General features: G+C 64.6%; 51 protein-coding genes and 4 pseudogenes. 38 read left to right on the top strand and 17 right to left on the bottom strand.

What is annotated here, in order from left to right:
- Nucleotides 1-224 (top strand): annotated as a pseudogene (locus tag B0I32_RS32965) (hypothetical protein); the annotation flags it as partial.
- A gap of 145 nt (nucleotides 225-369) precedes the next feature.
- Here B0I32_RS32965 and B0I32_RS32960 read toward each other — a convergent pair.
- From B0I32_RS32960 to B0I32_RS32940, 4 genes are all read right to left on the bottom strand, one after another.
- Nucleotides 370-1800: a multicopper oxidase family protein gene (locus B0I32_RS32960; RefSeq protein WP_106246461.1), complete on the bottom strand. Its 1431-nt coding sequence runs from the start codon at nucleotides 1798-1800 to the stop codon at nucleotides 370-372.
- Nucleotides 1801-1870: 70 nt separating this feature from the next.
- Nucleotides 1871-3565 carry a sensor histidine kinase gene (locus tag B0I32_RS32955; protein ID WP_106246402.1) on the bottom strand — a complete coding sequence of 565 codons (1695 nt, stop codon included), beginning with the start codon at nucleotides 3563-3565 and terminating at the stop codon, nucleotides 1871-1873.
- An 89-nt stretch (nucleotides 3566-3654) separates the two neighbouring features.
- Nucleotides 3655-4260 carry a response regulator transcription factor gene (locus tag B0I32_RS32950; protein ID WP_106246400.1) on the bottom strand — a complete coding sequence of 202 codons (606 nt, stop codon included), beginning with the start codon at nucleotides 4258-4260 and terminating at the stop codon, nucleotides 3655-3657.
- Nucleotides 4261-4731: 471 nt separating this feature from the next.
- On the bottom strand, nucleotides 4732-5295 hold the full coding sequence (locus B0I32_RS32940; RefSeq protein ID WP_106246396.1) for a dihydrofolate reductase family protein: 564 nt from the start codon (nucleotides 5293-5295) through the stop codon (nucleotides 4732-4734).
- 195 nt (nucleotides 5296-5490) lie between these two features.
- Between B0I32_RS32940 and B0I32_RS32935 the strand changes: the two genes are divergently transcribed.
- Nucleotides 5491-5916: a hypothetical protein gene (locus tag B0I32_RS32935; protein ID WP_106246395.1), complete on the top strand. Its 426-nt coding sequence runs from the start codon at nucleotides 5491-5493 to the stop codon at nucleotides 5914-5916.
- A 136-nt stretch (nucleotides 5917-6052) separates the two neighbouring features.
- Nucleotides 6053-6574: a hypothetical protein gene (locus B0I32_RS32930; RefSeq protein ID WP_106246393.1), complete on the top strand. Its 522-nt coding sequence runs from the start codon at nucleotides 6053-6055 to the stop codon at nucleotides 6572-6574.
- Nucleotides 6575-6650: 76 nt separating this feature from the next.
- Here B0I32_RS32930 and B0I32_RS58005 read toward each other — a convergent pair whose 3' ends face one another.
- Entirely contained in the window at nucleotides 6651-6824 is a 174-nt protein-coding gene (locus tag B0I32_RS58005) for a hypothetical protein (RefSeq protein ID WP_181308010.1), read from the bottom strand.
- Between the two features lie 477 nt (nucleotides 6825-7301).
- On the opposite strand from B0I32_RS58005, the gene B0I32_RS32925 reads away from it, so the two are divergent.
- The 10 genes and pseudogenes from B0I32_RS32925 (at nucleotide 7302) to B0I32_RS32885 (ending at nucleotide 16066) form a co-directional block, all read left to right on the top strand.
- Nucleotides 7302-7748, top strand: a complete 447-nt coding sequence (locus B0I32_RS32925; RefSeq protein ID WP_146178396.1) for a hypothetical protein — start codon at nucleotides 7302-7304, stop codon at nucleotides 7746-7748.
- Between the two features lie 975 nt (nucleotides 7749-8723).
- Nucleotides 8724-10538 carry a hypothetical protein gene (locus tag B0I32_RS32920; protein WP_106246390.1) on the top strand — a complete coding sequence of 605 codons (1815 nt, stop codon included), beginning with the start codon at nucleotides 8724-8726 and terminating at the stop codon, nucleotides 10536-10538.
- Nucleotides 10539-10558: 20 nt separating this feature from the next.
- On the top strand, nucleotides 10559-11095 hold the full coding sequence (locus tag B0I32_RS56725) for a hypothetical protein (protein ID WP_146178395.1): 537 nt from the start codon (nucleotides 10559-10561) through the stop codon (nucleotides 11093-11095).
- Between the two features lie 68 nt (nucleotides 11096-11163).
- Nucleotides 11164-11400, top strand: a complete 237-nt coding sequence (locus B0I32_RS56720; protein ID WP_146178394.1) for a hypothetical protein — start codon at nucleotides 11164-11166, stop codon at nucleotides 11398-11400.
- A gap of 405 nt (nucleotides 11401-11805) precedes the next feature.
- On the top strand, nucleotides 11806-12225 hold the full coding sequence (locus B0I32_RS32910) for a hypothetical protein (protein WP_106246386.1): 420 nt from the start codon (nucleotides 11806-11808) through the stop codon (nucleotides 12223-12225).
- Between the two features lie 351 nt (nucleotides 12226-12576).
- On the top strand, nucleotides 12577-13440 hold the full coding sequence (locus B0I32_RS59065) for an alginate lyase family protein (protein ID WP_219912117.1): 864 nt from the start codon (nucleotides 12577-12579) through the stop codon (nucleotides 13438-13440).
- 432 nt (nucleotides 13441-13872) lie between these two features.
- The gene (locus tag B0I32_RS58000; RefSeq protein ID WP_219912116.1) at nucleotides 13873-14463 is read left to right on the top strand and encodes a tachylectin-related carbohydrate-binding protein; all 591 of its coding nucleotides are present in this window, start codon (nucleotides 13873-13875) and stop codon (nucleotides 14461-14463) included.
- 268 nt (nucleotides 14464-14731) lie between these two features.
- Entirely contained in the window at nucleotides 14732-14965 is a 234-nt protein-coding gene (locus tag B0I32_RS32895) for a hypothetical protein (RefSeq protein ID WP_106246383.1), read from the top strand.
- Nucleotides 14962-15273, top strand: a pseudogene (locus tag B0I32_RS32890) (PIN domain-containing protein); the annotation flags it as partial. The gene B0I32_RS32895 and the pseudogene B0I32_RS32890, both read left to right, overlap by 4 nt.
- A 355-nt stretch (nucleotides 15274-15628) precedes the next feature.
- Entirely contained in the window at nucleotides 15629-16066 is a 438-nt protein-coding gene (locus B0I32_RS32885; protein ID WP_106246381.1) for an NUDIX domain-containing protein, read from the top strand.
- Nucleotides 16067-16482: 416 nt separating this feature from the next.
- On the opposite strand, the gene B0I32_RS32880 is transcribed toward B0I32_RS32885, so the two are convergent.
- A complete protein-coding gene (locus tag B0I32_RS32880) occupies nucleotides 16483-17052 on the bottom strand; it encodes a TetR/AcrR family transcriptional regulator (RefSeq protein ID WP_245956173.1) in 570 nt (189 codons plus the stop codon).
- Between the two features lie 91 nt (nucleotides 17053-17143).
- Here B0I32_RS32880 and B0I32_RS32875 point away from each other — a divergent pair, with 91 nt between their 5' ends.
- The 3 genes from B0I32_RS32875 to B0I32_RS32860 all read left to right on the top strand — a co-directional run bounded on the left by B0I32_RS32875 (nucleotide 17144) and on the right by B0I32_RS32860 (nucleotide 22363).
- The gene (locus B0I32_RS32875; protein WP_106246380.1) at nucleotides 17144-18037 is read left to right on the top strand and encodes a TIGR03564 family F420-dependent LLM class oxidoreductase; all 894 of its coding nucleotides are present in this window, start codon (nucleotides 17144-17146) and stop codon (nucleotides 18035-18037) included.
- A gap of 2556 nt (nucleotides 18038-20593) precedes the next feature.
- Nucleotides 20594-21352 carry a neutral zinc metallopeptidase gene (locus B0I32_RS32865; RefSeq protein ID WP_181308008.1) on the top strand — a complete coding sequence of 253 codons (759 nt, stop codon included), beginning with the start codon at nucleotides 20594-20596 and terminating at the stop codon, nucleotides 21350-21352.
- A 468-nt stretch (nucleotides 21353-21820) separates the two neighbouring features.
- Nucleotides 21821-22363, top strand: coding sequence for an SMI1/KNR4 family protein (locus B0I32_RS32860; RefSeq protein WP_146178393.1), 543 nt, complete (start codon nucleotides 21821-21823; stop codon nucleotides 22361-22363).
- A 1306-nt stretch (nucleotides 22364-23669) separates the two neighbouring features.
- Here the strand turns inward: B0I32_RS32860 and B0I32_RS32855 are convergent.
- From B0I32_RS32855 to B0I32_RS32835, 5 genes and pseudogenes are all read right to left on the bottom strand, one after another.
- Nucleotides 23670-24482: a peptide deformylase gene (locus B0I32_RS32855; RefSeq protein WP_181308006.1), complete on the bottom strand. Its 813-nt coding sequence runs from the start codon at nucleotides 24480-24482 to the stop codon at nucleotides 23670-23672.
- A gap of 50 nt (nucleotides 24483-24532) precedes the next feature.
- A complete protein-coding gene (locus B0I32_RS32850; protein WP_106246372.1) occupies nucleotides 24533-29188 on the bottom strand; it encodes a serine protease in 4656 nt (1551 codons plus the stop codon).
- Complete coding sequence (locus tag B0I32_RS32845; protein ID WP_106246371.1) at nucleotides 29185-29517, bottom strand: CU044_2847 family protein; 333 nt, start codon at nucleotides 29515-29517, stop codon at nucleotides 29185-29187. The genes B0I32_RS32850 and B0I32_RS32845 overlap by 4 nt, the downstream gene beginning before the upstream one ends.
- A 218-nt stretch (nucleotides 29518-29735) precedes the next feature.
- Nucleotides 29736-30020 (bottom strand): annotated as a pseudogene (locus tag B0I32_RS32840) (transposase); the annotation flags it as partial.
- A gap of 149 nt (nucleotides 30021-30169) precedes the next feature.
- Nucleotides 30170-31240: an ISAs1 family transposase gene (locus tag B0I32_RS32835; RefSeq protein WP_219912115.1), complete on the bottom strand. Its 1071-nt coding sequence runs from the start codon at nucleotides 31238-31240 to the stop codon at nucleotides 30170-30172.
- 230 nt (nucleotides 31241-31470) lie between these two features.
- Between B0I32_RS32835 and B0I32_RS56710 the strand changes: the two genes are divergently transcribed.
- Entirely contained in the window at nucleotides 31471-31737 is a 267-nt protein-coding gene (locus tag B0I32_RS56710) for a hypothetical protein (protein ID WP_146178392.1), read from the top strand.
- Between the two features lie 366 nt (nucleotides 31738-32103).
- On the opposite strand, the gene B0I32_RS32825 is transcribed toward B0I32_RS56710, so the two are convergent.
- The 3 genes and pseudogenes from B0I32_RS32825 to B0I32_RS32810 form a co-directional block, all read right to left on the bottom strand.
- Complete coding sequence (locus B0I32_RS32825; RefSeq protein WP_106246368.1) at nucleotides 32104-32877, bottom strand: transposase family protein; 774 nt, start codon at nucleotides 32875-32877, stop codon at nucleotides 32104-32106.
- A 290-nt stretch (nucleotides 32878-33167) separates the two neighbouring features.
- Nucleotides 33168-34547 carry a group II intron reverse transcriptase/maturase gene (ltrA, locus tag B0I32_RS32820; protein WP_106246366.1) on the bottom strand — a complete coding sequence of 460 codons (1380 nt, stop codon included), beginning with the start codon at nucleotides 34545-34547 and terminating at the stop codon, nucleotides 33168-33170.
- Between the two features lie 711 nt (nucleotides 34548-35258).
- Nucleotides 35259-36290: pseudogene (locus B0I32_RS32810) on the bottom strand (IS630 family transposase); the annotation flags it as partial.
- Between the two features lie 20 nt (nucleotides 36291-36310).
- Here B0I32_RS32810 and B0I32_RS32805 point away from each other — a divergent pair.
- The 7 genes from B0I32_RS32805 to B0I32_RS32780 all read left to right on the top strand — a co-directional run bounded on the left by B0I32_RS32805 (nucleotide 36311) and on the right by B0I32_RS32780 (nucleotide 42398).
- Nucleotides 36311-36814 carry a transposase family protein gene (locus B0I32_RS32805; RefSeq protein ID WP_281262632.1) on the top strand — a complete coding sequence of 168 codons (504 nt, stop codon included), beginning with the start codon at nucleotides 36311-36313 and terminating at the stop codon, nucleotides 36812-36814.
- Nucleotides 36815-36989: 175 nt separating this feature from the next.
- Nucleotides 36990-37988: a TIGR00725 family protein gene (locus tag B0I32_RS32800; protein WP_106246365.1), complete on the top strand. Its 999-nt coding sequence runs from the start codon at nucleotides 36990-36992 to the stop codon at nucleotides 37986-37988.
- A gap of 245 nt (nucleotides 37989-38233) precedes the next feature.
- A complete protein-coding gene (locus tag B0I32_RS32795; RefSeq protein ID WP_425438121.1) occupies nucleotides 38234-39070 on the top strand; it encodes a transposase family protein in 837 nt (278 codons plus the stop codon).
- Nucleotides 39071-39479: 409 nt separating this feature from the next.
- A complete protein-coding gene (locus B0I32_RS59060) occupies nucleotides 39480-39899 on the top strand; it encodes a hypothetical protein (RefSeq protein WP_219912113.1) in 420 nt (139 codons plus the stop codon).
- A gap of 6 nt (nucleotides 39900-39905) precedes the next feature.
- Complete coding sequence (locus B0I32_RS59055; protein WP_219912112.1) at nucleotides 39906-40418, top strand: ABC-three component system protein; 513 nt, start codon at nucleotides 39906-39908, stop codon at nucleotides 40416-40418.
- Nucleotides 40415-40684 (top strand): ABC-three component system middle component 6, encoded by a 270-nt coding sequence (locus B0I32_RS61480; RefSeq protein ID WP_106246361.1) that lies wholly within the window; start codon nucleotides 40415-40417, stop codon nucleotides 40682-40684. Before B0I32_RS59055 ends, B0I32_RS61480 begins: the two co-directional genes overlap by 4 nt.
- On the top strand, nucleotides 40659-42398 hold the full coding sequence (locus B0I32_RS32780) for an ABC-three component system protein (RefSeq protein ID WP_106246360.1): 1740 nt from the start codon (nucleotides 40659-40661) through the stop codon (nucleotides 42396-42398). Before B0I32_RS61480 ends, B0I32_RS32780 begins: the two co-directional genes overlap by 26 nt.
- A gap of 255 nt (nucleotides 42399-42653) precedes the next feature.
- Here the strand turns inward: B0I32_RS32780 and B0I32_RS32775 are convergent, their stop codons facing one another.
- Entirely contained in the window at nucleotides 42654-43109 is a 456-nt protein-coding gene (locus tag B0I32_RS32775) for a GntR family transcriptional regulator (protein ID WP_161714625.1), read from the bottom strand.
- Between the two features lie 138 nt (nucleotides 43110-43247).
- Between B0I32_RS32775 and B0I32_RS32770 the strand changes: the two genes are divergently transcribed.
- The 5 genes from B0I32_RS32770 to B0I32_RS32755 all read left to right on the top strand — a co-directional run bounded on the left by B0I32_RS32770 (nucleotide 43248) and on the right by B0I32_RS32755 (nucleotide 45695).
- On the top strand, nucleotides 43248-43520 hold the full coding sequence (locus B0I32_RS32770; protein ID WP_106246356.1) for a hypothetical protein: 273 nt from the start codon (nucleotides 43248-43250) through the stop codon (nucleotides 43518-43520).
- Nucleotides 43504-43815, top strand: a complete 312-nt coding sequence (locus B0I32_RS56705; RefSeq protein ID WP_146178391.1) for a hypothetical protein — start codon at nucleotides 43504-43506, stop codon at nucleotides 43813-43815. Before B0I32_RS32770 ends, B0I32_RS56705 begins: the two co-directional genes overlap by 17 nt.
- A gap of 286 nt (nucleotides 43816-44101) precedes the next feature.
- Nucleotides 44102-44794 (top strand): GntR family transcriptional regulator, encoded by a 693-nt coding sequence (locus B0I32_RS32765; protein WP_106246355.1) that lies wholly within the window; start codon nucleotides 44102-44104, stop codon nucleotides 44792-44794.
- Nucleotides 44791-45171 carry a hypothetical protein gene (locus tag B0I32_RS60215; protein WP_245956182.1) on the top strand — a complete coding sequence of 127 codons (381 nt, stop codon included), beginning with the start codon at nucleotides 44791-44793 and terminating at the stop codon, nucleotides 45169-45171. The genes B0I32_RS32765 and B0I32_RS60215 overlap by 4 nt, the downstream gene beginning before the upstream one ends.
- Complete coding sequence (locus tag B0I32_RS32755) at nucleotides 45093-45695, top strand: phosphotransferase family protein (protein WP_245956181.1); 603 nt, start codon at nucleotides 45093-45095, stop codon at nucleotides 45693-45695. The genes B0I32_RS60215 and B0I32_RS32755 overlap by 79 nt, the downstream gene beginning before the upstream one ends.
- A gap of 228 nt (nucleotides 45696-45923) precedes the next feature.
- Here the strand turns inward: B0I32_RS32755 and B0I32_RS32750 are convergent, their stop codons facing one another.
- Both B0I32_RS32750 and B0I32_RS32745 read right to left on the bottom strand, forming a co-directional pair.
- The gene (locus tag B0I32_RS32750; RefSeq protein WP_219912111.1) at nucleotides 45924-47210 is read right to left on the bottom strand and encodes a Shedu anti-phage system protein SduA domain-containing protein; all 1287 of its coding nucleotides are present in this window, start codon (nucleotides 47208-47210) and stop codon (nucleotides 45924-45926) included.
- Nucleotides 47211-47633: 423 nt separating this feature from the next.
- On the bottom strand, nucleotides 47634-48971 hold the full coding sequence (locus B0I32_RS32745) for an NsdA family TPR-like regulatory protein (RefSeq protein ID WP_483870147.1): 1338 nt from the start codon (nucleotides 48969-48971) through the stop codon (nucleotides 47634-47636).
- A gap of 357 nt (nucleotides 48972-49328) precedes the next feature.
- Here B0I32_RS32745 and B0I32_RS57995 point away from each other — a divergent pair, with 357 nt between their 5' ends.
- From B0I32_RS57995 to B0I32_RS32705, 9 genes are all read left to right on the top strand, one after another.
- Nucleotides 49329-49496 (top strand): hypothetical protein, encoded by a 168-nt coding sequence (locus B0I32_RS57995; protein ID WP_161714624.1) that lies wholly within the window; start codon nucleotides 49329-49331, stop codon nucleotides 49494-49496.
- 21 nt (nucleotides 49497-49517) lie between these two features.
- Entirely contained in the window at nucleotides 49518-49847 is a 330-nt protein-coding gene (locus B0I32_RS32740; protein WP_106246346.1) for a WhiB family transcriptional regulator, read from the top strand.
- Between the two features lies 1 nt (nucleotide 49848).
- Nucleotides 49849-50211, top strand: coding sequence for a hypothetical protein (locus B0I32_RS32735; RefSeq protein ID WP_106246344.1), 363 nt, complete (start codon nucleotides 49849-49851; stop codon nucleotides 50209-50211).
- Nucleotides 50208-51155: a DUF2637 domain-containing protein gene (locus tag B0I32_RS32730; protein WP_106246342.1), complete on the top strand. Its 948-nt coding sequence runs from the start codon at nucleotides 50208-50210 to the stop codon at nucleotides 51153-51155. Before B0I32_RS32735 ends, B0I32_RS32730 begins: the two co-directional genes overlap by 4 nt.
- Entirely contained in the window at nucleotides 51155-51481 is a 327-nt protein-coding gene (locus tag B0I32_RS32725; RefSeq protein WP_106246340.1) for a hypothetical protein, read from the top strand. The genes B0I32_RS32730 and B0I32_RS32725 overlap by 1 nt, the downstream gene beginning before the upstream one ends.
- Entirely contained in the window at nucleotides 51478-53658 is a 2181-nt protein-coding gene (locus B0I32_RS32720) for an FtsK/SpoIIIE domain-containing protein (RefSeq protein WP_106246338.1), read from the top strand. The genes B0I32_RS32725 and B0I32_RS32720 overlap by 4 nt, the downstream gene beginning before the upstream one ends.
- Nucleotides 53659-53798: 140 nt before the next feature.
- Entirely contained in the window at nucleotides 53799-54011 is a 213-nt protein-coding gene (locus B0I32_RS32715) for a hypothetical protein (protein WP_106246336.1), read from the top strand.
- Nucleotides 54011-54919 carry a bifunctional DNA primase/polymerase gene (locus B0I32_RS32710; RefSeq protein ID WP_245956170.1) on the top strand — a complete coding sequence of 303 codons (909 nt, stop codon included), beginning with the start codon at nucleotides 54011-54013 and terminating at the stop codon, nucleotides 54917-54919. The genes B0I32_RS32715 and B0I32_RS32710 overlap by 1 nt, the downstream gene beginning before the upstream one ends.
- The gene (locus tag B0I32_RS32705) at nucleotides 54916-56466 is read left to right on the top strand and encodes a YfjI family protein (RefSeq protein WP_106246334.1); all 1551 of its coding nucleotides are present in this window, start codon (nucleotides 54916-54918) and stop codon (nucleotides 56464-56466) included. The genes B0I32_RS32710 and B0I32_RS32705 overlap by 4 nt, the downstream gene beginning before the upstream one ends.
- The last annotated feature ends 12 nt before the right edge of the window (nucleotides 56467-56478 follow it).

Raw genomic sequence — 56478 nt, 5'->3', positions numbered from 1 at the left:
ACGGCAAGGTGTTCACGAAGTGGTACGGGGTGGACAAGGTCGGCGGTAAGAAGGGCTGGGTCTGGTTCGAGGTGTACCAGGGCGGTCACTGGAAGCGGTTCAACAAGTCCTGGGACGGCGAGGTCGTCGGCGCGTGGAGCGGCAAGGGTGTCAAGAAGGTATACACCTTCACCTGCTGGGCCGGGAAGTTCGACAACTGCGGCAAGAAGTACCGCATCTACTAAGGACCGGCCAGCCCGATGCCGGCTCAGGACCGACTAGAAGTTCGCAGGCATGGGCGGGATCGTCGATCTTCCGCCCCGCCTCGAGATCGACCCAACGAACTCCCCGACTCGCGCTCTCACCACCCCATGATCGCGTAGTGAGCCATCACATGTGGTGCTGAACCGGGATCGTACGCGGCACCCGATCCTCCGTACCCGGCTTCACGATCACGAACTGCCCCATCATCCCCGAGTCCTCGTGCCGCAGGATGTGGCAGTGGTACATGTACGGCGTCCCCGGATCCGTGAACTCCCCGAACCGCACAGCCAGCCGCACCGTGCTCTTCGGCGGCACGTACACCGTGTCCTTGTGCCCGCCCGCCCACGCCTCCGGCTCGGTCCCGTCCACGTCGAGCACCTGGAACGCCACCTCATGGATGTGGAAGTTGTGGGCGTAGACGGTGTTCTCGATCTCCCAGATCTCGACGGCCCCGGCCGGCACGACCTCGTCGATGCGCGACATGTCCATCTCCTTGCCGTTGATGGCGTCGTGCCCGTTCAGCCGGAACCGCCGTACCCTCGCACCGGACGGCACCACGATCGGCGCCGGCGCGCCCGTCAGGCGGCCGGGCAGCGGCGGCGAGGCGGCCAGGCGCGGCGCCGCGACGATCCGCAGCAGGTCGAAGTCCCCCTCGTCGATGTCGTCCGACCCCGAGACCGTGCGCAGCAGCACCTGCTCCCCGCCGGTGAAGGCCACCACCACCTCGACCCGTTCACCCGGGCTGAGCGAGACCCGGTCCACCTCGACCGGAGCGGCGAGCAGCCCGGCGTCCCCGCCGACCACGTGGAAGGTACGGCCGTCGGCGAACGTCAGGTGGTACCTCCGCGCGTTCGATCCGTTGAGCACCCGGAACCGCACCCGCTCCGTCCGTACGTGCGCAAACCCCCGATACGTCCCGTTGACCAGCATGTGATCGCCGAGGATGCCGAAGGTGCCCTTGAGCGGATCGGGCGCGGCGTCGAGGACCTTGTCCTGGAGGATCAGCGGGATGTCGTCGACCCCGTACCGCGAGGGGAGCTCCGCCGGACCGTCGTCGACGATGAACATCCCGGCGAGCCCTCGGTAGACGTGCCGGGCGGTCGCGCCGTGCGGATGCGGGTGGTACCAGGACGTGGTGGCGGGCTGGTCGACGGTCCAGTGCGGGCTCCAGGTCGCGCCCGGCTCGATCGGCTGGTGCGGGCCGCCGTCCATCCTGGCGGGCAGCCGCATCCCGTGCCAGTGCACGGTGCTGGCCTCGGCCAGCCGGTTGGTGACCGTCATGCGAACGTTGTCGCCGCGGGCCGCGCGGATCGTCGGGCCGAGGTAGGCGCCGTTGAAGCCCCAGGTCTCGACCGGCCCGCCCGGCAGCAGCTCGCTCCGGGCGCGCCGCATCGTCAGCGCGAAGGTCAGCGTCCCGTCCTTGCCGCGCGTTGGTTCGAGCAGCGGTGGTACGCGCACCTCGGTACGGAAGGCGGCCGGGTCGGTCGCCGGCGCGGAGCCGCAGGCCGAGGCGAGGCCGGTCAGGGCGGTGGCGGCGAGGAACTGTCGGCGGTTCATGGTCATCTGTGGTGTCGGCATGGCCTGATCAACTGTGCGGTGCCAGGCGCTTCCGGCACAGTCGCCGGCGTCACCTCGTCGGCGTGAGATCCTCATGATCGTCCGGGGTACGGGCGAGGAGTTCGAAGCGGTCGCCGGTCCGGGTAGTGGTGAGCTCACCGCCGACGGCAGCCAGCCGGGCGCGCAGGTTCCGCAGCCCGGCGCCGGGCTCGCCGAGCTCGTGAGAGGCGCCGTCGTTGGTCACCCGCAGCCGTACGTGACCGTCCTCGACGGCGATCTCGATCACGCACTCGTACGGCGTACTGTGCCGCAGCACATTGGTCACCGCCTCGCGCAGCACCACCGCGAGAACAGACCCGGCAGGTCCGGCGACCGACGTGGCCTCGATCCGCACGATCGCACCCGTGGACTCCAGTACGGCCCTGGCGGAGTCGAGCTCGGCGGCCAACGACAGGCGGTGACCCGGAACGTTGACCCGGGCGGCGTCGGTGAGCGCGGCCCGTGCCGCGTCCGCCACCCGTTCAAGCTGTTCTGACGCCCGAACGGGGTCGGCGCGCAGCAATCGCAGCGCGAGCTCGGCGTGCAGAACGATCGCGGTGAGACCACGGCCGAGCAGGTCGTGGACGTCCCTGCCGACCTTGATGCGTTCGCGCAGAGCGGTCACCTCGACGAGCTCGGCCCGGGTCCGCCCCAGCTCGATGACGAGGGCGGCCAGCCGGGTCAGCCCGTGGACGGCCAGCGCGGTGGCGAGCGCGCCGCAGACCTGGTAGACGGCCACGGCCGGACCACGCGGCCAGCTCTCCAGAGCGGCCACAGCGCAGATCACCACGCACAACGGCCACGCCACCAAGCCCCGCACACAAAGCAGGACGACTCCAGCGAAGAACCCAGAAACCGCCAGCCCGTACGCGTCCCCTTGCAGCAGCGGCGCGTAGATGGCGACCGCCTGGGCCGCGAGCGTCCAGGCCAGCCACCTCGGGCGGGTGCCCGCGCGCAGAGCGGCCAGATGCCAGAACTGCAGCGCCAGGGTCACGGGCAGCAGGGCCATGTACGCGGCATGCCCAGACCCGAGGCCGAGACCGGCGTCCGCGGCGAAGTTGAAGATCGACTGCCCGATGGACAGGGCGTGCGTGACGACGAGAATCGGGGTGGCCAGCCGGAGCACCCGCGGATCGTCGCCACCGGACGGGACCGGAACCGCCGCTTCGGCGGCCGGCAGGGACCGGACCCGCTGCAACGCCTCCCTGGCGATGGCGACGGCCCGGCGGATCGCCTCGGGGTCGCGTTCGCGCCGCGCCAGCCGTTCGACGGCCGACACACTGCTCACGACCAGGCTGTGAACGTGCCCCCACAACCGCAGCCGCTCGACCTCACCGGCCCTGGCGGCTAGTTCCGCCCGCTCCCGCCCGGCCCGGTCCACCAGGTCGACGAGGCGGCTGAGACCGTACAGGATCAAACCCCCATTGATCGGGGCGATGATCGCGTAGTAGATCAGCACCGGCGGCAGGTCCAGCATGATCGCCGCGCCGCCCTCGACAACCACGATCAACGCGACGAGCGACCACGCCCACGGACCGCTCACCGCGAGCAGCATGGAGGCGACGACGAACCCCGAGCCACCGCCCCGCCACTCCCCGGCCCCGGCCCCGGCCACCAGGGGCAGCCAGTTCAGCACGATTTGCGGAATCACCAGGACGGCCCGCCGCCCACCCGAGAGCGAGATCGGCAGTTGCAGCGCAGCGACCGCGACGATGCACGCCAACATCAGCGGCCCTGTGCTGGTCTCCCCCAGATGGAAAGTGACGCGTAACAGACAGATCAGGCTGATGTACGCAGCGAGCAGGCGAGGCGGGCTCAGAGCCAACCGGATTCCTGAGCGATCCGTACGGCATGCAGCCGGTTGCGGGCGTTGAGCGTGGCCACGATCGCGGTGAGGTAATTGCGTACGGTGCCCGGCGACAGGAACAGCGCCCCGGCGATCTGAGCCACGTCCTCCCCCTCGGCGAACCTGCGCAGCACCTCCAGCTCACGCGGCTTGAGCGGGCTCTCCACCACCTCCAGCGCGGCCACGGCCAGCTGCGGATCGACCACCCGCTCACCCGCGGCGACCTTCCTGATCGCGTCGGCGAGCTGCTCAGGCGGGGCGTCCTTGACCACGAACCCGGACGCCTGCGCCGCGAACGCCCTGCGCACACTCGCCGGCCGGCCGAAACTGGTCACGATCAGCACCCGGCACCGGGGCAGCCTCCTGCGCAACTCGGCCGTGGCGGTGAGCCCGTCCATGCCCGGCAGTTCGACGTCGATCACAGCCACGTCCGGGACGTGCTCCAGCGCCAGCGGCACGATCTCGTCCCCGGCACCGGCCTCCGCGACCACCTCGATGTCCGGTTCGAGCTGAAGCAACGCGACCAGGGCGCCGCGGACCATGTGCATGTCCTCGGCCAGCAGAACCCGGATCATCCAGCGCTCCCACTCCCCGACCGACCCCGTTTCCGGCCATTTCTACCATCTCGTGAAATCTTCATGATGGATCATGAAAGCTTCACGCCAGGGCGCGGAGCTATGATCCAGCCCATGTCGGATCGAACGGTTAGTGAGTACGCGTACACGTACACATCGCCTACCTCACGACGCGCAGACGGCCGGGAGTGCATCTGGTACCGCTCCCACGAGGGCACTTATGACCTGATCCGCACCGGCAAGGAGGGCAGGCGTCGCTATCACGTCTTCGACGCCCGGAGCGGAGAGCACCTGGCGGAGTTCGCGAGCTGGGATGCCGGTCACCAGTGGATAGAGGAACGACTGCGATCGGCGTGAACGTGCGCACCAGAGTCCTGGACGACCTCTCCTGCCGCCGCATCGACTTATTGCGAGCCGCTTCCAGAGGCCCTCTCCCGGGGTACGGAGATGGAACGGATCATGGCCGCGTATTCAGCGCCTGGTCTCGTACCTGGTCAGAAGGACGCCGTCGGAGAACGTCCGAGTCTCCATCAGGGTCAGGTTCACCCAGTTGTCCAAGGCCGTGAAGAACGGCGTACCGCTACCCACCAGGACCGGCGCGGTGACGAGCACGTACTCGTCGATCAGCCCCGCCCGCATGGCCGCCGCGGCGAGTGTGGCACCGCCGATGTCCATGGGGCCACCGTCCTCGGCCTTCAGCCGGGCGATCTCGGCGACCGCGTCGCCGGTGACCAGCCGGGTGTTCCAGTCGACCGTACGAGCCGTCGAGGAGAACACCACCTTCGGCATGTCCCGCCAGCGGCGGGCGTACTCGATCGTCGCCGGCCTGGCGCCAGGCTGCTGGTCGGCGGTCGGCCAGTGGGAGCTCATCCCCTCCCACAACTTGCGCCCGTACAGCGCCAGACCGGTCGCCCCCACCCGGTCGGACCACCACTGGAACACCTCGTCGCTCGGTACGCTCCAGCCGAGGTCGCCACCGGGCGCGGCGACGTAACCGTCCACGCTCAGGTTCATGGCGAAGGTCAGTTTCCGCATGGCGTCAGCCTCCCGTGAGCCGATACTCGGCGTACAGACCAGCACCGCGCGAAAAAATCATCGATCAGCCCCACCGACCTGTCCGAGGCAGGTGAGCCGGGCGCACGGACGAGGTTGCCCTGCCTCGGACAGCGTTAACGTGTGATGAGCTCTTCGAGCCTGAATTGGATGTCGGAGCGAAGGAAACAGAGGGCGATGCGCTTTTTCTGGTGGGTGCTGGTGCCGGTGCTCGCCGGGCTCATTCTGCTCGCCGCCTGGCGCGAAGTGGTCCCCGCGTACACCGCCCAATTCGACACCGGAACCCCCGGCACTTTCACCGCCACCGGACGCGACTGCAGTGGGCGTACTTGCAGTTGGCGGGGGAACTTCGTCTCCGATGACGGCCTGGTCGTCAGACGTGGCATCGGTCTGGCGCCAGGGGCGGAGCCGGCCGCTGTCGGAGATCGCGTCGCGGCGACGGAGGTAGGCCATAAACGCAACGTCTATCCGCGCGCCGGCTCCATGGACTGGTTCCTGATCACCCTGCTCGCCACGGTCAGCCTGGCCGTGCTCGTGGTCTGGGGCGTCGGAGTGGTACGCGCGATCCGCCGATCGGTGCGGCAAGGCGCGGCCGGATCTTAAAGGCGAGAGCTTGACCCTTCATCTCGCTGCTGCCGCTGTGAAGCGCGAGGCGGGGGGACCTGTGATCTGGCGTTTCTACCGGTAGCAGATCCAAGGATTCCATCGACGCGATCGCGCTGTCGTAGGCTCCATACCCATGTTCGGATGGTGGACTGTGCTGCCCGAGAGCGAGCGTCAGCAGTGGATACTGACCCCGTTCGTGAGCGTAGGCCCACTGCACTTCGGGATGAATCCCATCGAGGCGACTGCCGCGCTCGGTGGGATCACGACACGCCCGCAGTACCGAGACGGCCGGGTGGAGATGGCCAGGTACCAGAAGGCCGGCTTGACGCTTCACTACAACGTGGATGAGAAGCTCAAGGCCGTTGCGATTGACGCCCTTCGAGGACCGCAGGTCTTCGCGGACGACACTGCCCTGGTCGGCCGCGTTCCCTCGGAGATAGAGCAATGGATGGAAAAGCGTGCCGCCAGCCGTGATCCCTGCGAAGAGCTCGCCTACATGAACGCCGGCGAGCCGGGCTCAAGGTCCCTCGGTGTGGTGGTAGGCGTGCAGCGGGCAGGCGACCGTTTGCTCACCCGACCCGTGTTCCTGCCGGCTGAGGCGATGGACGACCCTTCTCACTGGCTCCCGCAGGAAGCCTGGGCGATCCAAACCTAGCCGTCCTAATCCTGAATCCGGCTGATCGGGTTCGAAGCGGTACCGAGGTGCCCCACCTGCTGACGCAGTCTGACCATCAGCCGAGTTGCCAGCGCATCTGGCCGAAGACGGTCGTCTCCACCTCCTTCAGCATCACCGCAAAGACAGGCACGCCGGCAACGGGGTTCCGCCCGAAGTCATCTCTCGATGCCGGCCGACCAGACGTATTCCCGTCGTATTCCACGCTGCTACCGACGGGTGCAACGATCATCCCCGTGAACCACGGGCTGTCCGGATCGCTCCGGACAGCTGATCTCCGTGCGAGAGAAGGAAGAACGATGAACCCGCTCCAAACGGTCACCGTCGGGCGTCGCTGCCGCGATAGTGATCGTCAAACTCGCGCAACCGGCCTTGGCGGCGAGTTTTCAGCGGGATATCGGAGACGGGATCGTCGGCTACGCCGCCCCCGCCAAGGAGTCGTGCGTCCGGGCGCCTGACACGGCGCGACCTGTGCGGTGGTCACCGCCTTCGAAGACGTCATCTACCGGCCCGTTCAAGCGGGCGAGACACCGTCCCACGAGGGACGCTCACCCTCGGAACCTGACGCTCAGACAGGGCCCCGCACCATCGATCGCCATTCTCGTAGCGATCCGCCTCGAGGCGACACCTCGCACATCCCCCGCCGGCCACGCGGAGTACCGCAGTTCACAACCCAAGGCCAACCGAACCATCTCTTGCTGGAGGACAATTGAAGACCCGCATTCTGGGCGCCGTACTGGGAATCGCAGCATTGAGCGGACTGCTGGTGCCAAGCCCGGCACAGGCGAAAGACGGAGTGTCCACCGCCCGCGTGAACCCGGCAGGCGCCCACGGCGGCGGGTCCGTCCGAGCAACCGTCGACTTCGTCAACCGGAAGAAGGTCGTTTTCCGGAACTTCACGGTGCGCGACATCTGCCCCGGCGACAACCTCCCGGTGCGAGCCCGGATCTGGTGGAAGCACACCGACGGAACCACCGGCTACAGCGCCTGGAAGTGGGACCGCAACGGCTGCAGCGACAAGGGCACCAACTTCGGAAACGTCACCCGCAGCGGCTCCAAGTCCATATCGAAGGTCTACCTGCAGGTGGCCGTCAACTTCCGACCAGGCCAGTGGGTTTACGACATCAGCCCGATCCGAGACAACCAGTACACCTGAGCCGCTGAATTTGGGGCTTTCAGCTGGTGCCGGCGATCGCCATCAATAAGGCTCGGCACCGGATCGCGGTCAGCTGAGCGGCGACAACCCAAGTATCGAGCGCAGGAGGAGACCCGCCTCGCGCCGATGCGCCCGAGCTGTTGCCTCTCCTACGCGACCACCTGAAGGAATTCGGCACGGCGTCGGGCGGGCGCTTTCCTGGCCCGCACAGCGACGGAGAGGCCAATCACCGCGTTTCCCCTGGTGACGGGCCTCTTCTAACTGGTGTGGCAGGTGCGAGGTTTGAACTTGCTAGGCTGAGCCGACGGTTTCACAGTCCCATCGCGATCACGCGCTGACTTGGGCTTTCTCCGTCCGGCTACCTGATCTGGCCGAGACCAACCTCCGTAGGCCCGCGAGGATCTCCGAGGACGCGCTCCGCTTCCTACCATTTCTTAAGATCAGTTCGGCCCTCTGAGAGCCAACATCCCGCCAGCGAAACGCTCAGCTTCAGTGAATCAAGGTCGGATTACTGGCCCTTGCTGCGCAGCTCCACAGTTTCGGCGGAACCGGCAAAGATCTGTGCCTGTCTCGACAATCTGTCGCCATGGTAGCGAACCCCAAAGGCACGTTTCCCGTACGTCCTGGCAACGGTGCATCGACCATGCCTGGAATGATCATGCTATTAAGTTATAGGCCACTGCCGTGGCGTACGGAGATCAGCGATAATTCGGCGGTACTCATGCCGTTCCGTACTGGAGACCCGTTATGAGTCAGCCAGTGCCCGATCCCCTTCCCACCCCGCCCCCAGTGGCCAGGCCCGACCAGCCTTCTGGGGACCCGGCACAGCCGGCCCCCACGCCGTTACCCACACCGGACCGCCCCGAGAACAGGCCCACACCGCCACCAAGCGGAACCGGTGACCCCGATCCGGCCAGACCCTCCCAGACTCCCAAGCCTGCCAACTGGAACTACTCGGGCATCACGCCTTCGGAGATGACCCGCTTCGAGCGTGACCTCGGCAGGCTCGAAACGGCGCTCGGTATACACGAGCCACGGATCCGCCAAGCCCTGAGCCAACTCCACCTCGACACCTCGGCCTTGACGGCACTGCGTGAGATGGGCAACTGGGTCAGCTCCAAACGTCCGGAACTGCGCCGACGGAATGAGACCATCCAGTCAATGACCACGACCTGGGGTGCCGACTCCCCCGACATGATCCCCTTCGACGAGTCCCTCTACAACCGGTCCTCCAGCAACCCGGACGTCTACGCCGCCGCAGCCCAACTGGCCGAGACCGCCAAAACCGGCAAGATCGACGAAAAGACTCTTGCCGAGTTGGAGAAACGCATCCACGATCCCGCCTTCGCCACGACGCTCATGCACGCGCTGGGAGCTACCAAGTTCCGCGAGGTCATGGACAGGACGGTGAACGGCGACAAGTCATTGACACGTCTGCAGGTCGCCCTCAGCAAGGTCCTCGGCACGGCCAGTCCTCGGCTGGATGCCAATTGGCGTAAGGAGTTCACCTCCGGCCTGAAGCCGCAGGACCACCAGGCCCTCAGCAAGGCAATAAAGCACGGCTCATTCGACTCATCCTTCCTGCTACAGGTGGCCAGAGCGATCGACACGCAGGACCGCAAGTCAACCGCTCAAGGCGGAGCAGCCCTCAGAGATTTCCATAACGACCCGATCGTGGACATGATGGAGGCACTGAGCCGGAACCCCGCAGCCGCTCAAGACTTCTTCGCCGGCGATCCCACAGCGCTCCAACATTTCCTCACCGAACGTCCCACGCTGAACGGCAAGGCAACGGTGGGCAAGGCGGTGGAGGCGGCCACCACCGTCTTCCGGGACCATAACGGCTCCGCACAACATCCGTCTCGCGGTTTCACATCGGCCCTGCTGGCCTCGAACTTCGCCAAGGTGCAGGCTGATCACCTTCTCAAGGGGGGCAAATCCGCCGTCCCGGCCAGCACGTCAGCGCTCATCCTTGCTGCGTACATCCCAGATATCAATTACGCTGCGCCACGGTCAGGTCTTCGCCCGACGGGCGTTCGCACCGACGGCGACCCTCATGATCCCTGGGGTGCGGAGTTCGCAACCGACAGCGTACGCGAGGTCATGAAGTACGCATTCAACGAGGACCCCAAGACCGTCGCGACGCTGATGGCCGCCCAGACCACATGGGCGGACAGGTTGCTCAACCGCACTGCGGCAAGCGGCGACTCCGCGAGCTTCACAGGTGCAGCGAAACAAATCGGTGCCGGATTCGGCCTGATCACAGACGCGACCGGATTGGCTGAGATAGCCACCGGCCAGAGAAGGGATGAGGTCCAAGAGCAGAAGATAAAGGAGTTCATGGCGGTGGTGAACACTGCGCTGGCGATTCCGCAAACCGGCGGCTGGCCGATCACAGCCGGAGTCGTGGGCGCTTGGACCGGAATGATAGAGGACGCCGCAAAGACCGAGGTCAACAAGAACCAAGCGGTGTACGACGCCAACGTGGCGAAAGCTCGTGGAGAGTTTCTGGCGACCCAACTCGTCGCCCAGGCCATGTTCAACCACGGACTCTTCGGCAAAGACGCTCACGGCTCCTTGAGCTTCCGCAAACCCGACGGATCCCTGATGACGCTGGAGGAGATGACGCCCGAGGGCGCCGTCCAGCATCCCGAGCTAACCGACTACGAAAACTGGCTGCTAGACGACCACAAGGGAACGATATGGAAGGAAACAAGGGACGAACTATCCAAGGCATACGACCGCAGCTTCAGCAAATATCAAGGGGGCACAAACGAAGAAAAACCATAAAGGCTGCCACTGCTTTCGGCGTGACACTAGCGCTGATTGTCGGCTGTACTAGCACCCAGAAACCTCCTATCGACCGGACGTCACTGCCCACTGTCGCCGCACCGCCCTATGTATGCGACCACATTCCTCTTCGCGCTGTAGAGCTGATGACAGGAGTCCGCAAGCCGATCTCGAGCGGAGATTTCAACTTGGCTTTCGACGATGGCGTGGGCATGGGGGGATGCGCTGTCTACCAACCAACTGGCGAGAAAAAGAAGCTGCTGGAGATCGACTTGAATCCGCGAGGAGGGGAGCGCTGGGTCAGATACCAAATCGAAGCTGGCAACACGCCGCTGCCAGAGATTGTCCCAGGTGGGATCGGGTTCTACACCCAAGGCGGGACAACGGAAAAGACGCAAGCAGGCGCGGTGTTGGTAAGAGGGAAATCCCAGCTGTTCGTCGGATTGTCCAAGGGCGTCGAAGGGCGCGACAATGCGGCCGACGTGATCGCTCTGATGAAACTGATCGCCCCCAAGCTGATAACTGACGTCACCGCTCCTCGTAAGAAAAAGGACTAACTATGGCGGCTATGGTTGCCAACCCTCTCCACGAGGCCCTGAGCAAGGCCCTGCGCACAGTCGGTCCCATGCTCGAGGAAATCAGTAACAGCATGGAAACGCCCTACCGTCAGTTCCAGAGTGGAACCGTGTGGACCGGACCGACGGCGAAACTGTTCGGAGAACAGCTTGCCCAGTTCCGAGCCCGAATTCGCATGTCAGGAGACAGGATCGTCGGTGAGCTGCAGGCGGCACTGGGCCGTACGCCAGCCCAAGTGACCGAGGACGAAGCAGTAGCCATCAAGAGGAAATTCGGGCTTCCTTGAGCATGAGCCCAATGAATGGAAGACCCCGCGATGCGAGACCTGTCGACATGTGACGCCTGCCCGGTGCACGATCGAGCTGGCGATCCCGAAGCTGCAGTCGTGCTCCCACTACCCGGACTGGCTACTGGAGCGCCATCGCCGCGCGGAGCAGGCGCTGATCTCCTGGCGCTCGCATCACCTGACTGGCCATGATGGCGACAGCGCCGCCGTCCATACTCCGGAGACAACGCAGGAGTTCCCGCTCCTCAAGTAGCCGAATGGGCAATCGCATATGTCGGTCCTTGCGCCGAGAGCACGGTCGACCATGTCAAGAACGCGATCGAGCTCTGAGGCTTGATATACCGCAGACATACCGGCGATCCCTAGGGTCGACTTTCCGTGAGAATCGACTCTTGGGAGAGACCAATGATGAGCAGGCGTACCGGCTGGATCACCGCCGTCGTGAGCGGCCTGGCCGCCGCGGCGGTCGGACTCACCGTCTACGCGCCCGGCGCCCAGGCCGGCAGCGGCCTCGACGACCCGAGCAAGGCGAGCAACGTCAAGACCCGGGACACCGACACCGTCTGGTCGGGGCCGGTGGGCTTGAAGTGCCAGGTGCGCACAGGCACATACAAGGGCACGACCTATGTCTGGGGCCGTATGACCAAGGGGCGCACCGGCACCTTCAAATCGCTGAAGAACGGTGTCGGCATGAGCCAGCTGAACGTCAACCTGGGTTCAGGGCAGACGCACTACAGCCGGGGCATGACGTTGCAGAAGGGGTACACCTACGAGGCGTCCTTCTTCGACGGCAAGTACCGCTGCAAGGCCAAGTGGACAAACTAATAGACGGCTCCTGAGCCGGATGGACGGATTCCGGGATCGTCATTCGGCGTACGTTGTGATCTTCGTAGCGAGCCTGGCCGGACAGAGGTTCTGGCGGCAAGCCGTGGTTGCCGATCAGGTGGCGCATCTGCTCCATGCGTGATGCCGGTGCGCCGCACCCCACTTGCCGGAATGCCATGGCCAAGGCGCTCATGAGCTTGGCCCAGGAGTCAGGGCCCGCGAACGTCGGCCACCCGCTGGAAGGCCCCGCCCCGCGCGCCTTCGTCACCTTTAAGGCCCTCTGACTCCGGCCACCCCGAAGCTCCAGCTACGCCGGGCTCCGTCCGTCCAGCCCCTTCGGAAAGGAAACCCGTGCGTCTCGCTCGTCCTGTTGCCGCCGTCATGCTCGTGGCCGCCGCCCTGGCTGTTCCGCAGCCCGCACAGGCTGCCGGGTTCAAGCACCCCGGTGTCCTGGTCAGCCGTGTCCAGCTCGACTTCGTCAGGGCCAACCTCGACAAGGAGCCTTGGAAGTCAGCCTGGGACGCCCTGCAGAAAAGCTCCTTCGCCTCGCTGTCCTACCCGGCCAAGCCCCGCGCCGACGTGAACTGCGGCGGAGGTTCCATTCCCGACAACGGCTGCTCGGACGAGCGTAAGGACGCGATGGCGGCTTACACGCATGCCCTGCGGTGGTACCTCAGCAAGGACGCCCGCTACGCCAAGAAGGCGATCCAGATCATGGACGCCTGGTCGGCCGTGATCACCAAGCACACCGGAAGCAACGCGCCGCTGCAGACCGGCTGGGCGGGCGCCAACTTCTCCCGGGCGGCCGAGCTCATCAAGCACACCTACGGCGGCGGCTGGAGCCAGGCCGACCGGTTAGCGAGCAAGCTCCGCACCGTGTACCTCCCGATCCTGCTCGCCGGACGGCCCAACAACAACGGCAACTGGGAATTGATCATGACCGATGCCGCCATCGGCATCGCCGTACATCTCGATGACCGGACCTCCTTCAAACAAGGCGGTCGCGACCTGGCGCGGCCGGCTGCCCGCCTACATCTACCTCACCACCGACGGGTCGATTCCCAAAGCTCCGCCGGGCAGCAAGTACAACACCAAGGCCGAGATCATCGAATACTGGCACGGCCAGACCAAGTTCGTGGACGGCCTGACCCAGGAGACCTGCCGCGACTTCTGGCACACCGGCTGGGGCCTCGCAGCCATCTCCCATGTGGCTGAGACGGCCCACCACCAGGGCATAGACCTGTATGCGACGGCCAAGCACCGGCTGCGCCGCGCGATGGACCTGCACGCCAAGATACAACTCGGCGGCTCAGTCCCCAGTTGGCTGTGCGGCGGCAAGGTCAAGGCCGACCTCGGCAACCACTACGAGGTCGGCTACAACGCGCTGCACAACCGGCTCGGCTACGACGACTTCCCCTACGCCGCCAAGTGGGTCGAGCGGAAGCGCCCCATGGCGACGTCGCACTTCCTGGGCTGGGAAACCCTCACCCATGCGCAGAACCCCGCCTCCTCCGCCAAGGAGACCGCTTCGATCTACGGGGCGTCGCCAGACGGGAAGTTGACCTACACCGCCATCGATGCCGCCACCGGACAGCGCACGCATGGCGCGGTGGTGTCCACGGCCACTCTGGTTTCACCCCCAAGGCGATGGCGACACTGGACTCCGACACCATCCTGGTCACCGAGGACGGGCGGGAAGGCCGGCTCTACCGGGTCGACATCCAGAGCAACAGCGGCAGCCTCACCTTCGATCGGCCGGTCTATCTCGGCCGCGGTTACACCCACGACCTCCTCGCCTACGACGGCAGCGGCCACCTGTTCGGCATCGCCGGCGGCACTTTGCGCCGCTACACCATCAACGCGGCCAAGCCCACGATCAGCGATATCAGCGGCAACACCAAGATCGGCGACGGTTTTACCCTCAAGACCCTGACCGCCACCGGCCCTGGCTGGATTCTCGGCACAACGACTGACGGCAGGCTGATCTCTTACCGGATCAACGGCGCCGGCTCCTGGCAGAGGTACCAGCTTCGCGACACCACCTGGCAGGTCTTCGACCATCTCCTGTCGCCCGGCGGGGGCGTGTATTACGGCCACCGTGGCGAGGGCTCCCTCTTCCGCTACGACGACGAGAACCCCTACGACGGCCGGGCCGACGACCTCCGCGGCCAGGGTGCCGTCGACACCACAGGCTGGACGCAAACCCTCCTGTCCGCCCAACCCGCCACCGTCAGCTGACCGAACAACCGACAGCCGCCGGAACTGCGGACTCTCGCCGTACTGACCCGGTGTCAGCACCAGCGCCGACATCCGGCAGCGGCCGTCGGCCGACAGTCGGAGTTTGGTGGCGAACCCGCCGCGGGGGTTTTTACAGCGCGTGACCGTTCCCGGTTCCACTGCACTCTTGACCTGCGCCGAATCCTACACCCGCTCTTGGCGGACAAGATCATTGCACGCATATTGGACAGCTCGGAATCGATCAGTTCCAGCGCGTAGATTCAGACGCATGGCCGCTGCCGCCCCTGAAGAGTACGACGACCTGCATCGGCTGGTCGACCAGCTCGCTGGACACCAACTCCAGGAGATCCGCGCGCACACGCTGCGGCTGGTTCACGCCTCCGGACACAGCGAGAGCGAACCATGGCCTCCGGCGTTCTTCGGCTCTGTCCATGCCGGCCGCTCGGACGAATCCGCCCGTACCGAGGAAATCCTTGCTGAGGGCTTCGGGCGCGAGGAGTGATCGTCGTCGACACCGGCCGGCTCGTGGCCGCCGCGCTTGCTGACGATGCCCATCATGAACGCTGCGTCCGCGAGTTCCAGCGCCTGCACGACGCGCGTGATGAGGTCCTCGTCCCCAGCCTCGTCACAGCGGAAGTGTGCTACATGATCTCTCGGTTCGGCGGCGCCTCGCCGGAGGCTGCGTTTCTCCGCGCTCTTGGACCGGACGTCTTCACACTCGTCGAGCTGACCAAGCGTGACCTCTCCAGAGCTGCTTCGCTGGTCGAGCAGTATGCGGACTTCTCGTTCGGCGCAGTTGACGCCTCAGTCGTCGCTATAGCAGAGCGTCTCCAGGTCAACGAGGTGTTCACACTAGATGTACGCCACTTTCCACGGTCCGACCAGCTCACGTCGGCGCCTTCACCCTGCTCCCCGCATAGCCCTCAGGGCTGGGCCGTCTGGCCGAAGCCCTACTGGGTGCCACACGATCACCGCTCGGGCCGGACCGAGCGCGGCGATCTCTTACAGCCATTGGACGGCGTCCGACCGCTCTGCGACGGGCAGCCACCCTTCGGCAAGAGGCGCACCCGCTCACGGACCTGGGTGCCCAGCCCGCCGACGACGATCACACCTCCATCCGCCCGATTCCCCCCTCGGCCGTGGCCTGCTGGAATACGTTGCTCCCATGAAGGTGCGCGTTACCGGCGTGGTCATCGAAGAGGGTCAGATCTTGCTGCTGGACCAGGACACCGACACCGGCCGCTCATGGTCGCTGCCCGGCGGAAAGGTCGAGCAGGGCGAGTCCATCGCAGGCGCGCTGCTGCGCGAGATGCGCGAGGAGACAGGTCTCGACATCCGGGTGGACCACCTCCTGTACGTATGCGACCACCTCCCTGGCAACGGCACCCATGTCATCCACATGACGTTCAAGGCCACCAGAGTCGGCGGGAGCGTGGCGGCCGCCGCCGACGGTGCCGACACCACCCCGATCCGCGGCGTCCGGTTCGTCCCGGTGACCGAGCTGCCGACCCTCGGCTTCTCCCCGCGGTTCGTCGAACTGGCGCAGAACGGCTGGCCCGGGGCCGGCTCCTACATGGGCGCCAAGTCCAACATCGGCCTATGAGCCCACGAGAGCCCTGAGGCCGCTCGGTCACGGAGCAGTCCCACGCCCATGGGGGGGTGAATCCAGCGCTTCAGGACAAGATCTCAGGGGAACGCGCTGTGGACGATCAGCCGCAGTTGGCTGGTTTCGGCCGTAGACATCCGGATGTGAAGCAGCGAGGCCCGTCACCACGTTTCCGTTACGGTGGAAGACTCGTAGACACTGGGGACCCAGCTACGCGCTCGCCGCAGGAAATAAGGATCACCTGCCCCCCGCCACTCACCTCTGTCGCCTGTAGCGGCACCCCGCGGCACCTGGTGGCTCGACGTCGGCACCGAGGAGCGGATCGCCGAGCCCATCCGGCGCGCGGCCGGCTGACCGCCCCGCGAGCGGCCAGGCTCGTGCGGAGCCAGGCGCCGCTCCGCCGGCGGCACCCTTCAAGGCTTCCGACCAGTGGGCGGCTGTGGCTCCTGGTGAGCCGTGGCGCGCAGGCCGTCGAGGACGACCGTGGTCAGCGGGCCGTCGAAGCGCGAGGCGGGACGGCAGACGGTGGCGTACAGCACGCCCACGGCCTGCTCGGGGGTGAGGTCGCGGCGCATCGAGCCCTCCTGCTGCGCCCGCCCGGCGATCTCCGCCAGCAGCTCGCCGACCTCGTCCCAAAGCTTCGCGCAGGACGGCGGCACCGCCGCCGACCCGGCGAGCGACGCGATCAGCGTCAGCGGTTGCCAGGCGCAGTAGTTCATCACGTCGAGCAGCAGCGCCCAGTACGTCTCCGGCCGCTCCTCCAGCCGGCCGCGGATGTGCGTCCGCAGCCCCTCCAGCGTGATCTCCGCCAGCTCCTCCACCATGGCCCTGCGATCGGGGAAGTGGCGGTAAAGGGTGCCGACGCCCAGGCCGGCGGTCTGGGCGATCTCCTCCATCGAGACGCCGGGCCCGCGCTCGGTGAACAGCTCTAGCGCCGTCATCAGGATGCGCTCGCGATTGCGCCGCGCATCGGCCCGCATCATCTGTTCATCCCCTTAACGTGAATCCTGGATTCAGGTTAGTGTACCGCGCAGGAACGGAACCGGAATCTCCCCTTCACCTTAGGACGCCAACATGAAACTGGGCATCGCCCTGGTCACCGGGGGCGCGGACCTGGAAACCCTGCTGGAGCAGGTGGGCACCGCCCGCAAGGCCGGGTTCGAGAGCGCCTTCTTCAACCAATATGCCTCGCTTGACGCGATCAGTGTGGCGGGGCTGGCCGGCCGGCTGAACCCCGGCATGGAGGTGGGCACCAGCGTGGCCATCACCTACGCCAGGCACCCGTACGCGATGGCTGAGCAGGCCCTCGCCGCGAACGCCATCAGCGGCGGCAGCTTCACCCTCGGCCTGGGCCCGAGCCACAAGCAATTCGTGGAGGCCATGTACGGGGTGCCGTACGACCGCCCGGCCGTCCACGTCCGCGAATACCTCACCGCCCTGCGCCCGCTGCTGCGCGGCGAGCCCGTCGACTTCCAAGGCGAGACGCTGTCGGTCACCGGCCAGATCTCCGCGCCCGGCGCCGAGCCCCCGCCCGTGCTGATCGCCGCGCTCGGCCCCGTGATGCTGCGCGTCGCCGGCGAGCTGGCGGACGGCACGATCCTCACCTGGGTGGGCGCCCCATTCATCGGCGACTTCGTCCTGCCCCGCATCACCGCCGCCGCCGAGGCGGCCGGACGACCCGCGCCGCGCGTGTTCGCCCCCGCCATGGTCTGCATCACCTCGGACCCCGACCGAGTACGCGGCGAGCTCGACGCGCAGATGGGCATCGCCGGCGACCTCGCCGCCTACCGCGCCGTGCTCGACCGGCAGGGCCTGTCGGGCGTGCACGAGCTGCTCATCGCCGGTGACGAGAACGAGGTCGAGAAGGGCGTCGAGAGGTTCGCGTCGGCCGGCGTCACCGACCTGGCGATCATCCCGATGGGCACCCCGGAGGAGAAGGCCCGCACCTTCGCGTTCTTCAGCCGCTGAGCCCCGTCCGCGCGGCCGCCGGCTCGCCTCATGGCAGCACCCGGCGTCCGCCGCCACAGCACCTGGGAGGCGGCCGCCCCGGCCCGCGTGATCCCGGGCGTCCTGTCGCCTGGTGCTGCCAGTTCATCGTGACCGCCTCGCTCAGGCTGTCCGCCGCCGAAGCCCAGCTCCACGACCCTTACCAGGGCACACAGACTGGAAGAGAATCGCCACGCGCCCCTCACCCGGCGCTGAACTCGTGTGGGACGAAGAGTGGGTACGCCGCTGCCCCGCGCCGCCACAGACCTCACGCTGAGCGAGGCGACGCCCGCAGGCACATCCAAGGCCGCGGCCCACCAGCCATGATCGCTAGGAACGTACAGGGAACGATCAACCGTAGAGCGCCGGTGTCAGCCGTAGACGGCCGGACACAACGAAAGAGGCCCGTCACCGCGTTTCCGCTGGTGACGGGCCCCTTCCCGCTGGTGTGGCAGGTGCAAGGTTCAAGCTTGCGTAAACTGAGCCGAAGGTTTTACAGCGCGTGACCGTTGCGGTTGAGATATATGGCCTTCCACCTGCGGCATGACCGTGTCTCACCCCGATGCGAACCCGTGATCATTGCACGTATATTGCACAGGAAGTGCACCGTATCGACCTTGTCATGATCACTTGCCTCTGCTTATGTGTTCGAAGTGAGTCGTGATTCCGATACAGGCGGGCGTCTCGAATCTGTTCCGGCGAAGGCCAACCCGGCGGGTGGGAGGGCGAACTACATCCCACTGCTCCTTGTCCTAGGCACGGTCCCCCTTCTGCTTGCCAACTGGTTCATCGCTGCCGCGATCCTTGGACATGACTGCACCTTTTTATACGAGGGCGGCAACATCACGGAATGTGCTGGCGGGCTATCAGAGGAAGAGATGACCGCCACATCGGGACTGATCGCCCTGGTGCTACTTGTCATCCAGATAGGGCTGATCGTCCTAGTGCGCCGGCGCACCCGCGGATCGTAGCTAGGTCGCATGAACGGCGACGCGCTGGACGAGCCACCGTTCCAATTCGTGTTGCACACGGTGATCAGCCTGTTGCCCGGTGGGCCAGGACTGAGGATCGAAGCCCTGCACCTTCGATCGCCCCTGACCATGTCCGGCGACCAGCCATGCCGTGGCGATCGTTGGGCTGCATCTGTGCGTTGGCGCGGCAACCCCCGTCGGAGCGTTCGGCAAGTACGGCGAGGTTGGCGTGCGGCGGCCGGCCCGGTGTCCCGCCACCGTCCGGGACCGGCCTCCAGGCCGCACGCCCGGACGGCGGGCGGGCGGAGGGCCGGGGTATGGCGGCGCGCCGCGCCGCCGCTTGAGTACGTCGTGGAGCTGGAAGAGCTTTCGGCAAATCCGCTGCACCGGATCAAATGGAAGCCGGCCAAGACGACTGATTTCCGTAGACCCGCGAATCTTGGCGAACCCTCGTCAGGCACAAGAGCTGCTGACCGCGGTGACCTACATAGGCAGACGGGGGCGCAGCTGGCGGCTCATGCCCCTGTTCTCCTGCATGTACTACACCGCTCTTCGCCCGCCGAAGCCATGGCCCTCCGCAGGGAGGACTGCGGCCTTCCGGCAATCGGCTGCGGACGCTTCCTCATCGACGTATCCCGCCCCGAGGTCAACAGGCAGTGGACCGACACCGGGGACACCCATGAGGAACGTGGCCTCAAGCACCGTGGGCGTGATGACGTCCGTCCCGTCCGCATCCCGCCAACTCTGGTGAAGATCCTTCGGCAACACATTGAAGATTTCGGCCTCGGTTCAGGCGGACGACTCTTCCAGAGCGAGCACGGCGGAGTCGTCGCCTCAACGGCTTACACAGAGGTCTGGCAGGAAGCCCGCAAGCTCGCCCTGACGCCCTCCCAGGTCGCCTCTCCGCTCGCCAGGCGACCGTACGACCTCGCGAACCGCCGGATAGCCGACGCCGTTGCCTCTCTCACACAACGAGTCCCAGATGATCTCCGGGGCTCGTTTGCGTCTCACGGGTACATCAACCTGCGAAAAGCAAGTCCTGACCAGGGAAAACGCGGCCAAGATCAATGAACGTATATTGCGCGACCAGCGACGAACGGCCGCTCAGCGCAGCGTCTGGCTGCGTACCCCCGAAACGCAGAAGAGGCCCCGACGGGCCTCTGACCTGCAGCTACTGCTGGTGGCAGGTGCAAAGTTCGAACTTGCGTAGGCTGAGCCGACGGTTTTACAGCGGGCTGACATTCCCGACCTCACCAGGCCTCTGACCTCGGGGTACAGCTCTCACCCGTCCCTTACCAGGGAAGATCATCCCGCACATATCCCGCGAGGCAGAACCAGTCACGATCATCCCCGGAACCGCGGATCTCTCGGGGAGAGAGGCCTCCCACTTGCAGAGGACCAGCGGTTTCTACCTCGGATTCGGAGGCCGGACGTTGCGCAGTGCGGTGGGGTAGCGGCGTCGCAGGTCGCCGACGGGCCTCCGAGGAGGATGAGTACAGAAATCGGCGCTTGATAGTAATCGCTGACTGTTGCTCCCGGGATGGTCTAGACCGTATTGTCACGCTCCGTGAGACTCCTCGTCATCGCCAGCCTGAGCTGCGTCTCAGTGCTGGCGTTAAGCACCCCCGCTGCGGCGTATCCAATCGAGAACGAGCCTCAGCTCACAGAAAACGCCCTTTACGGCTACGGCAAGCTGCCCGCGTCGAAGTGCGCCGAGAAGTCGATCAAGGCGAATGACTCCGTCTCCGCGAAGGCCTACATCCTGGCGATCTTCCGTTGCCTCGACGCCACCTGGGGCAAGCACCTCACCGCCAACGAGGTGCCCTTCGAGAAGGCCAAGGTCACCTTCGTCAAGAGGCTTCCCAAGAGGTGGTGTGGGATGAGGATTTCGGCCGACGACTCGCAGTCCTGGTACTGCCCTGCGACCGACGGCATCACCTACCAGCTCGGCAGAAGCTGGCTCGGGGAGCCTGACAATCTGTGGCTGTCCTACACAGCGGCAAGGGCCTATGGCCACCACGTGCAGCGCCTGGTCGGCATCCAGAAGGCGAAAGAAGGACTCCGCTACTACTCCTACGAGGAGTGGACGGAGCAACTGCGGCGTCAGGCCCTGCAGGAAGATTGCCTGTCCGGAGTTTTCCTCGGGAGCGTCTGGCCGCTGAAGGGCCGGTCCGCCAAGAAGGTGTCCGAGCTCTACGGCCAGTTCTCCGACTCCGTCATCTACGGCAAGAAGAAGAGCATCGCCTACTGGGTCAAGCGAGGCTTCGCCACTGGTGATCCCGGTTCCTGCAACACATGGACGGCCTCCTCGAAGCAGGTCGCCTAAAGCAGCAGGGCGATCCCGTACGACCACCGCACACGGCCCGGAACCCTCCCATAGCTCCGGCGAGCCGCCAGGCTGGTGACCGCAGCCTCGCGCAGGCCGCATGGTCGGCGGCTCGAACCCGAACCTAAGGATTGAAAGATCCAGTTTCAGCCGTTCCACATCGTTCAATGCAGGCCAGCGGCTATGTGGGGTCCATTCTGAACGGCTCCGAACGACCTCGTATTGCAACTTAAACTGCAACCCTGGCGGCCCGCTGCCGGCCGCGAGCGGGTACGGTCTGACCTTCTGTTCACAAGGTCCCCAAACGATGTGCGAGGGCGTTCAGGCGCATTCGCCACGCAGGTCGCGCACGTGGCGTCTGTCCGTATCAGTCCGGCCCGGTGCAAGGTCGTCCGGCCCGCTGGCTCCCAGCTTGGCTCCCAGGAGCGTCACGCAAAAGGTCAGTCGTGGCCGATACCGTCGCCCTCCATGAGTGCCGCGTACCCATGGTCTGATCTCTTGCCGGAGGATGAACCGGTGGCCGAAGGCCCTGACCATCCGCCGTTGCCGCCGGGTCACGGTCTCCACCCCCCGGCCAGTGAGTTTGAAGTCAGTCAACTCGAAGAGCGGTTGGGTGTGAGACTGCCGCCGAGCTATCGGCAGTTCCTCCTGTTCTCCAACGGCTGGGGCATCGAGGAGTACTCCGTGGCACCGGTCGCGGAAGTCGGCTGGCTCCGTGACGTCTGGCCCTCAGCGGTCGAAGCCTGGACCTCGCCCATGGGTGAAGAGCGCCCGAGCGTGCCCGATGACCTCTACTTCGTCTACGGAAAGGAGCAGAGCAGCGACAACATCAGAAACGAATATGTGCGTGACACTCTTCTGGTCGGGCTGTGGGACGGACTCCTACTCCTCAACCCCCACGTTATGACCTCCGATGGCGAGTGGGAGGCGTGGCTGCTCGCGGGCTGGAAGGCCGGCGCCAATCGTCACAGGTCCTTCTGGGACCTGATGAAAGACATTTGTACCCCTTGACGCCCTCCGGCGGCAGGGAAGGATGGCGTCCATCTCCACCCTGCTGCACCTCTCCACAGGCGCCGATGTAAACCCGGCGAGCGCGGCACGCAAAGGTGCTTCGGCGGAGTTTGGCATCCGAGATCAACCACGTTGCTCGGTGAGCCAGGGTGAGGAACAAACCCTGGATCGTCGATCGCCCCCGACCACGTATGGCGACCGGCCATGCAGTGGCGATCGTAGGGCTGCATCTGTGTGGCGGCGCGGCAACCCCGGCCGGGGCGTTCGGTTGGTACGGCAGGGCTGGCGTGCGGTGACCGGCCCGGTGTCCCGCCGCCGTCCGGGACCGGCCCCCAGGCCGCACGCCCGGACGGCGGGCGGGCGGAGGGCCGGAGGTACAGCGGCGCGCCGCGCCGCCACTTGATCGACGGCCAGGAGGAGATCGTCAACCAGCGGATCGCGGACGTACTCACTGCAGGAGATCACGGACGGCACCACCCAAAGGGCTCCGGTTTCCCCGGGGCCTTTCGGCGTTGCAGGGGCCACGTCATCCCGCGCATACTCCGGATCATGGGCCTCGACCTGGGGAAACGTCCCCGGATCCATCCCGCGTATATCCCGCAACCACCGACAAACGGCCGCTCACAGCGGCATCCGGCTGCATACCCCTGAAATGCAGAAGAGGCCCCGTAGGGCCTCTGAGCTGCGCTTACTGCGTGTGGCAGGTGCAAGGTTCGAACTTGCGTAGGCTGAGCCGACGGTTTTACAGTCCCGTCACGATCATGCGCTGACCTGGGCGTACGCCTATGACCACCTCAACTTGGCTGCGTATTGGCCGTGGTCAAGCTCTGGACGGAGTTGGACGAGTTGCCTGGTTAACCGACAACCGAGGCATCGTGTGGATGTCTACAGCGGCCGGCCGAAATGATGACCAACCGGCACGGCCACCTCCTGCCCGCATAGCTCCACCAGGCCGAGGCCACCGGCCTCAAGCCGCTCCGCAGCCTGGCTCGCGGCTTGCGCCAGGACTTCGACACTGCCAATGCCGGGCTGACCCTGGAGTGGAATTCCGGAGCGGATCAAAAGGGACGGCTACGGGCGTGCCAGCTTCGACCTTCTCCGCCTCCAGATCCTCCACGCCGACTGATTGTCGTCATACCCCGTCACCAGATCACAAGAAGCAAGAAGTGGATCAGAACCGCTTCTCACGGCCGCCGTCATGATCCCTTACCGCGGGCCTTGATGTCGCGCAAGCGCGGTGCCCGCGATGCGGTCTTCTTCGGCCGATGACGGGATGGTGTTCCTCCCGTCGACATGCCAAGGACCATCAGGTGCGTGCGTAGGGCATCGGCGGTATGCAAGAGAGGTTGATTCCTCTCCCTTCGATCTTGGAATAGACCTCCAGTTGGTCGGTACCGATGAGCCGCTGTACGTATTCGATGCCGTTCAGATGGTCGATCTCGTGTTGCAGGACACGCGCTAGGATTTCGTCGGCCTGGACGATGATCGTCTGGCTAGTAGGCAAAGTTGCCACCGCAGTAATAATCTTCGGGCGTACGACATCGGCGGCAGTACCCTCAATCTTCAATGAGAGGCAGCCCTCTCCATAGCTCCACGTGCCTTTAGAACGAAGGATCTCGGGATTCACCATGATCTGGGGAACCACGCGCCCGAAGTCGTGAGCCAGCACCTGTAATGGAACACCGACCTGGTTGGCCGCCAGTCCAATTCCTTCGGCACGATTCATCACCGAGATCATGTGGCGGCCGAAATTGAACAGCCCCCGGCTGATGACCCTCACTTGCTCTGTCGGCGCATGGAGCACAGGCGTGCCGATGGGGACGATGCCAGACTTTGCCAATGAACTCGTATGACCCGCTGGCCAGGTCGTCTTCTCTATAAGGATGTCAAGTACCCGGGCGGCGGGCGTGTCATGGGCCTCGGTGATTGCGACGTAGTCACCAGCCAGTTCGGCCAACCGGCGCTGAGCTGATCGTGAGAGCGCGAATCTCCGCCCGCAGGAACACGCGGAATAGAATTCGTCGATTCCGCCAGTTGTTCCCCTGATAAGCACCTGATTGAGCGGCACGCAGATCTGCTCGTCGCCGCGTACTGGGCAAATAGTGACGATGGGGCTCATGGTCGGGGCAGGAAGGCGAGGTTTCCGGACAGCCCGACGTTTCCTATCCGTCATTCGATGTCCCCTAGTTCGTTTCTGAGCGCACCGCGTAGCACCCTGACGCACTCCTCGTTCCATTGGAATCGCTCAGCGTTCTCCTGCAGAGTGGCCAGGCCGTCCTTGCGTTGGTCCTCGCTCGCGGACCGACCGCTGAGCGCCATCAGCGCCACACTCAACTCCATATTTTCGAGGAGGGCCGCGCCAAGTGCACCGTAGAACGCCACCACCTCCGATCCTGGTTCCAGGACGAGGCCTGCCAGCGCGGCATAAAGTAGCTGCATTCCATTTCCTTCGTTAAGATACTCACGCAGGAGATCATGCAACTTGTCAGAGTCCTCCATAAGCTTGCGGGACGCCTGAAGGCCATTCCGCAAAGCCACTTCCACCAAGAACTGATGCCCTTCATATGGATTCCATGCTGCCGTCATCTGGCAGGCAATTCTCAGCAACGCATGGCCTTCGGGGGTTACGATCACCGACTCGTTGGCGGCGAGAAACTGGGCGCTGCTCTGCGGACCACTGGACTGAGTGAGTATGACCCACTCTTCGATGGCGGCGGCGATGTACGAGAGCCGTCGCATTGGCTGCATGGTCTGCACGACATTGAACGGAGGGACGATCGATGGGTTGTCACGGATCTCTTGCTGGACGACGGCCGCCTGGCTGCGCACGAGTTCGGGATACCCACCTGATCGCGTGGCCAAGAATTCGACATGCTGCTCTGCGCTTTCGAGCTGCTCGTATTCGTCAAGCTGGCTGGTTGTCAGGAAGGAGAACACCTTGGTGCTCACTTTTTCCCTGATCCTATCGGCGACCCAGTCAGTGATCGCCTCCTTCTCCGCCTCGGAGGACCAGGTGATGCCCGCCTCTTCAAGGAAATGTGAGTCAAGCGTCAGGGGCGCTGGTGGCTCTGGCGCCTCCGCGATGGTCGCCGCATGAGCGGCAGGGAGGAGTGCCTCGACGAGTTCCTGGGACGCCCGCGGGCTGCTCAATAGCTGGAAGAGGGCGCGATAAGCCGCAGGCTCATCCCTCAACTGCGTCGACAACTGGTCGGCAACCTCGACCACTCCCTTGTCAGCGAGTAGGAGCGTGAGACGAGAGTTGGCAAATTTGGTGAACTGTTCTGCGAGAGATAGCGCAAGCTGGGCGGCCTCTCCCGGATTGGTGTCGGCCATGGCGTCGATAGCAAGTGCGCGATCCTCCTCGGCTAGTTCATTGTCCCGGGCTATCCGATCGAGGCTGGCGTATCCCTCCGGGCCAGCGGTCGCCAGACCGCCGATGAATTTCTTGCTGCCGGCATAATTGGCCTTGGACGCACGCTCGCGGCCTAGCAAGCTCACGGCGGCCGCACCCGCGCCGGGAATGTCACGCCCTGCCATGGCGATGATGAGCTCACCTTGGAAGTCGTGTTCGGGCTCGAAGTCGGTGGCCAGCTCTGCCACCACCGTATGTGGTATTGAGAGGTAACCGCGCTCCAAGAGGCTGGTGGCCACTCTCGTCCGTATCCACGCGGGCGCTCCGGGATCGGCGACTAGCTCGGCGGCTAGATCGAGACACTCACCGGCCTCGACGAGGGCGATGATGTGCCGCATCTTCAGGTCGATGTCGAGCGGTGAACGGACCTGAGTGAGCAACTCTTCGATTCCGGCTGGGCCTAGCTCGACCACCGACCGCGCCAACTGCCTGCGTTCCTCCCAGCTGATATCCCTCCTGCTCAACATCTGAACGGCCCGGGGCAGAACGGCGGTCTCGCCTCTCCGCACCAGTGATTCCACAAGGGTTACACGTTGGTCGGCCGACAGGTTGGGGTCATCGAACAACTCGAGGCCCAGTTGGAGGACATCGTCTTCGCCTACGGCGAGAAGTTCCGAGATGAGAGCCGCACGCAGGTGCCAGACGGTGAGCGGCGTCGCGGCGAGCTCCTTGGCCAAGCGGATGCGATGAGCGTCACCTGTCCGGATAAGGGCTGCGCCGACCGTAGCCCGGATCCGTGTGTGGACTTCGTGGTCCCGGAGAATCTGTGCAGCGAGATTGCTACCGACCTGACTCTCCACTGGGATCGCGTTGACGAGGATGCGCAGTTCACTCACAGTGCGAGCGTTTCTTATGGCGGATTGTAGGGCGACGAGACCTTCCGGATCATTCGCGAGAACGATCGCCCGCGCGTTCCACGCTCGATAGACGGTCGGTACGCCGCGGTCACTGACGCATTTCCGGGCGATCTTCAATCCTGCAGGATCACCGATCTCTGCAAGCAGGCCGGCGACCCTCAGAAGGGTAGAAGACTCGATCTCCTCACTGTTCAGCAACCGGCGCGAGGCCTTGACGGCTTCATCCAGTCGTGCATGAACGAGCTCGCCCAGATGGAGTAGAGCACGCTCACGGTCGAATGAGCGCCAACTCTGGGTAGCGGAAATCACAGCCGATAGCACGCGGGTCTTCAACTCGGTGGACATACGGGCGCCAGCGACCGCGACACAACGGCTCGCGAGGAACGTCTGCTCGTACCAGGAGTCCGTCGGCGTGTCGAGGAGCAATTCCACTAGGGTGCCTGGGTGCGCCATTAGACCCGCCGTCAGCGGCCAGATCTCATACCAAGGTGTGTCGAACCAGCGGTGTGCGGTGACGATGCCTCGCAACTCGTCCGCCGTCTGGGACGCCAGATACGAGGCCATGCAGTACTCAGCCAGAACGGGATGAGTGAACCGGATCATGGACTCGCTCGACTCGCTGAGATCGTGAGCAAGTAGTCCGTCAAACATATATTCCCATATCAACGGGTCCGAAAGCGGGCGGGGCTGGCTGCTCATCGCGGGTCGTAGTGTCTGCCATACATACCAGCGTGTGTCAGCCTCCGTAGCAGTTCTAGCGTGGTCCGGATGTTCGCGGAGTGCAACGGCGAGATTGGGACGGGAGAACCGATCGACGCGGGAGCGCCATGGACGACTCAGCCTGCCGATTGCATCAGAGAGAATTCTGAGCCGGAGAGTCGGGTCAGGCGGGCTATCTGGGTCCAGGGCCTGCAAGGTCGGGTCACGCCAACGACCCGACAAGGCGCCAAGCATGACAGACTGAAGCACCTCGACACGCGTTGAAGGCAGTACCTGGACGTTATTTCCTTCGGAGGCCAGTCGGCATAGGAAGGCGGCCAGCAGCGGCACCTTTGCCAATCTTCTTAGTTCTGGGCGGTCGAGCAGTTCAGCTTCAAATTCAGTACTCCTGACTGGGTGCCGGGCGAACCAGGAGCGGGCGAAAGCGAACACTTGGCCAGGGGAGAAACCGACGACATCGGCATTGAAGCAGCCACCCAATGCCGCTGTGTCAATGTGTAGCGTACGCGAAGGTCGTGAGGTGATCAGCAGCTGGTTTCCGCGCTCCGTGAGGATCGGCAGAGCCTGACGAATCTTTTGCCGATCGGCAATGCTCACTTCATCCAATGCGTCAAGGCACGAAATGAGCCTGCCGTCCTCATAAGCAAGCCGGATGATGGCGTCCACAGGAATTTGCGCCCAATCCGCTTCGGCATCGGCCTGGATCGCGTTTGCCAGCGCCCTCAACACACTGTCCCTGGTGATCGCGGTCGGCAGCATGCGCCCCAGATCTGCACAATCGATCAGGACAGGCAATGAGACCGATGTACCGTCAACGCGGTTATCGTTGAGCTTTTCCAAAGAGTCAGCGGCAACGGCGTTGGCATGGCTGTTCAGCAGCCATGACTTACCTAGTCCAGGCATCCCACGCAGGACGATGCTGCGCCATCGCACCCGCAACGGTGCCCACTGAAAGACGCCTTCGAATCGAACATCGTTGACGCCCAGCTCCTCAGACGATAGTTCGTCCTGATGGGCGGGTTCCGCGGGTCTGCCGTGTGATAGGGCGCGCACCGAGGGCATCTGGTGAATATCAGCCCTAACGGCACCGGGCGGCAAGAAGGCGGGACGTTCGGCGATCACCTGGTCAACCATTCGGAGAAAACCACGGGTCGCAGCTGTAAGATCCATCACCTGAGATGAATTTAGGCGGGCGAATTCCCATCGGCGGTCGGTGTGATGGAAGCGCGCGTTTGCCATCCAAAGGTCCGGATACAAGTCGGACAGTACGCTGGACGCGATAGCGATTCCGCCGATCGGCAACAGGCTGGTGCGCTGTCCTTTGGTAACACCGACCACCTCTCCCGATCCCAGATCAAGGATGGGGCCGCCACTCAAGCCGTCGTCGATGATCGAGTCTTTGCACTTGATGACTGAGAAGATACCTTCACTACGAACCGTTTCGAACTCCAGGCGAGCGCTATCCGGCGCATACCCACCACTCGTGCCCCGCGTGTACCCCTCGGCAAGCAGTGTAGAACCGGACAACCTATTGCCTAGCAGGACACAGGGATGGCCGGACGCGGCGTCATCGTGCACGCGGAGCAGCGCGAGATCCGGAAGGGGCCACGAGCCGGGGCCTTTAGGCGGTGGAGGGTCCAGCCATTCTTGGCTGAGTTCATTCAGTACGACACCGTTCCACTGCGCTCGCACGCCCTCGCCGGCCTGGTACACCACATGCGCTGCAGTCAGAACAAGACCTTCGGCGACAAAGAACCCTGATCCGGCTGCCTTGCCTTGCCCGTCTGTGATCAAAACTGTGCAGCTGCGAAGGTGCTTCTCGAGATGGACCGTCATGTCGGGGCAGGCCTTTCCCTGTCCCACTCCAAGGCGATCTTAATCGAGCCGTTCGCACCGCCTTCGACAAAGAAGGCGGTGATCTTCCCTGTCTTGGCGTCGACTCCGATGTTGAGCTCAACGGACGCCTTACTAGGGAGTATCTTCTCAATGCCCTGACGAAGCAGGGCACCGATCTCCGCCGCTACATCAACGAGATCTTGGAATTCGATATGGAAAGAGACGTCCTTGTACACGGGTTCGTCCGTGCTCTGGGCCGTCATCAGAGTGTCCGCGGGGACCGAAAGCAGCAAGATCTCTCTACCGCTCGGCAGCCTGACAGGTACCATGTCGTCTCTTTCGAAATTCGGCGTGCGGGAGGCCAGGCTACACCAGCACCCAAGAGCTCACCGCCCTCTAGATAGGGACGGCATTCGCCCAAATGTCCCTTTATCGGTCAATGGCTTCGAAATTTCACGATCACGTTGCGCTACGCGCGCGGAGAGGAGTCGGCCGCGTCCGAGATCGTGGTATATGAGAATGAGACCACTCTGCGATCTGTACCTATTTAAGCAGCAATAGCATCAATCGTCACATTAACATCATTGCTGTCTTCTGTTTCTTTTTCTCGACGGCCTTGCGGCACTCGGCCAGCACCGCGCCGACCAGGCGGATGATCGCCTCGCGGTGCGGGAAGATCCCAACGACGTCTGTCCGGCGGCGGATCTCCTTGTTCAGCCGCTCCTGCACGGTTGGACCAGATCTACCGGCACACCGCCTTGGGATAGGCGGCGAAGGCCAGGATGTCCTCGCGCGCCTCGTCCAGATGCTCGGCCGCCTTGGGGTACTTGTCCTCCAGCGCTTGCGTGACCGGACGGTGCAGGGCTCCGGCGTAGTGGAGTTATGTCCTGTTTCTCGATCATGGGAGGTCGAGGACGGTGAGGGTCCGGGTGGCGTCGCGGGAGATGTGGCGGATGGCTTGGGCGATGTTGCTGGCGCCGGTCAGGCGTAGGGCACCGATGGCGAGGTTGCGCAGGCTGGCCATGGCGCGTGGAGCGTTGCCGGTGCGGACTCGGCTGTGGTCATCGGCGTAGGTGACGTCGCGGACGTAATGCAGTCGTGGCCGCGGATCCAGGCGGCCAGGTCGGCGGGAGGGGCTTGCCACGCGGGCAGATCGGTGATGGCGTAGACGGTCACGGTCCGCCATCTGCCCGTGCTGCCGTCTTTGACCTGGCGCTTGACCTGGCGCTTGATCCGCATTGCCTGGACGGCGTGGGGGAACAGCAGCCCGGTGGTGAGAGTGACGGCTTTGAGGGTGCGGCACTCTTCACGTCCGTGTCCCCGGTCACGTTCGCGGTGCTGGACGGGAATCTGTTTCCAGGACAACCGTTTGACCTGCGCGTACAGGCTGGGCTGGTTCTTCTTGACGATCAGGACGTAGTGCGCCCGTTTCTGCTCGATGAGGAAGGTGGCGTGCTCGCGCTGGGTGTGCAGGGCATCGGCGGTGACCACGCGATCGTCCAGGTCGAGGCGCTGCAGCAAGTGCTGGAAGCGGGTGATCTCGTTGGTCTTGCCGTGCACGTCGGTCTGCGCGAGCACCAGGCCGTTGCTGTGGTCGAAGGTGGCCAGCAGATGCACTGGCTCACCGCCGCGGTGGCGTGCACCGCGCAGGGCTTTGCCGTCGACGGCCACAGCCTGACGACGCGCACGAGCCGGGCTGTGGATGGTGGTGTCGGCTGTGGCGGCTCGCCCGGCCAGCCAGGAGCAGACCGCCTCATCCAGGGCCTCGGTGTCGAGCTGCTCGAACAGACGCCGCACGGTGGACTCGTCGGGCGGCTGCCAGGCCCGGCTCAGTGGATCCCGGCGGACGCCGAGGACGGCCATCACCTGGGCGGGGGCCTCAGCAATCCACTCACCGATCGCGGTGAACGAGCGCGCGCCGGCCAGCACGGCCGCTGCGGCACCGGCCAGTAACGACGCCAGCGCATGCCGGACGCCACGCGGATCGCGAGGGTCGGGAAGTCGCTGGAAACACTCCAGCAAGCTGAGGGAATTACCGGTGGAGGCGGCCACCGGTCCATGCTCGGCCAGTTGGCCAAGGGCAGCACTGATCGGCAATGATGAGGCAACAGGCACGGTCTTCTCTGGTGATCATAGGCGTCGAGAACCTCATGATCTCGAAGGTCGTGCCTGTTCTCGTCCCTGGGCACGTCTCCAGGCGGCTCTTGCTGCCCCGGCACAGTCGCTCCGCGAAACGGCCACTCAGGCTGTTATCGATACCTCGCCGTGGCCCTGGGGGCTGGGTGGACTGGATCCAGGATCCGGTGCAGTTCGAGTGCGGCAGAGGCCACGAGATGGCACACCTGCTGACAATTGCGAGCTGGGAACTCGACATCGAGAGCGGCAAGCGTTGGGCTCCCATCGAAGAGCGTCCGCTGCTCACCCCTCACGCCCCTGAGGAAGTGCAGAACCCCACCGATCTCATGATCCAGGACGCTGGATCGCTCTACATGTTCGTCTGCTTGGAGTGCCCCGAGCGCCCGGTGGACTCCGTCAGCCAGGGGTCATGAACTTGGTCCGCATAGTGCACAACCGCCCACGCCCTAATCGGTGATCAGCCACCTTGCTCCGTGAGCCAGGGTGAGGAACGAACCCTGGATCGTCGATCGCCCCCAACCACGCACGGCGGCCGACCACGTCGTGGCGATCGTAAGGGCTGTATCTGCGCGGCGGCGTGGCAACCCCGGTCTGAGCGTTCGGTCGGTACGGCGCGCCAGGTGTGCGGCGGCCTGGCCCGGTGTCCCGCCGCCGTCCGGGACCGGCCCCCAGGCCGCACGCCCGGACGGCGGGCGGGCGGAGGGCCGGGGGTACGGCGGCGCGCCACGCCGCCGCCTTGATTCCTATGAGAACAATTCGGCAGTGAACGCTTTTCATCCTCATGCTGCCTGCGCAACTCGGTGGTTCTGAAGGACGGCGATGGCCTTGCAGAGGTGGCCGGCCTTGCTGGGGCTGCAGCGTAGCTTGCGGAGGATTTTCCAGCTTTTCAGCTGGGCGTTTGCGCGTTCGCCGGGGCCGCGAAGGCGGGCGTGGGCGCGGTTGGCCTGCTTCTGGGATGCGGGTTTGTTCTTGCCCTTGTACGGGGTGCGGACCGGGCCCTCGGCTCCCTGATAGGCCTTGTCGGCCAGGGTGATGATCCCGGCCTGCTCCAGTGCGCGCAGGATGCCCCAGATGCGGGCGGCACTCAGGTCATGGGCTTTGCCCGGCAGCGCGCCGGAGGTCCACAGAATCGTCCCGTCCGGTGAGGCGAGGACCTGCACGTTCATCCCATGCACGCGGTGCTTGCCGGAGAAGTACGGCCGGTCGGCCTTGACCCGGTCGATGTGGATCAGCGTGCCGTCCAGTACCAGGTAGTGCAGCCCGTCCCGCTTCGCTTTACGCAGTGCCTGTTCGAGCTTGGGCGAGCGCGCCGACAACAGCGAGACCGTCTCCTCTACGTACCGCCAAGCGGTCGCCGTCGACACCCCGAAACCGGCGCCGAACTCGGTGAATGTCTCGCCCTTGCGCAGGTAGACCAGCACCAGCAGTGCCTGCCGGCCGGGGTTGAGCAGCCGCCAGGCTGACCTGATCGCCTTACGGTGCCGGCGGATCATCCCGGCGACGTAGTTCAGCGTTGAACGCGACAAATCGACGGCGGCACGATAGAAAAGCATCCGGAGCCCCTGGTTGTGACGGATCTGGTTGTGGTGATCAATCCATCTACCAGGGGTTTCTTACGTCGTCAGGCGAACGCCAGACTAGCGATCATGCTGTGACCAGCACCCCGCCGCGAGGGGGATGTAGGGTCGGGAGCTGGCGCGGTTGCGGCTGATGGCGGTAGGGCTCGGGGCCTTTCTTCCGCCGGTTTCCCGGTCGGCTGTGCTTTCCCCGATGACCGTGGCCAGGCCGTTCCGTTTCCAGCTCCCGCCCGTCGAACCGTGCATGCGGTTCTCCCGCACACGGCTCACCGACGTCGTTCACCGCCGGCATTCGGTCTTTCCCGCCAGGGCTTACCCGCCCTGGGTGCGACGACGATTCCATACAAGCTGATCAGTCCCAGATCGACCGGTTGGGAGCGGGTCAGCACCCACCAACCGAATGCCATGCTGCGGCGGTGACGTCGTCGTATGAAGTGCGCCAGCCGCATCTGGGCGTATCGTCTGATCTTGCTGAGGCGCTGGGCTGAATGTCCGTAACGGAAATACCCCGCCCAACCGCGTAGGAAGTCGTTCAGGTCCTGCACGATTGCCTCCGGCCACAACAGCATCCGACGCCGGGCGGTGATCTCCCGGATCCGGTCGCGGGCGCGCTGCATGGCCTTGTCCGCGGGCCAGCGGGCGAGGAACACAAACGGTCGTTTCCCGTTGAGGCCCCTGGATCTGACGAGCCGATGATGAAAGCCCAGAAAGTCCAGGCCTTCCCCGCCAACCTCCAGATGGACGATGCGAGTCTTGGCCACCTTGGCCTCCAATCCCAGCTCGGCCAGCAGTTGGGTCAACCGGGCCAGAGCCCGCTCGGCCTGACTGCGTGACCAGCACATCGCGATCAGATCGTCGGCATAACGGACCAGCGTCCCGTCTGCTTCGTCCCATGCCCGATCCAGCCGGTGCAGATAGACGTTGCATAAGACGGGGCTGACCACCCCGCCCTGCGGGCTGCCAGTGACCTCACGTCGCACCTGCCCCTCCTGCATCACCCCGGCGCGCAGAATCTGTCGCAAGAGCTTCAGCAGGGACTGGTCGCAGATGCGTTCCTCGATCGCTCGCATCAACTCCTGATGCGGAATCGCCGAGAAACAATCGGCGATATCCGTCTCGACCACCCACCGGCGCCCCTTTGCCTGCTCATCCACGAGCACTTGCAGGGCGTCGTGCGTCGACCGCCTCGGGCGGAACCCGAAAGAGCAGTCGAGCATGTCCGCCTCAAAGACCGGTTCGAACACGATCTTTACGGCGGCCTGCACGATGCGATCCCGAACCGCCGGGATCGACAACGGCCGATACTCGTCCCTGACTCCCGGCTTGGGAATCAGCACCCGGCGAGCGGGCAACGGACGGTATCGCCCTTCCCGGAGTTCAGCGGCCAGTTCATCGAGCAGCCGGGCGACCCCGTACTCCTCGACCTGGCCCAGGGTGGTCTTGTCGATGCCGGGTGCGCCGTTGTTCGCGCGCACCATGACCCACGCGCGCGCCAGGACGTCTCTGCGATAGACCTTGTCCATCAGCGCGTGGAACCTGCGTCCGGGATCGGCCTTGGCCGCCCGGTAGAGCGCATGCTGCAAGGCACGAACCGGATCACGCGGACGCGACCCCGAAGCGGCGGAACTAGCCGAAACGGCACTCACCGGGCCTCCTCCTTCAAGACAATGCGCATCGACGAAGTAGTGGCCCTTCCCTCACCGCCGGTTGTGTTGTCCGGTCGGCTCAAGCAGTACTACGGCCACCTCCGACGCCCACCCGGCTCACCACCCACTTCCCGAGATCATCGGTTATAGGGCGCGCCACTCCAATGACATATTTCCGCAGGTCACCGGGCCGGGGAGGGCCTCCCCAGTTCCCGCCGTCACTATCGATGCGTTCCGCGCCCCATACGCCGGGGAGTCCTTGACGGCTGCACATCCAGGATCTTCACCGCGTCCATGGCCTTCGCCCCAATTTCGAGAGGCTCGGCACTCCCTCGTCCCACCCGCAGGCAGGCTGAGTAACGACGCCGCAGGCTTCGCTTCATGCTACGGACCGCACCGTCGCTCCCCCATCAGGGCCATTGACGCTGGGCTTCGACCCCGCCCGTTTCCAGACGAAACCGCCAGCCTGCTACCGGGCCTCCTGGCAGCTACCCGGACCGGACTTCCACCGGCAAGCGACGACGAGCTTACGAACAACAAGATCCACCGCTACGTCACGGCTTCACCTCCTGCTCTGCTGGGCGCACGAAAAGGGCTCACTGATCGCTGCGCCGAGCAGACCATCAGCGTCAAGGGCGAGTCCATCGACGCCTGGTACTCCGGCAAGGCCCACCAGCACGCCGGCAACCTCCAGGCTCTCTCAGCGCCTAAAGCGGCATTCCAGAAGTTTCGCTTGTAACCCGCGGGCAGCCAGGGGCTGGTCCACGGAGCTGCGGCGGTCAGCAGTTCGGCCGGTGAGCGAGCGCGGAAGAAAGCGTGGATCTGTCGGAGGCGGCCGGGCCAGCTGACGGCGGTGTTGGCGATGAAGGTCTTGAGTGCGGCCCAGATGCGTTCCACCGGGTTGTCATGCGGGCTGTAGCGCGCTCCGAACAGCACCTGCATGGTGGGGTGCTTGTTCAGGTAGTCGGTGACGGCATGGGCATGGTAGATGCTGTCGTTGTCGCAGATCACCACGATCGCCGGGGCTGTCGGAGCGACCAAGCGGATCTGTTCCAGCAGGGCGATGAAGTCGGCGGCGCAGCGACGGCCCAGCCGATACACCCACCGGCCGGTGGTCATCTCCAGCGCGCCGAACACCGTCACCTGCCGGTTCTTGCCCGGCGTGCCGATCTCCGGCCGACGCGAACGCAGCGTCCAAGTGGCCCGCACGTGCGGCAGCAGGTGCACATGGGTCTCGTCGGTGGCCCACACCAGCGCCCCGCACGGTAGCTCGCGCAGCCGGGCGGCGATGGCGGCCACCGCCCGCCACCGGTCCGGATCACCGCGGGCCACCAGCTTGGGGCGCCGCCAGATGGCCACCACCCGCAGGCGCCGATACAGGGTGCGCGGGCTCAGCTTCGGCCGGCCCAGGTACTGCCATAACCGGGGCACCGTCCACGGCCCGGCCCGCTCCAGCAGCGCGGCGATCCGATCCAGGAGGCGTGGCCCGCCGATGCGCGGCCGCCCGGGGCGGGGCCGATCGGCCAGGCCCGCCGGTCCGTGCTGGTTGAACCGGCCGATCCACCGCCGCACCGTGCTCGGACCACAGTCCAGCAGCTCGGCGATCTGCGCCGGGGACAGACCGTGGACCGACAACAGGACCATCATCGCCCGCAGGGCTTGCCGCCACTGGCCGCGCAGATGCGTGCGCAGGTGCTCGATCGAGGCTTCGGGACCGTTGGCGAACACGCTGACCGGGCGCATACTGACCACGACCTCGTCGGGTGGTTGGGCGTTGCAGGCAACTTCGATCCAACCCTCGGCGAGGGTTCTGTCAATGCCCGTCCGCGTCGACGATCTCACGTCCGTTACGCGCAAAACTTTGGGAATCCCGCTTTAGCGGGCTGCCCCTATGGATCGCCGAGGTCGAGCCGGGCTCGGTGCACGACCTGACCGCCGCCCGCACCCACGTACTCGCCGCGTTGTACGCCGCCTCAGCAGCCGACCTGCCCACCCTCGCCGACAGCGGCTACGACGGCGCCGGAATCGGCATTCACACACCCATCAAACAGCCCAAAGGAAATCACATTCTCAGCCCCGACAACCGCACGTACAACCGGCTACTACGTGCCCTGCGCTGCCTCGGCGAACGTGGATTCGCCCTGCTCAAAGGCCGCTGGCGGATCCTCCAGCACATCACTGCCAGCCCCAGCGCGATTAGCGACATCGCCCGCGCAGCCCTTGTCCTCACCCACTTCGAGCACAACTACCTACCGGCAATCGACTGAGATCACGTCAGTATCTCTAGAGAGCCATGACGACTTGACAACCTCCTTTGATGGAGCAGAGACCAGCCTTGCCCAGTGGCATTGCCAGCGGCACAGGTTCGTGCTCTTCTAGAGGTCGTCGGGAGTTCCAGCATGCGCTCGATCGACTCATCACAGTTCATGGGGAGGCTTCACCTTGTCTGCAAAATTCGCAACATATATTGCTGTTGTCGGCCCATCCTCCGCTACGCATAGGGAGCTAAGGATCGCGGAAGAGGTTGGACGCCTCCTCGCGAAGCGAAGTGCGATCGTGCTGTGTGGAGGTCTCGGCGGCATAATGGAAGCGGTTTCAAGAGGAGCTACGCAAGCGGGGGGTTTGGCGCTCGGCTTCCTGCCAGGCGTGGATCGCTTCGAGGGGAATCCGTATTTGACCATAGCATTAGCAACTGGCATGGGTGAGCTACGAAATGCCATGCTGATACGTGCTGCAGATGCAGTAATAGCGATAGGCGGAAGTTGGGGAACGATGAGTGAAGTCTCGCTCGCCATGCGAACTGGCAAACCTCTGGTGGCAGTGAGACCCTGGAGAATTTCTGGAAACTTATTCCACTCAAATCGGCGCATAAGAGTGGTTCGTTCAGCCAGGCAGGCCACCGACATCGCCTCAATGGCTTCTAGTGCTGCTACCCGTGCAGCACCCTCATTGCCGGGGCATAGCCGGTCCGATCCTGTCGACGTCTGGCGAGCTTACGAACTTGCACAAAAGCACTATGAATCTGATTTGCAGTTGTTTAGCACTCGGATGAATCTGTTCCTGCTCGTGCAGAGCGCCCTGGTTGCTTTGACTGCGACGCTTGCTAGTCAAAACGTGAAAGAATTTGACGCGAAAACCGTATCGGCATTCGGTCTGCTGCTTGCAAGTGGCTGGTTCGTCGTAGCGGCTAGCTCCTACGTGTGGATTCACACCTGGAGACTCCAGATGATTAAACTTGGTCTTGCAGCGCAAGAAGAAACCGGCGTATCAACATCCAGTGCTGCGTTTGATAGGCACACTCGGCGCGATCTTCATATAGGCAGTAGAGCTGCTAAACTTCCTGAAGTAATATCGTGGTACGTCCGCCCAACACTAATCTCTTGTCTTCTGCCACTACTTTTCATAGCAGGGTGGATCTATATCGGCTGGCTTCGGCTCTAGTGGGCTTTGTCCTCTAGATTAGCCGATGCAGAATTCCTAAGGGAGTCAGGGGCTGCCGCGGTACAGCAACGCTCCTACACTGAGGTGATCTCAGAGAAATATCTCGGGGTGAAAGGGGATTTTTGAGACGTCTGTGGTGACGTTCCGGACCTTCCGGGAGAAGTCGTCGAAGGCCGGAAACAGACGTGGAGCCTCCGGTAGACGAGTGCTCACCACAAGAAACACCCTCGGCCGAAAGGCTCCACGTGATTGCTCATCGTGCCATGCTCCACGTCTCCCGGCCGCTGGTTCGCCACGTTGCTCAACTGCTGCAGAACGAATGCCGCCGGCTCGGCACCCCCAAAGGCAGTCGCGCCCTGACTCCGTTCTGGCAGGCAGTGCTGATTCTGTGCTGGTTCCGGGGCGAGAACGACATCCCCAAGCTCGGCCGCGATCACCGCGTCTCGCGCGCCACCGCCTACCGCTACATCGCCGAGGGCATCGGCGTCCTGGCAGCTCAAGCCCCTGATCTGCACGCTGCGCTCGACCGTGCCCATGCCGACGGGCTGGCCTACGTCATCCTCGACGGCACCCTGATCCCCACTGATCGCTGCGCCGAGCAGACCATCAACGTCAAGGGCGAGTCCATCGACGCCTGGTACTCCGGCAAGGCCCACCAGCACGCCGGCAACCTCCAAGCTCTCTCAGCGCCCAGCGGGCTGCCCCTATGGATCGCCGAGGTCGAGCCGGGCTCGGTGCACGACCTGACCGCCGCCCGCACCCACGTACTCGCCGCGTTGTACGCCGCCTCAGCAGCCGACCTGCCCACCCTCGCCGACAGCGGCTACGACGGCGCCGGAATCGGCATTCACACACCCATCAAACAGCCCAAAGGAAATCACATTCTCAGCCCCGACAACCGCACGTACAACCGGCTACTACGTGCCCTGCGCTGCCTCGGCGAACGTGGATTCGCCCTGCTCAAAGGCCGCTGGCGGATCCTCCAGCACATCACTGCCAGCCCCAGCGCGATTAGCGACATCGCCCGCGCAGCCCTTGTCCTCACCCACTTCGAGCACAACTACCTACCGGCAATCGACTGAGATCACGTCAGTGACCACTGCATTCACTTCGTGCCTCCCCGTGCAGTCGCAGTGCCATGTCGACAGAGTGCCTCGGATGACGGACCCCCCAGCGAGCCAACCTCGCGCGTGAGGGCGCATCGGAAACGCAGCACACCCGGCCAAGGCCGTTCGCCCAATCCGCCTTCAGCCATCCACCATGCCGTGGTCTGATCCGCCACCACCAGGCGAAACAGCAACCGCTTCACCTGCTGATCCTTGCTAGAAGAGCTCATGAGTGAACAAGTAAGAACCTTGCTGACGTCCTCCTGACCGACGGAGAGCATACGCGACAGACCAGCGTACCGGGACAGACTAGCGATTACTAGTTGAAACGTTGATCCAAAACTGTACGATAGCCAATGTAAGGACGATCGGTCGAGGAGGCGCGGTGCTGTTCGAGCAGAGAGCATTCGCCAAGCTGAGCTTCTTACACAAGTTGCCAGACTTATACGAAAACGCGTTCGAGGATTTTTTTCATAACCTTATGGCAGCCCGCTATACAGACTATGTCGATGTTAGAACACATGGAAATATCGGCGATCAGGGCGGCGACGGCCTCAGCCTCCACAACCGCAGACTGTACGCCGTCTATGCCCCACAGGTCTTCGATGTCTACAAAATTAAGAGTAAGTTCTCATCGGACCTGAAAAAGGCCAAAGCGAAACGCAACGGTCAGTTCGACACCTTCGTGTTCGTACATAATGATTATCGTGGAACCCATCCTGACATGGCGTCCATAATTGCCATCGCTGCACGAGACCATGCGCCGCTGAAGTTTGATCACATGGGCCGAAGGCGCTTATGGTAGGAAATCATGAAGTTGAGTCTCGACCAAATCGAGGATTTACTTGGCTGCGTTGTTCCGGTACATGAGCGAACGTATGGGGTCGGCTTAGAGGATTTAGCCGAGCTCCTTAGCCATCTTCGTGAAAAGCGACGCGCCGCCGACCCCATGATGGACCTGCAGGAGGTCAGCGGCCTGAAGCTCGACTACAACGGGCTCGATGGCGAGAGTCGGGAAGATCTCGTAAAAGCCATGAAGTACACATACCTCGTAGAGGAGTACTTCGCAGGGCTCATCAACCCGCATGAGGTAGACGAGATTGCAGCCGGCTTCTCGATGTATTACCGTCAAACGCGTGATCTTTTGGACGATCCAGAAGATATCCTTTGGCATCTAGAACAGTATGTTCTCGGCAACGCCCGCCAACACCCACAAGTGCATCGTGCCGCCTGGGTTATACTCGCGTACTTCTTTGAGAGATGCGATATATTCGAGCAGCCTTCACCTGACTGGCTGCCAGCAACTCCAGGGATCGCGAAGTGATCACGCCCACAAAAGGGATCGCCCCCGATCGCGCACTGCTGGCTGTCGGCGCCCAGATTCTGCAGCAAATCGACGGGCCCACATCAGTTAGCCAGGCATGGTACAAACTCCGGGCATGGAGACTAGAGAATAGCCACCCTGCGCCTATATCTTTCAGCTGGTTCACACTATCCCTGGATGTTCTGTACGCAATGGGTCTGATCGAAGCCCGAGATGGCCTCCTGGTTACTAGGAGGGTAGATGCTTCGGAAGCTAACAGCCGATGACTCCCGCTTCAAGACACTTGTTTTTAGCCCGGGACTCAATATCGTTGTGGCAGACACCACCTCCGTCTCAGCTGCTACAGACAGCCGTAACAGTGCCGGGAAGTCCAGCATAATTGAGTTGCTCCACTTCCTTCTAGGAGCGCGACCAGACAAGCACCTAGCAACCAAAAAGGCTCTGCGTGGCATTCGTTTTGGTTTGCACCTAGATTGGCCGGGCGTTCCTGACACCCTGCGCGTAACCCGCACGGGAACAAATCAGAACATGGTAGAGCTTGATCACGACGTCACTACTGGGACACAGGGGCAACTCAACTTTGGTAGCACCGATATCCCTCTGTCGGAGTGGAATCAGCTTATCGAAGCGGCGTTGTTCGGCCTAAAAGATGAACATGACGGCATAAGCGGACGAAACCTTCTATCGTACTATATTCGCCGAGTAAGCTCTCATGCCTTCAACGAACCGATTCGCACCCATGCCCGCCAAACTGAAGCTGTTGCGGCGAGCAACTTGGCTTACTTGCTTGGTTTGGACTGGCGACTCGCTACACGCTATCGCGAAATCTCGGCGAGAGAAGCTACGAGAACTCAGTTGAGGAAAGCTGTCAACGACCCGGTATGGGGACGCATTGTTGGCAACACAGCGGAACTCCGCGGTCAAATTACAGTTGCTGAGGCGCGGATCACCCGGTTGCGAGAGCAGATAGACAGCTTCCGGGTCGTTCCTGAGTATGAGAACTTGAAGCAACGTGCGGACACCATAGCTAAAGAGATTCGGCGACTCACAAACGAAGATGCAGTGGACCGCCGAAATCTACAGGACCTCGAGTCGGCTATCCGCGAAACAACCGAAGTCGACGTCGATTATGTAGAACGCGTCTACCAGGAACTGGGCGTTGCGCTCTCCAACCAGGTTCGACGCCGTTTCGAAGATGTCCGTTCTTTTCATGAATCCGTCGTACGCAATCGCCATCGGTATCTGAGTGACGAAATATCTATAGTGCAACAGAATCTCGAAGAACGAAAAGTTCAGAGAGAACGTCTAGGGGATGAACAGGCACAGATTCTGCGACAACTCGACGAAGGGGGAGCGCTTGAGGCGCTTACAGTGCTCCAGCGCGTGTACGCACAGGAACAAGCGTCTCTAGACGCTCTGAGGAATCGGTTGGCAGCAGCACAAGCTCTAGAGGCGAGCGCTCGCCAGATAACCGCCATGCGAGTTCAGATTGAGGACGAGATGGCGGCCGACCTGGAAGACCGAGCTACGCAAAGCAGTGAGGCCACCCTTCTTTTCGACCAGTTTGCAAAAAAGTTGTACGGCGAGCAACGAGCAGGCTACCTTGCGATTGAGGCCGGGCGAAACAGCTTGAAGATCACGCCTCGCATTGATGACGATGACAGTCGAGGCATTGGCAGCATGGTTATCTTTTGCTTCGACCTCACATTGGCAGTCATTGCTCGTCGTCACAACAGGGGCCCCGACTTCCTTGTCCATGATAGTCATCTTTTTGATGGTGTTGATGATCGACAGCTCAAGGCTGCCTTCGAACTCGCCGAGCAAGTCTCTCGCGAAGAGGGGTTGCAATACATTGCTACTATCAATAGCGATGATTTGGGGAAGGCGCAAAGACGTGGTTTCAACTCGAGTCCGTATGAGTTGACTACCCGACTCACTGATGCCTACGAAGACGGCGGCCTGTTCGGCTTCCGTTTCTGAGTCAGCATGAAACCGTACGCTTTTCCGGGCTGACGCGTCGAACAAACGCCAGGACTGTGCGTCAAGGTGAGAAAGGCCAGGGTCCACGTCGGTAGAGTCCTTCTCCGGCTGCTGACTCACAGCCTTCGCACAATCCGCAGATTATGCGCATGGAGGCGTCCCCGCAGGTCAACAGGCTCCCGAGGTTGTCTGTGCTGGCATGACGGGCTGCCAGCAGATTGCCGCAGTATTCGCAGAACCGCCGCCCGCCGCCCATCACTCGCCGGGCGGCTCATCCTCCACGACCAGCTCCACCCGATCCCCACGCAGCACCCTGCGATGCTTCCGCGGCCCCGGCACCACCTCGAACACCGGCACGCCCTCCGGCATCCCACCGAACTCCCGCAACTCAGCGGACGTAGCCAGCTCCCGCCGCTCGTCCGGCGTAGGCATGCGCGTAATGACCCGCGCTCCAGCCGGTACCGCGTACGGCTCGCGCTTCGGCTCAACGGCCACCATCGACCCCCGCTTGCGCACCGTGGTGATCCGCCCCTCGGCGCGGAGATGGGCCAGAGCCTCGCGTACGGTGTCGCGGCCCACCTCGTACATCTGTGAAAGCTGAGCTTCCGAGGGCAACCACGCTCCGGGCCGGTAGCGGCCGGCCGTGATGTCGTCGCGGATCGCAGCCGCGACCTGCCGGTAGACCGGCACCCCAGAGCTGTAGTCGATCACAACACACAAGTGTCACAGGGCTATATTCCCATGGGCCTTGTGGCCATGAGGCCCTACGGTTAACGTGGGCAAACACCTCGTCCAGCGAATTTTCTGGGAACCGACTATGAGAAATTAGGACGGAGGACGCAATCCCCCATGACCACCGCCCGCGAAGCGCTGTCCGACCCTGACCTGCGTGGCGCGTTCCGACGCTTCTACGTCTGGCGCGACCCCGACGGCCTCTGGCACGCCAAGCCACTCCCCAAGCTCACCGACGGAGAGATCGCCTACCAAATCCTCCCGGAGCTCGTCGCCGAGACCCCCATCCGGCTCGCCTACCGGTGCACCTGGCAGCGCAGCCGCCGCAAGGTCTACCGCTACCTGCAGAAGTACGAGGTAAGGAGCGCGGCCCTTGAGCCAGCCCCCTGAACCCCCACCGGTGCAGTGGGAGCCTTACCGGCGCCGCCCCCGCGACCGCATCCGCATCAGGGAGACCTCATGCTGCGGCGCCTACGAATGGGCCGCACAAGGCGGGCTCTTCCTCATCCTGCGCTCCGCCGCCCGACCAGGCCGCTACGAGGAGACAGGTAGAGGGCTCTACCGCCAGGCCCGCGAGGTCTGGGAAGCACTCCAGAACTACCACGCCCTCCAACACCAGTACGAGAAGGCCGCCAAACGCAAACGCCGCCCCCGCAGGTCACGCGGCGGCGAACAAGCCGCATAAGCCCCCGAGCAAACTGCGAGTTTCTGCGGCATAACGCGGATCTTCACCGGCGCGTACCCGGGCCACCCACCGTCCCGACCCATACGCACCCCGACGAGTTCTGCGGTTAACGCGGCCGTACCAACGCAAGATCGCAGCCCATCGCCACGCGGCAACAACCTGCTGCCGTCCCGCGTCCGGCACCCTCGCGACGGGAAAGGAACAGAGGGACGCAAGGCCGGTAAGCTCAACCGACCACGCGTGCCCGCCCTACCCTAGAGACACTGTGCCTCGGCGAGGGAGCGCGATGAGCAAGGCGACGGATGCCCCTACCTACGTTCGCATAGCCCAGGACCTCCGCAACCGCATACTCCAAGGCGATCCCCCCGCCGGCACCATGCTCCCCTCCGAAGCCACGCTCGCCCGCACGTACGGCGTCGCGCGAGGAACGGTCCGCCAGGCGGTGGCCGAGCTGGAACGCTCAGGGCTGGTGGCGAGCGAGGCCGGCCGGGGCCGGCGCGTCATGGGCAGCGACCCGGCGACGACCACCCGCACCGCCGCCACCCAGTACGAGGTCATCGCCGAAACCCTCCGCAAGCGCATCGACAGCGGAGATCTCGTCGTCGGCCAGCAGCTGCCCGGCGAGGCCGCCATCGCCGAGGACTTCGGGGTGTCGAAGGGCACCGCCCGCCAGGCGCTGCAGCTCCTGGCCGGCGAACGTCTCATCGCGGCCGTCCACGGCAAGGGCTGGTTCGTCGGCGGCCCCGAGCATGCCCAGACTCGAGCGGACGCGGTCGCCGACGAGCTCCGGCAGGACATCGCCACCGGCAACCTCGCCCCGGGATCCGTCCTGCCCGGCGAGAACGCACTAGCTCAAGAACGCGGCGTAGCCCGCGTCACCATCCGGCGCGCCTTTGCCCTCCTGGAAGCGGAAGGAGTCATCGAGAAGAGGCCCGGCATGGGCCGCGTCGTCAAAGCACGAGCTAAAGGTGACACGTGACTGTATCCCAGACGCCCTCGATCCCCTTCACCACCACCGAAGCGCTGGCGACCCTGCACGAGACCTGCGAAACCGCAGGACTGGCCAGCCAGGACGCCCGCCTGATCCGCCTCGGCGAGAACGCCCTGTACGTCCTCCCCACGCACCTGGTCGTGAGGATCGCCCGCAGCGTCGAGGTACTGGGCGACGTACGCAAGGAAGTAGCCGTCTCGGCATGGCTGAACAACTCCGGCATACCAGCGGCGCGAACAACGCCTCACTACCAACCCCTCATCGTAAGAGGCCACCCGGTCACGCTCTGGCACCTCATCCCCCACAGCGACTCCCCCCGACCCCCGACGACCTGGCCGGCGTCCTACGCGAACTCCACAGCCTGACCGTCCCCCCCGACCTGGGCCTGCCACCGTTGGACATCCTCAGCCGCGTCTCCGAACGCATCAACGCAGCGCCCGTCCTCACCGACGAGGACCGAGACTTTCTGCTGGCACGGCGGCACGAGCTGCAAAGCGCCTACGACGCCCTTACCTTCCCCCTCGCCGCCTGCGCGGTCCACGGCGACGCGCACAACGAGAACCTCATCAAAACCACCGGCGGGAACGTCCTGCTCATCGACTTCGAGCGCTTCGCCTTCGGCCCACCGGAAACGGACCTCGCCGTCACTGCCATCGAGCACACCATCGGCTGGGGAACACGAGCCGAATACGACCGGTTCACCGAACGGTACGGCTTCGACGTCCTGGCCTGGGAAGGCTACCCCGTGTTGAGAGACATCAATGAACTGAAGATGACGACCTGGCTCATGCAGAACGTCAGCGAGAACGAACCCATAGCGCATGAGTTCCGCAACCGCATGCACTCGCTACGGAACCCCGACATGCTACGCCGCTGGCGAGCTTTCTGAAAGGTCGATGTCCTTGCCAGGAGATCACCACCCAGCAGGAAACTACATGCAGGTCGGAGGCTCTGGCGTGGCGCTCGCTCGGGGTACTCGCGGCGGCCCGGCTCGAAGGGCACATCAGCCACACTCACGCGGGGCGCGCTGGAACAGTTCTGTGCGACCGCCAAGAGGTTCCCGGAGTTATACGGCACTCGCTGGTCGATGCTTATCGATCCCATTGGACTGCGGAGGTTACAACGGCTTAATGCCGGCGATTGCCTCCGCCCGAGCTAGCAACTCGTCAAAAGTTACAATTTCAGGCTCAATGATGTGGCGTCGAAACAGTTCGAATGAACGTAGCTTGTCTGCGTGCACCCCGCCCGACTGGCCCAATAAGCTGGACAATTGCCCGATGACTAGGTAAGATTTTGGGCGAATGAGATAGGTGTCTGCGCCAGGTATGTCGGCGCCGTCGTCATCGCGATCGTGAAGCTGCTCTCCAATACTTTGGATGGCGCGATATACTGTTCCTTGTAGTTGAACTATACCTCCAGCTAGATGTTCTGATGGCCCCCAGCACCCCGATCTATACTCCCTTTGCAACAGCGGCGTATCATGCGTCTTAATTTCGGCAAGAACCATCGACTTGATGACGCCACTCGTACGGAGTAGTGCATCGACTCTCTTTCCTGATCCGGCTACTGACGCCCCAGCAACAATCTGTTCGAGCTGGGTAGGATTCCAGGACGTAAGAAGTTGCCCGGCGAGTGATGCCCCAAGAATCCAAGGGTTTCGTTCGAAGAACTTTTGCCATACTAGCTCCTTCTTCCCGCTATCCGAGAGCCTGCTCGCTTCCTGCAGAAAATAATCGTCATCCTCAAGGTATCGGCGAAATATCCCCACTTGTTTGCGCCTATTTGCAAGCGCAATCACGTCAGATGCGGATTCGTCGTCGATAATGAGACTTCGCAGGGTCCGGGGGTCGTAATCGTAGAAGCGCGACAAAACCCTGCTAGAAAAATCATCATCAACTTCAAATGCTACTACTGGGCAGCTCAGAATGACCCTCGCAACATTGGCCGCAGTGTCCCGATCTAGCGTGGCCACTTGCTTCCGGAAGAAGTCGTACGCCCTCGTGATGCTCGTCGATGCGCTCATTGCATCCCGTCGTCCCTCGGTGATGGCATGGAGTGCCGCCCTGTCAGCTTCGAGGGGGATTATGTCGCAACCGATATCGACGAAGAGGTCTGGGAAGTGGTCTCGGATGGCACACAAGCCGACCATCGCAGTCATGAGGCGATTTTGACCATCGACAATGATCCAACGAGTACCATCAGAATCTTTCGGGCTTTGAAGAATCATGGTGCCCATAAAAGGACCCTGCATCTCAGAGAATGATTGTGAGTGGCTGGATAGATCTTCCCAGAAAAACTTTAGCTGCGACACCTCCCATGTATACCCCCGCCCATGTGGAGGTGTGATGTATTGCCTGCCGGCGCTCAAAAGAAACTGGATAGAGGTGCTTTGTGTAGTCAGCATGACAGGCCTTCCCTCTTTAATCATATCCATTCTGTCTGTTCGGCCGACGCTCGCGGATATAACCATATATATGGACGGCCCCATAACCATGTTTGCGATCACGAAAAATGTCCGACCACGAAACCTGCGAGTAGCCACATCGTCAGCATCAAAGCCTTACGATACCCAGAATATACCGGCCGGGCGGCGGGATTTGATCCGCAGTTCGGTCAGCAGTGTCTCGGTGATGTCGGCGGCTTCCCGGCGTGCGTGTTTCTCCGGGCGCCCGCCGGTGTCCGGTTCGGACGGTAACGTCGTGAAACTCCCACTGCGCGTCGGTCATATCCGAGGGGCAACGAGCCGGGTTATCGGGCCACCTCGGCAGCGTCAGCGCTGCTTGCCACGCTGCCACGCCGAAGTCGAATTATCTTCTCGTACACGCATTCAGTCGCTCTCCTGCGAGTACTTCCGGGCGACGACTGCGTTGAACTGCACCACCTGCCCATCGCCCGCGTACGCGTCCAGGTTTGCTTGCAGGTCCCTGATGTACCGGAGATAGCGCTCCGACTTGAGCGGCCCGGCGAGGTCGATGGCCTCCAGGGCAACGGTCGCGGCCTGCGAAGGTTCACCCATATGCACGTAGCTCGCCGCCTGGACCAGCCGGTCGAAGGCCAGCGTTCGCACGTACATCGGGTCGCACAGCCCCACCGCCTGGCCGACGAACTCCATCGCCTGGGACGGCTTGCGCAGATCGCGGTAACAGTGCGCGCCTTCGCTGGCCATTTCAGCAGCGTCGAAGTACCCGACCCAAGAGGGGTCATCGTTCACGTTGCGCTTGGCGAACCATTTATCGGCCTCAAGCAGCGCTCGTGCGGACGCAGTCTCATCGCCGTTCCCGGCGTGCGCACGGGCCTCCATGGCGTAGAACAGCGCCATAGGAGTCGCGGTGGACGCGTTACGGCAGCCTTCCTGCGCCGCACGCGCGAGCTGGATGGCCTGGTCGTAGCGGCCCAGGTAATTGGCCTGGTGGCTCATGTCGGCCAAGATCAGGCCGCCCAGCATACGGTCACCGGACACCTGGGCGAGGCGCAGCCCTTGCAGGAAATAGCGCTGCGCGAGCCCGTGCCGACCGAGGTCGTACGCCGTCCAGGCCACCAATTCCGTGATTTCGGCCGCCGCCGCGAACAACGCCCGCCCTACCGATTCACCGAATTTCCCATCGAGCAGGGGAACGACTTTCCGGTTGTAATACTGGACGAGCGCCGAACGCGCATGTCCGCCACCGAACTGAAAACCCATGTTCGCGAAGAGCTGGGTGGTGGCACGAATGGTCTCTACATCCCACGGGCCGACAGAAGGCCGCGCGTACTCCCGTACCGGCATCGGCTCCGGCCGCGACAGCAGCCACGCGATGAGGGACTCGTTCCAGGCGTCGGGCACGACCACCGACTGCAGCGCCACCGGATCATCGGCGAGGTCGCGCCGCGTCAGCCCCAGCAGCCGACTGCCCACGTCGGAGATGCCGCCGCCATGGGCCAAGGTGCGTTCCAGCGTCTCGGGAGTCACGACGCCGGCGAACCCGATGTCGTCCAGCGTGAACGTGACGCCGGCCTTCCTGCTGAGCGCCTCAGCGATGAACCGCGCGGTCGCCGGCCGCGGCCTCACGCCGTCGAGCCAGCGCTTCACATCCACATGCGTGCAACTCAGCGTTACGCCCTCTTCTTGGGCAATCTGCCGCACTCGTGAAGCAAGTCCCGAATTAGAGCAGTCCGCCCGCCGCATTGCATCAGCAAGCCCCACATTGGGCATTCGAGACATCTTCACCTCCGCATGTGATCGCCTCCGCAATCATGGCGCGAACACGGCGTCGGACGCCCGCTTTCCCAAGAAATCCCGGCCCGCGTTTCTCCTGGTCAGGGCTTGAATCACCCCCAAAAATCACCCCCTGTGCATTCAGTCCCGATCACGAGCACAGTGTTGCCGCAGCGCCCGGCGCGGAACTCTTAGATCAGCAAGACCGGCTGAGCCGAGGACCGCAGGACTCCGACACGAACCGTCCCTAGGACTTGACTCTCCGTAGCTGTACATGTTCTATGTCTGTTAGTACCTGCTCTGCAGGTCAGAACCGAGAGGCTCAACATGCTCGTCCGTCCGCGCAAGGTGCTCCCGACCGTCATCACGATCTGCCTCGCCCTCTACGCCCTGAAGGACCCGGAGGGCGCGGCGACCGTCGTCAAGGCGGCGGCGCATCTGCTCGTGAGCGCTACCGAGTCGGTCACCCGGTTCATCCAGACCGTCAGCAACTGAAACCCAGAAAGAGACCCGACAGTGGCCTACACCCAGAACCGTCCGCTCCACCCGGCGCGCATGTCGCTCGCCGACCTCGAAACCCTCTGGCAGAGCGGCGACGAGACGCCGCTCCCCGAGTGCACCTACGACCCGGAACTGCACACCGGCCCGCGCCTCACCATCGAGAGCGCCGAGGAGCGCGCCGCCCGCGAGGCCGTGGCCCGCGACGTGTGCTCCACCTGCCCGGCCCTTCGGCTCTGCGAGCTGTACGCGCGGCAGGCCCGTCCGACCTCGGGCATCTGGGCCGGCCGCACGTCCGCCGAGCTGACCACCCACACCACCGCATCGGAAGACCTGGAGGTGGCCTGACATGGCCCGCCGCACCCGCACCCGCCTCTGGGACCCGTCCGGCCGCCGGTTCGGCATCCCCACCCACCCGAGGAAGAAGGTCCCGCCGCACCTGCGCACGCTGCGCCAGCTCGCCGCCGAGGGGCTCCGGCCGGGCGACCAGGGACCGCAGGCGCAGGTCCTGTGGTGCTCCCGCGTTCCCGGCCCGCCTCGGGTTCGAGCCGCCTACCTGTACGACGTGCGCCTCGCCATGCCGAAGCGCACCCCAGGCCGGCGCACCCGGACGGCGGCGCCCAAGGGCCGTACGTGCCCCGAGTGCCTGACGCAGCCCATCGACCACCGCCTCGGCGTGTGCCCGGACTGTGCGGAGGAGGCAGCAGCATGACCAGCCCCGTACCAACGAAGATGAGGCGCCCGCTGACCGACGGCGAGCGCACCGCGATAGAGATCACCGCAATCGCCACTGGAGCGCTCGGCCTGCTCGGGTTCGTCAACAGCTTCGAGCGCGTCGCCACCGCGGCGGAGCCGTCGTTCGGATGGTTCGCCTGGACCGTTCCACTCGGCATAGACCTCGGCATCGCCGTGTTCTCCGCGCTAGACATCGTCCTGGCCCGGCTCGGCATGCGGCTGAGCTGGCTGCGGTTCATTCCGTGGGCGCTGACGGCCGCGACGGTCTACCTCAACGTGGCCGCCTACCTCAGCGCAGCCGACTGGTTCGCCGTCGTGGCCCACGCGCTGCTGCCGCTGCTGTGGGTGTTCGCCGTCGAGGTGGGCGCGCACGTCGTACGCAAGCACGCCGATCTGGCCAGGCCGGACCACATGGACGGCATCCGCCGCTCCCGCTGGCTGCTCGCCCCGCTGGCCACGGTCTTCCTCTGGCGCCGAATGGTGCTCTGGGAGATCCGCAGCTACCCGGAGGCGCTTGGGCAGGAGCGCGAACGCATCCTCGCCAAGACAGAGCTGCAGGACCGGTACGGCCGGCTATGGCGCTGGAGGGCGACCAGGCGCGAGCGCGCCCTGTACCGCCTCGGCGAACTCACACCCAAGCACCTGGAGATTCCACCGCCCGAACCGACGCGGGCCGCCCTGCCACCCGCACCGCCGAAGCACCGCAAGCGGCGTACGCGATCGACGCCCACGCCGAACGTAGGAGACCTCATGCCTCTGGGACGGCACATCGCCGCCAACCTGGCCGCACAAGGCCAGCCCCTGACCCGTGACCGCCTCCGCGACGCCATCCGCAACACCGGCCAGAGCATCTCCACCGACCGCGCGAGCGCGCTCCTGACCCGGCTCAAAGCGGAGGTACTGGAAGGAGAAGCCGCCTGATGGGCCTCACCATCACCGACACGCACATGACCTCGGACGCCTGCCCGAACACGGCCGAACTCCGCGAAGGCGGCTGGACGGTCACCGGCCGCCCGGGACGACTGTTCGACCACCACCAGGCCATCACCGCCATGCTGCTCGCCGAGCTGCTGGCCCTGACCGCACAGGCGGACGGACCGCACGTACCGACCGCTCACGAGAAGAAGCGGTCCGACCGCACCTCGACCGCTCAGACCGCCGACTGGGACGCGGCCTCATCCGCCAAGACAACGACCGCGCCCCAGCACTCCACCGCCCTTCAGACAGCAGAGGTTCCTTCATCATGACGCAGCCACCGGACGACCCCAACCACGACTCGAAAGACGATCAGCCGGACGACAAGGGCGCGGACATCGTCGACCTCAACGCCGCGCGGTCCGGCCGCCGGTCCGAGCCGGAGCCGCCCGTCCTTGAGGGCGAGGTGCTCAGGGTGGACCAGCCCGGTCCGTCCCGTACGGACTGGCGGGCCAGCCTGGAGCGCAAGGCGACCACCCGCCAGCCGATCATCCCACTGTGGCTGCGCTCCCGCGCGGAGGCCATCGAGACGTTGAGGTGGGCCGGCCTCCACTACGCGCACGTGGCCAGCTACCAGCTCGTTCGCACACCGCTCTACGCCGGACGGCTCGTCGCCCGCGCTCCGCTCGGCTTGGTCCGCCTGGTGAGCGGGTTCGTGCGGTGGACGTTCGACCTCAAAGGCGAGCCTGCGCGCATCGCCGCCGTCCGCAAGTCCGACTACGACGGGTACCTGAAGTTGAGCAGGCAACGCGACATCCGTGTCCGGGCGCGCGGCTGGATGACCGGGCTCATCCTGCTGGGGCTGCTGGTCCTGGCCGTCGTCACGGTCAATCAGCCCACCGCCGCCCAGTGGGGAATGCTCGCCGTGGCCGTGGCTCTGCTGGGCATCCTCGGCAAGCCCGCCGACCGGCCGCTGATCAACCGCGCGGTGATGGCGTCCGAGGTGGAGAAGCTCACCAGCGACATCGTGGTCCGCGCGCTGAGCGTGCTCGGCATCGCCGGCATCACGCAGGCCCTGTCCAAGAACCCGAAGGACGCCATCCGGTTCGTCGCCCCGATCACCCGGGACGGCCCCGGCTGGCGGGCCGACATCGACCTGCCGTACGGCGTCACCGTGGCCGACGTACTGGACAGGCGCAAGCAGCTCTCCGGTGCGCTGCGCCGCCCGCTGGGCTGCATCTGGCCCGAGGGCGACCCCTCCGTCCACGAGGGACGGCTGATCCTGTGGGTCGGTGACAAGGACCTGTCCAAGACGGTCGTACGGTCTCCGCTCAAGCGAGCCAGTTCGCACGACGTGTTCAAGGGCGTTCCGTTCGGCAACGACCCGCGCGGACGCCTGGTCACGGTGCCGCTGATCCAGCACAACGTGCTGATCGGCTCCCAGCCCGGCCAAGGCAAGACCTCATCCATTCGCGAGCTGGCCGCCGGCATCGTCCTCGACGCCACGGTGGAGGCGTGGTTCCACGAGCTCAAAGGCACCGGCGACCTGGACCCGTACGACAAGGTCTGCCACCGCTACGTCTCCGGCATCGAGGACGAGGCCATCGCCTACGCCGCCGACTCGCTCACCCTGCTGCGCAAGGAGGTCATGCGCCGCTCGGCCGCGCTCAAAGCGCTGCCCGCGGACCTGTGCCCGGACAAGCGCATCACCCGCCAGATCGCCGACAAGCGCTCGCTGGGCCTGCATCCGCTGGTGTGCATCATCGACGAGTGCCAGAACTTGTTCGCCCATCCTGAGTACGGCGACAAGGCAGGCGATGACGCCGAGTTCATCATCAAGCTGGGCCGCGCCCTGGGCGTCGTCCTGATCCTGGCCACCCAGCGCCCGGACCGGGACAGCCTGCCCACCGGCATCTCCGCGAACGTCTCCATCCGCTTCTGCCTGCGGGTGGCCGGCCAGTTGGAGAACGACATGATCCTCGGCACCTCGGCGTACAAGAACGGCATCCGCGCCACGGTGTTCGTACCGGAGAAGGACGCCGGCACCGGGTACCTGGTCGGCGCGACGCCGATGCCCAAGGTGGTCAAGGCCGCGTACCTCAACACGCCGGAGACCCAGCTCATCGCCGACCGGGCGTACGCGCTGCGCAAGGCGCGTGGAACGCTCAGCGGCCACGCGCTCGGCGAAACGCCCGAGCAGGCCGCGCCCAGCTTCGACCTGCTGGCCGACATCCTCGCCGTGGTCCCGCCGTCCGAGGCCAAGGTCTGGAACGAGACCGTCGTGGATCGCCTGGCCGAGCTGCGGCCCGACGCCTACGGCGCGTGGGCGGCGCTTGAGGGCGGCGCGAAGACGGCCCAGCTCACCACCGCGCTCAAGCCGTACGGCGTGCGCACGATGCAGGTCTGGGGCACGCCGGAGAGCGGCGGCAAGGGCGCCAACCGCATCGGCATCGCCCGCGACGACATCACCACCGCCATCACTCAGCGCGACAAGGGAAAGGCGTCGTAGCCCTCGCCGATCGCCTCTAGACCTAGAGGCGCACCCCTCTAGGTCTAGAGGCTCCCCTAGAGCCCGAATCCCTGTTCTACCTGGGCTCTAGCGCCTAGAGCCCGACCTGCGAAAACCCTGGAAACGGCCCTGGAGGCCCCATGGACCACGCCATCGCCCTTCTCGCCACCTGCCTACCGTTCGTCACTCTCAGCTACATCATCGTGTGCCTCGCGTCGCCCTGGGGCCGCTGCACCCGCTGCCGCGACAGCCGCAGGAGCCGCACCTGCCGCGCCTGCGACGGCACCGGCAAGCGGCCCCGCCTCGGCTGGCAGCTCTACACCCACGTCCGCCGCCTGTACCGCGATCGCTGATGACCGCCCAGGAGACCCGCATGCGCGACCTCACCCGCTACGCCCTGGCCGCCGCAGCCCGCGGCTGGCACGTCTTCCCGCTCGCCCCGCACGACAAGCGCCCGCTACCCGGATTCACCGCATGGGAGACGCACGCCACCACCGACCCCGCCCTCATCCACGACATGTGGACGCGCGGCCCGTTCAACATCGGCATCGCCTGCGGCCCGTCCAACCTGGTCGTCCTCGATCTGGACGTCCCCAAACCCGACGAGCACCCGCCCGCCGCCTGGGCCCGGCCCGGCGTCAACGACGGCTCCGACGTCCTGGCCGTGCTCTGCGAGAAGGCAGGCCAGCCGCTGCCGCTGGAGACGTTCATGGTCCGCACCCGGCGCGGCGGCATCCACCTGTACTTCACCGCACCCACCGACCGCGACCTGCGTAACACCGCAGGAAAGCTCGGCTGGAAGATCGACACCCGCGCTCGGGGCGGCTACGTCGTCGCCCCCGGCAGCACCGTCACGCTGCCGGACGGCACCGGCTCCTACGACGTCCTGCACGACCCACCACCGGCCCCACTCCCTTCGTGGCTCGCCGACCACCTCACCACCCAGCCGTCAGTCAGCTCAGCGGGCGCGGTGCTGAACGCCTGCGGCGGAGACCGAGCCGCCGGCTATGCCCTGGCCGCGCTACGCGGAGAGATCCAACGCGTCCTGGACGCCGTCCCCGGCACCCGCAACACCATGCTCAACCTCGCCGCCTTCGCCCTCGGCCAGCTCATCGCCGCCGGCCTACTCCCGCGCGCCCTCGCCGAGGCGTGCCTGCTGAACGCCGCCGAAGCCACCGGCCTCGACCTGCGCGAAGCCTTCACCACCATCCGCTCCGGACTCGACAGCGGACACCGCCGACCCCGGAGGACAGCCGCTTGACCACCGCCACCACCGCTGAGGCCATCCTGAACACCTGCAACGCCACCCAACAGCTCACCGACCTGCACCACCCACCCACGCCCTGGGAGGCGCCCGCCCCACTCGGCCAGCGCGGCGACCTGCCGCCCTCCCCGGTCCACGCGCTCCCGGCCTGGGTCGCCGACCACATCAGCGCCGTCGCCGAGGAGACGCAGACCCCGACCGACCTGGCCGGCTGCGTCGCCCTGGCCGCCCTGTCCACCGCCGCAGGCGGACGCGCCGTGGTCAACGTGCGCGGCTCCTGGATCGAACCCGTCAACCTGTTCGTCCTGGTCGCCATGCCACCGGGCTCCCGCAAGTCCGCCGTCTTCCGCGCCATGACCGCACCGCTGACCCGTGCGGAGAACGTCCTGGTGGACCGCATCACGCCACAGATCACCGAGGCCGAAGTAGCCCGCCGCCTGGCCGTCGAAGTCGCTGAGAAGGCAGCACGAAGTGCAGGAACGGCACGCGGAGAGGCAGCACCGGAAGCCATCGCCGAGGCCCAGAGCGCCGCCCTGGCCGTGGAAGACATCAAGGTGCCCGTCAAGCCGCGCCTCATGGCCGACGACATCACCCCGGAGACGGCGGCAAGCCTTCTGGTCGAACAGGGCGGACGCCTGGCCGTCCTCTCGGCCGAGGGCGGCATCTTCGCCACCCTCGCCGGCCGTTACTCCGGCACGCCCAACCTCGACCTGTTCCTCAAAGGCCACGCCGGAGACCCACTCATCATCGACCGCCGAGGCCGCAGCGAACGCGCCGACAACGCCGCCCTGACCATGGGCCTGGCCGTACAGCCGGAGATCGTCTCGGACATCGCCACCATGCCCGGCTTCCGCGGCAAGGGCCTGCTCGGGCGCATCCTCTACAGCCTCCCGAAGTCCAACGTCGGCTACCGGCGCGTGGACTCAGCGCCCGTGCCCGAGCACATCACGAGCCGCTACGACGCCAACCTGCAACGCCTCACCATCGGCATGTACGAGTGGCACGACCCGGCTCGCCTCACCCTGACCACCGAGGCAGCCGAGGTCTTCACCGAGCACCGCCGCGCCACCGAACGCCGCCTGCGCCCGGACTCCGGCGACCTCGGCCACATCACCGACTGGGCCGGCAAGTTCGACGGCGCCGTCATGCGCATCGCCGGCCTCATCCACCTGGCCACCGACGTGGACTCCGCCTTCCGCCGTCCGATCACCACCGACACCGTCAACGCCGCCATCACCCTCGGCCAGTACTTCACCGCCCACGCCCTGGCCACCTTCGACGCCATGGGCGCCGACCCCGACCTCGAAGCCGCCCGCGTCGTCCACGCCTGGCTCCACCGCACTGGGACGGCCCGCTTCACCGTACGCGAAGCCTTCACCGCCCTACCCCGCAACCGCTTCCGCAAGGTCACCGAGCTAGAACCAGCCCTCGACCTCCTGGAACAACTCGGCTGGATCCGCCGAGAACCCGAACCACCCCGCACCGGTCCCGGCCGCCGCCCATCACCGGCCTACGCCGTCCACCCGACCCTGCGCTCCGCCTGACCGAGGAACCGC

The organism is Nonomuraea fuscirosea (genome assembly GCF_003001935.1).
Taxonomy (GTDB): domain Bacteria; phylum Actinomycetota; class Actinomycetes; order Streptosporangiales; family Streptosporangiaceae; genus Nonomuraea; species Nonomuraea fuscirosea.
This window is presented reverse-complemented; position numbering and strand designations above follow the sequence as displayed.

Excerpts from the sequence above, each read along its gene's own strand:
- B0I32_RS32960 (WP_106246461.1), bottom strand. The coding sequence starts at position 1,800 with ATGAACCGCCGACAGTTCCTCGCCGCCACCGCCCTGACCGGCCTCGCC.
- B0I32_RS32955 (WP_106246402.1), bottom strand. The coding sequence starts at position 3,565 with ATGTTGGCGTGCATCGTCGCGGTCGCTGCGCTGCAACTGCCGATCTCG.
- B0I32_RS32950 (WP_106246400.1), bottom strand. The coding sequence starts at position 4,260 with ATGATCCGGGTTCTGCTGGCCGAGGACATGCACATGGTCCGCGGCGCC.
- B0I32_RS32940 (WP_106246396.1), bottom strand. The coding sequence starts at position 5,295 with ATGCGGAAACTGACCTTCGCCATGAACCTGAGCGTGGACGGTTACGTC.
- B0I32_RS32935 (WP_106246395.1), top strand. The coding sequence starts at position 5,491 with ATGCGCTTTTTCTGGTGGGTGCTGGTGCCGGTGCTCGCCGGGCTCATT.
- B0I32_RS32930 (WP_106246393.1), top strand. The coding sequence starts at position 6,053 with ATGTTCGGATGGTGGACTGTGCTGCCCGAGAGCGAGCGTCAGCAGTGG.
- B0I32_RS58005 (WP_181308010.1), bottom strand. The coding sequence starts at position 6,824 with ATGATCGTTGCACCCGTCGGTAGCAGCGTGGAATACGACGGGAATACG.
- B0I32_RS32920 (WP_106246390.1), top strand. The coding sequence starts at position 8,724 with ATGACCCGCTTCGAGCGTGACCTCGGCAGGCTCGAAACGGCGCTCGGT.
- B0I32_RS56720 (WP_146178394.1), top strand. The coding sequence starts at position 11,164 with ATGCTCGAGGAAATCAGTAACAGCATGGAAACGCCCTACCGTCAGTTC.
- B0I32_RS32910 (WP_106246386.1), top strand. The coding sequence starts at position 11,806 with ATGATGAGCAGGCGTACCGGCTGGATCACCGCCGTCGTGAGCGGCCTG.
- B0I32_RS58000 (WP_219912116.1), top strand. The coding sequence starts at position 13,873 with ATGGCGACACTGGACTCCGACACCATCCTGGTCACCGAGGACGGGCGG.
- B0I32_RS32895 (WP_106246383.1), top strand. The coding sequence starts at position 14,732 with ATGGCCGCTGCCGCCCCTGAAGAGTACGACGACCTGCATCGGCTGGTC.
- B0I32_RS32885 (WP_106246381.1), top strand. The coding sequence starts at position 15,629 with ATGAAGGTGCGCGTTACCGGCGTGGTCATCGAAGAGGGTCAGATCTTG.
- B0I32_RS32880 (WP_245956173.1), bottom strand. The coding sequence starts at position 17,052 with ATGATGCGGGCCGATGCGCGGCGCAATCGCGAGCGCATCCTGATGACG.
- B0I32_RS32875 (WP_106246380.1), top strand. The coding sequence starts at position 17,144 with ATGAAACTGGGCATCGCCCTGGTCACCGGGGGCGCGGACCTGGAAACC.
- B0I32_RS32860 (WP_146178393.1), top strand. The coding sequence starts at position 21,821 with ATGAGTGCCGCGTACCCATGGTCTGATCTCTTGCCGGAGGATGAACCG.
- B0I32_RS32855 (WP_181308006.1), bottom strand. The coding sequence starts at position 24,482 with ATGAGCCCCATCGTCACTATTTGCCCAGTACGCGGCGACGAGCAGATC.
- B0I32_RS32850 (WP_106246372.1), bottom strand. The coding sequence starts at position 29,188 with ATGACGGTCCATCTCGAGAAGCACCTTCGCAGCTGCACAGTTTTGATC.
- B0I32_RS32845 (WP_106246371.1), bottom strand. The coding sequence starts at position 29,517 with ATGGTACCTGTCAGGCTGCCGAGCGGTAGAGAGATCTTGCTGCTTTCG.
- B0I32_RS32825 (WP_106246368.1), bottom strand. The coding sequence starts at position 32,877 with ATGCTTTTCTATCGTGCCGCCGTCGATTTGTCGCGTTCAACGCTGAAC.
- B0I32_RS59055 (WP_219912112.1), top strand. The coding sequence starts at position 39,906 with ATGAAGTTGAGTCTCGACCAAATCGAGGATTTACTTGGCTGCGTTGTT.
- B0I32_RS32780 (WP_106246360.1), top strand. The coding sequence starts at position 40,659 with ATGCTTCGGAAGCTAACAGCCGATGACTCCCGCTTCAAGACACTTGTT.
- B0I32_RS32770 (WP_106246356.1), top strand. The coding sequence starts at position 43,248 with ATGACCACCGCCCGCGAAGCGCTGTCCGACCCTGACCTGCGTGGCGCG.
- B0I32_RS32765 (WP_106246355.1), top strand. The coding sequence starts at position 44,102 with ATGAGCAAGGCGACGGATGCCCCTACCTACGTTCGCATAGCCCAGGAC.
- B0I32_RS32750 (WP_219912111.1), bottom strand. The coding sequence starts at position 47,210 with ATGCTGACTACACAAAGCACCTCTATCCAGTTTCTTTTGAGCGCCGGC.
- B0I32_RS32745 (WP_483870147.1), bottom strand. The coding sequence starts at position 48,971 with ATGCGGCGGGCGGACTGCTCTAATTCGGGACTTGCTTCACGAGTGCGG.
- B0I32_RS57995 (WP_161714624.1), top strand. The coding sequence starts at position 49,329 with ATGCTCGTCCGTCCGCGCAAGGTGCTCCCGACCGTCATCACGATCTGC.
- B0I32_RS32735 (WP_106246344.1), top strand. The coding sequence starts at position 49,849 with ATGGCCCGCCGCACCCGCACCCGCCTCTGGGACCCGTCCGGCCGCCGG.
- B0I32_RS32730 (WP_106246342.1), top strand. The coding sequence starts at position 50,208 with ATGACCAGCCCCGTACCAACGAAGATGAGGCGCCCGCTGACCGACGGC.
- B0I32_RS32725 (WP_106246340.1), top strand. The coding sequence starts at position 51,155 with ATGGGCCTCACCATCACCGACACGCACATGACCTCGGACGCCTGCCCG.
- B0I32_RS32720 (WP_106246338.1), top strand. The coding sequence starts at position 51,478 with ATGACGCAGCCACCGGACGACCCCAACCACGACTCGAAAGACGATCAG.
- B0I32_RS32715 (WP_106246336.1), top strand. The coding sequence starts at position 53,799 with ATGGACCACGCCATCGCCCTTCTCGCCACCTGCCTACCGTTCGTCACT.
- B0I32_RS32710 (WP_245956170.1), top strand. The coding sequence starts at position 54,011 with ATGACCGCCCAGGAGACCCGCATGCGCGACCTCACCCGCTACGCCCTG.